The organism is Spirosoma endophyticum (assembly GCF_900112365.1).
In the GTDB taxonomy this organism is placed as follows: domain Bacteria; phylum Bacteroidota; class Bacteroidia; order Cytophagales; family Spirosomataceae; genus Spirosoma; species Spirosoma endophyticum.
The window spans coordinates 865,074-922,744 of sequence record NZ_FOLQ01000002.1; the positions used below are offsets into that span (position 1 = coordinate 865,074).

Below are 57,671 nucleotides of genomic sequence, written 5' to 3' on the forward strand. Positions count from 1 at the left end.
AATGAAGTTTCCTGTCAGTTTTTGAAAGAAGTGCATTCTGGGGATACCCTATATCCCATTCTGGAAATTACAGACCTCATTCCGCAAGGTGATACGGGCGTGGTCGTAACGGCCGCAACGGTTCATAACCAGCGAGGTGAGCTTGTGCTCTCTGGGCAGCATAAGTACCTGCTACGTGCTCATAGTATATAAAATGCAGGTTGTATGAACCATTGGTAGCCAGGCTAAAAACCAGCATCACTCCGTCAGAAAGAGTTTGTTAATGAGTTCGTAAGTCGTTTTAGAATTGAGTTTTTGAAAGGGCAACACATGCGCACAATTGCTTAATCTAATTTTCTGAAATCCATAAGGGTACAAGATTATAAGTAGGCCACCTAATAAAATACATTAGTTTATTTTTATGAACTGTAATTGAGTGATGGGCTGTTTGTTGTACCTGAAAAAAAAAATCAGTCAGAAGTTTTACTAACTGATTGATAGTCAAACTTATATCGATTGAATTATAATTTGGGCCTTTCACTGTTTGAAAATTAAATAGTTAAAAATATTATTTCCCCTGGTTGGCGGTTTAGTTGACGGATGGTCAAATAAGTAAGATTTTTTCAATAGGGGAGGGGTTGACCATTGCTTGTGCTTTTGCTTATTGTCAAGTTGCCTTCATTGGCTACTTGGTTTGGTCAGAGCCGGGTGGGTGGTGCCCCGATCCGTTTTTATGTGTGAGCATTTTCATAAAAGAAATAAGTAGGCTCTTTATGGTCCTTTTGCTAGTGCTTGCCCTCGACCAATACAAGCAGGCCAGCGTTCCCGTTCCGGCTAATACTACGCCCACCCGTGACAATAACATGGCGCTGGGCAATCCCAATGGAGCTTAAGCCAGCGAGTCCAGCCCCTTTTGCCCGCTAGTTGGTACGTCGCCAGGCATAGTGATTATACCAATATTGGCTTTGACTGTGGCCACCTCTGCCGCCGGATGATCGGAATAGTATAGCCGAGGAAAACAGGACGACGTTTATTCTATCTAACATTATACCCCAAGCTTCTCAATTCAACCGGCAATCATGGCTACGACTGGAGGACTACGCCCGGACGCTGGTAGCCCAAGGTAATGAACTGTACATTATTACGGGAACATCCGGTAAAGCTGGTGAAGGCGACAACGGGAAGGCCAGTAGTATTGCCAGTGGGCAATTAAGCGTTCCGGTTGCTTTGTGAAAGGTGATTATGGATCGGATGATGTGAACCGAATCAACGCGCAAATGCGGGTTATTGCCATTTTGATGCCGAACACGAATGCTACCGAGGAAGAAGCATGGGAAGCTGCTGGGTCAGCGTCGATGAAATAGAGTGGCAAATGGGGTATGACTCACTGTCGAATGTGCCGGAGAGTGTGCAGAAGGTGATTAGAGCGGAGGTGGATAGGGTTGTAGTGTAAATCAGTTTGTAAAGACTGTTTTGATAACTACTAACTAGACGTATTCGTTTAGTGACCCTCTCGCTGATTTCTAGTCTAGTAGCTATAGGCATCTTACTCCACCGCAACGGCGGCCCGTACCATGATTAAACCCTGCATTAATTTTTACGCTATTCCCGGCCCCTACAGCACGACCCGTTGGTACATGCTCCACATCTTCGGCATGGAGTTTACGGAAGGGGTGCTGATATCGGTGAACTAAAATTTACCATCAGCGTTTACGTTATCTCCAAAATATCCTCCCAGCGTGTTGTGTACCTGGGCAACAAATACGTCTGCTTCATAGGTCAATCGGGATTATATTGTTGGACTGGCCAGTCGCAGCTTATCATGCCCGTATGCGCTTATTGACTTTATTCCTAATGGCTGACAAACTTATAAGTCTCTCGTCTAGTCCTGTCATATGTCAATAGTCTGCAGTCTCCGAGTTTGATTAGTCAGGCCATTAGCCTTTACCGCTTACCCTGAATTCTTGTCGATTCGGGGCTTTTTTATGACCGCTTAATCAATCCAGATAGAATAGTTAAAAGGGTTTACCTTCTTTGTTGGCAATAAAACGCATTAGAAATCATGACAAATACACCCGCATGATAAACGCACTATTAGACTGGATCGGTAAAGGGCAGGTCAATGGACTTAAGGCTGATGAGATGGCCATGCACACCCGCTACACGCATTATTTTGCGGCAGGAATTGCCGTGTGCCTGGCCTTACTATGGGTCCAGTATAAAGAAGTGAGCAAGCAGGATGTGAAATAAAGACGATAGAAAGTTTAATGAAGAAAAGACCCGCTACCAAACGTAATCCTGTATATCATTGACTTTGGGGGTAGCCTGAACGTGCTTCAATTCGCTGTAAGCTTTAGCTACTCGATGGTCGTCGTATACTCAATAACAGATCCCGGAATTGATTCACTTAATTGTAAGGCTATCTTGTTTAGATAGCCGAAGTGAACCATGTTTATCTCATTAGTTTGCCCCTTATATTGAACGGAGCCATTTTCTATATAGGCCGCATTTGTTTCAGAGGTGCTTTCTCCTTGCAGCTTAATGGTACCCGCTCTGACAGAGGTAATCAGCCTAAGCTGCCACTGATTTTGGGTCGGCTTGGACAAAGAGACAAATTGCTTACTGATTTCATGATCCCGCTTCCAGCCCTGGTGACGAAGTATATCCATTAGCATTGGGTACACCTCGGAGTCTCTGGAACGTGTTTTAACAACAATGTTGTTGGCACCGGGCGGAATCTGAGCTACCACTTGCGAGGCCGCCAATAATACAATCACAAGAAATAACTTCATTTTTTATTTATTTAGTAAACAAAAATAATGAAAGTTATATTTTTGTTTATACATATTTGACTTTATGCCTATATTATCTTTTATTATATTTACTTTTCTGAGGAATGAAAAACTTTTAAGTTCTTAGATATGGATAAAGTAGTATCAATGGATTAAAAGGGGACTTCAGTAGCTTATGAACCCCCTGTTTATTAAAACTTGCCAGGCACTTCTTGTCAGCAGGCAACTACAACGCCTACAAACGGGTAGGCCCGGCATAAAACTAAGCCTACTAAGAACACCTAAAATAGGCTATGAAAAGAGATTGTCGAGTATTATGGAGTAGCAATTAGAAACTTATGGAGCCTGGCAATGAGAATGAGCTATATCGTCAACTGGTCTCCCACTGGGAGCAGGTAGAAGGGCAAGCCGGTATGTTGACCTTCAACCAGTATAGAATGGCTTTCGTGGAACTTCAGGCTCTCACCCACCATATCGATCGTACCAAGGCCATTGTTGAAGGGGTGATCCGTCAGGCTAGCCAGCTCGGCCGATCGCCAGAGTGGCTACTAGGTGAACTTCTCTTTGAAATCCAGGCCGAGCGCCTGGGTAACCGTCAGGAATGGTTACGGACAGAGTTAGCCAGTGAGCAGGCCAGTGATGATTCGTTAAACCTTTATAATGAGCGGTTGAATCGATTTGACTCCCCTGCTTAAGCCTCCCAGAAAAGGTTCCTATACACCCCTTTTTAAACTCATCCACAGTCAGTACTACAGCCCTATGGATAAAAATTCATAAAAAGGAGAAATACCTGATTTAGCCTGATTAAATGTACTGACTCGATGTACTCCGCTTGCGACCCTATAAGAGGAAAAAGCGGAAATTTAGATCTCTATTTCTTTCATTATTTTCTCCTAAATCCAGCTAAAATGGGGCTTTTGTAACTAATTTGTAGTCGCCATTTACCTGACATAATAGCCAGCGTTCTCGCTAGAGATAGCCGCGTATGCTCACTCGAATGTTAACTGCTAACTGACTTATGCATAAGTAAATATAGAGTTTATCTAACGGGTCTCGTTTCAAATGCGACCCGTTAGATAGTCCAGTATGATCGAGCATTCAAGTAAGATCGCCCTTTAAAGCACCTACTAAGCGGTGTATAGAGCGCTCACCCTTTCCGGGGTCTGCCCCCACCCCAGGGCTTGCGGCCTGGCGGGCAAGCTTCCACATCAATGTAGCGAATCGGCTCCCCCACTGGTCCTTCCAGCAGAACGACCGACAGGGTACCTGCCTTGATCCGGTTATAGATGGCCTGTCGAGTCAGACCGCACAACTTGGCGTAGTGGTAGGGAGTAACGTAGCGCATACCGATACGTACGCTAGGAGCTACCGAACGGTTTTTGACTACCTCTTCCCTCCTGGATAGAAGTGCAAGATTAAAGAGACTGGTAAGCTGCGGTAGCTCAATGTATTGATGATATTGATAGTATTGCCATCTAGGTGTTTATTACTTGCGGATATTCGATTAGGCTCCTGATCCAGCAACACGCAAAACGAGCCAGACAACCATCTTTCAAGCGAAGAATGGCTGTAACGAATACCTCTTTTTACATCAATTGCGATTTGATATATGATACCAATCAAATATGATGGATAGTGTTTTCTTAGATGAGCTTGCAGGTCAACAACAAAACAGTCCCGGCAAGATGCCGCGAGGTTGATAATAAAATGCGGCTTAACTGTTAGCAGAAGCTGCCTTTGTGTTTATTTTAATAACATGTTTCCCACTGGCTAGTTATCAGTAGTAGCCTTAAATAAAAGCAATATGCCAGATTCAGAAGAAACTAAGACAACGACCACGGAAACGACGACCGTCAAGACTGATTCCCAGGAGAACAGCCAGGAACAACCGGGTGGTGAAGTGACGACCACCAAGACGGAGAAAAGTGGGGATGATCAATCGTAAGCAATAATACACCAGTAAGGCCCGATTAGACAAGATAACCGGGCCTTATCTCTGCTCTCAACGGGTAATCACCCTTAATTCAACCATGTCGCATGACCTTTGATTCAATAAAATTAGAAGCTTAAATGCCTGTAATATTGATTTAGGTTCATGAAAATAAACCATAGAATATAGGCAAGGGGTATTTCTAGCTAATTAAGGCCTGTTTTACTCACTACATCAATAGTACATCAAAGTATCTTAACCTACCTTATAGTTTACGAACCTTTTCACTTAGTAAAACAAGTCGTTTATTAAGTTCGATAATGCGGTTGGTCGTCGTTATATTCTTGCGAAAAGCCTGCGCTATGAATTCTTCTCTATCTCGAATCATTTGCTGTACGTAGCTTTCCATAATCGTAAGTGAGCAGTTTCATCGGTGTGAAAAATATACTTACGAAAAGCAATGTAGGGTGGATTTATAACGATTGAAAAACAAAAAAGCCCCGCCACAAAAGTAGCCAGGCTTTCTGATTGTATCTACACCCTAGTAAGCCGTAGCTTGCCTAGTATCTAAACATACGTCACGGCATTTATTAAGTACTACTAGTTAATCTCCTTTTAATCCCCCTCCCGTTCTTCCAACTCCCTCACCAGCGCAGGCTTCTCAAACTCTTTCCACTGATCTTCTTTAGCCACATAAACATAGACTAACAGCGCATTCTTCCCCGGTATGCTGGGATCGTCAATTTCCTTTGCATGGGTGATATTGGCTACGTAGTACAATGTACACAGAATTGGATCGCTGTACTACGTAGCTACTATTACCCAAAGTGCATAGACTCATCTACAGGAATGTCCGTCCGGGTGTAACTGGTTAGTGGACTGACAGCCATGCCCATCTTAGTGTAGGAGGTACTTGCCCTTCATGGATTATCATACCTAGTGACCGCAAATTGTCAATAATTTTGGTAGGAACAATAGTTTGAATTTTAGCCGTAAAGCCCTTAGTCGGGTCATTTTCTGTTTTCTTACGGGAGTTAATTACAAGGATGGTTAAGAGGAGTGTGGCTAGTTTTACTGAGGGAAACTGTGTATAAAATGACTTTATAATAAGAAATAATAAAAGTGTGAATTGATCAAGCAGTAATACAATTTCACTATTGAAACATCATAGATCTTTTGATAAATATCTTATACACAACAGTTTGTATATATGTACACGATAAATTTTTCATACATACATTTCACAATTGAAAATAACATGAGGAACATAGGCTATATAACTGACATCCAGGTGTCCGATTTGCAAAAAGCTGACCTTTTCGTTGTTTTATAATTTGCCTTTCAATTGTTTGTTTTAGGATGAGTCTGTAGTCTTGAGTTACGGGTATATGTTGCTTGCCAGTGCTATGGGTCAAGGACCAGGACTCTGTCCGCTTTCGCAGGCCGGGTACTTAACGGCTCATCGGTATTCGACTCGGCGGGTGTCGGTATTGGTTTGTATTGGCGTCTTTTACACCTGTATGTTTTACGTTTATAGGTAGGTGTTTTGTCGCCTTATGAAAAACGCTCCAAATCAGAGAGGCATTAGGAAGCTAACCGATCTTAATCAATATCCAGAGGAGTGCTGCGATGGCGAAACAAAGGATCAATCTGATGACGACAATAAACCGTTTCATGAATGTAGAAGGTTGAACAGAAGCTGATGCTAGTACCTACCCTAAACCTTATGAACGAGATATACGGGTAGTTAGCATTTAGCGGTAAGAATAATTATACAGTTACCTGACCAATCCACTCTCTATAGGCTTATGGTAAGTCGCTGCGTAGAATTACGGCCGGAATAGCTTTTCGGGCAAACTAGCGCACTCATGAATGAGCCTGAATTTCCCCTGGAGCAGACGAATCACTCAATACGGGATGATAAAATGATTGGCCGCCCACCTGCTCTTCATTAGGGGATTTTGTTTGGTCAACCCTTCTATTTTTACTTAGTACGTGAGCGTTTCACTGGGGTTCATCGTAGAAAGCGAGGAATAGGGATAGCATTATTCTTGTTGTTTTCTTGTTATGCGCTTATATAGGTCGTCAGCGACTTTTGACTATGAATAAGCCAGCGTACACCTAAACACCCGACACCTCCCACCATACTTACTGGATTGTAAACCAGAATCAGCACGACCGCTCGACTACCTTTGTACCCAGCGATAAAGACCTACATCGGGAACTCAAGCAACAAGTCCGAAAACTCAGTCAGTCGATGAGTTCCTGCAAGGACCGGCGAAAAAAGGAGTAAGTTTTTACGGGATAGTAAATGAGGCAGTAACTTGAAACTAGATGAAAAAAGAATCTTTATGAACCAAAAGCTAGTTGATCAGCTCCGGCTCGAACTACAGGCATTTTCACGGCTTGATGCTTCGACTAAGTTGAAACGTATTACTGATGCCTACAACCGTATCTTAGGCATTGTTCAGGCCATGATGCTAAGTAATGACAACCCAGATACGCACGCCAGGGCCTGGAGTTTGTTGAATGATGACGCCTACAAGGACCTGGCCGAGATTCAAGAAGGGAGAACCCAGGCTTTGACCGACCTGAAATATAAACTCAGTCAGATAGGTGAGCTGCTCTTGCTGCCTAAAGCTTGATCAAGCCTTACTGTGTTAGGGATATAGAAAAAAATCAATCGCTACAATCTGTTATCGACTGCGCGGTATTGGTCTCTTTTGAATGACTGCAACTTTGCTTAATAAGACGCCTGCTAGTATATCAGTTAGAGTACGGTTGATCATCTTTAGCAGAGAATTGATTTCGCTTGTGCCCAGCTTTTAACCACTCAATCACCTCCTGTTGATTCCCGACCCGAATCAAATCGGGTCGGGGAAACTAGCGTTCTGGTAACATAAAATTCTGGTAAGTAGTGTGTGACACGAACTTAGCAACGGAGCTAGTGCCTTGAATAGCCTTTCTAATTGTCAATTGGGGAAGAAATACTTCATAAGGCGTAAATTGGTCTTTACCTTACTTCTAGACGGAGGTCAAAATTATCCATAAACTAGGTTGGTCCATAAACCTCTGTCGTTTACGACCAATTTTCGATCCTTCACGACTTTATAAAGTGGTCAGACAGTCAAGTAGCTAGCTTTGTATCAGCGTCAAGCGCGTTTGCTTCTGCAAAGGTGCTGACCAACTGATTAAGCTGGTCTGTCCATGCTTTTCAGATTATACAACTTCCTTCCTTTTTTTAGCCTGGACCTCAGGGTCCAGGCCTTTTATAAGAATAGACGTACAGGTAGCTCTGATAACTCTCGTTGTTAAATTAAAGCCGTTATGAACACTGACTTATCTTTTCAAACCATGCTGGAGCAGTATGTTTTTACGATTGCCGATAGCTTCATCGAACAGATTTCCTCCGATGAGCAGCAACGTTTAATGAATCTGATCAGAGACATTGGAAAGCACAACAACCTCCAGAAACCAAATGAAATTTCCTACTGGAAAGGGCAGAATCAGGATTGGTAAATTGGCTGATAGCGCTTAGTCTGTTGTCTTTACAGTCATTGAATCTCTTCGAAAACATTAGGCAGCTTCTTAAAGTAACCATTAAGCACTTGCGGAAAACCAAGCGTAGAAAATGGGACATAACTGAAGTTGAGTTGAAGAGGTGAGTGTCTAGTTAAAGCATGAAATGATTTGATAAATCGAAGCAATAAGTCATTACAGATTAGTGTGTTCTCCAGCAGTAGCGTAATAAAGTGTGGGGGAGAATGTCTATATAATTTATAACAAATGCTATCAAATAAGCTACATAGATAATGATAATGTTACTAAAAATATTATTATTTTTAACTAATACAATCAATGAAATTATAAATTAGGTAAAATGTATACATAGAATGCTTTAATGTTCAGTTGTATTTAGTAGATGTCGGGAGATTGATTAGTTCCCGGTCTCCATACCTACTAGTCTTGCTACACCATATTCAGGCTATCGAACTGCTGACTTACATTCTCCAATAAAGAAAAAGCTCCGGCTTATTGCCCCGGAGCGGTGAGTACTTTTGTACTATATACTTCACTAATTAAACTGTCGAACATGGCTGAACGGCTTGACTAAGAACGTTATCTCGTCTGAGCTAGCTGCGTTTCAATCCGTGTTATTTACTTTGATTGTCAGCACCACTCAATAGGATTCAGCTGATTGATCGGCAATACCTTCACAAGTACATTTCTGAACCTATCAGGGGGTAAAATAAGAAATAGGTAGTCTAAAATCGGGGTGTTTTTTGTTGCTTAAGTCACTGAAAAGCCGTACCTTAAAGGGAAAAACAACGACTAATAACATGCCACTTCGTCCAGATTACAACCTGGTGAAAATTAACCATTGGCGGCTCCTTTTTCGCAACCATTGGTCCAATCATTTTAACGAAAACTTTATCCTTATGCTGGGTAGTAGCTGGCAGGGCTATAATCAGAAAGTGTATCAGGTGGGCCTTTTTAACTTCAGTTTGTGTCTGCTGATCGATCCCAGTTGGCAAAAAAGATGACTCGTTTTGCCTGGAGCTAGTTCATTAAAATTAACAGTTTTCCAGTTGTGACCCGTTGCCTTACTTAAATACTCTTTTTTAGCTTTTATTTTTTATAATCTGTTTATCTTATGCTAGTGCAATCATGCCTAACAACTCAACGTAAGACTATGAAAAAGATCGTATTAATGGGAGCTATGCTACTGGGTGTAGCGGCTTTCAGTGCTCAGGCTCAGACAACTCCTACCAGCACAGGTAGTGGGACTGGTAATGCCACCAACGGTTCAGCTTCGCAAAATGGCACTACTAGTGGTACCAGTGGGTCGACAATGGACCAAACGCCAACAACAGGCTCCGGCTCGACGGGAAATGGCCGCATGAAGCGGAGTAAATCGAACAAGTCCTCTGACATGAACTCGGGGACAGGTTCTACTGGCTCTTCCAGCGACATGAACAGCAGCCAGGGAACGGGCACGATGTCCACCAAGGATGGGTCAGGAAACGGCGGTAAAATGAAACGTAATCGTGGCAATCAGGGCAGCGGTTCCTCATCACCTACCAGCACTACTTCACCCCAGTAGCCATGACTCAGTTCAGGACTAGGGTTTATGCTTAACTAGTTTTGATATTTAAACATAGTTGTAATGAATGGATAGTTTAAAAAGTCAGCTCCTCGATGGAGCTGACTTTTTTTATAACCCAGTCCGCTATCAATTAGGCTCGTAGGATAATCAATATTTTGATAATCAGCATCGATTTGAAACCGATACTCTGATGAATCCGTCAACCAAGCTTCAATCTATCTTTGTTGGGAAGTAATAACAAAAAAGCCCGGCATCTTTCGATAACCGAGCCTTTCCACCTGAGAGCTAACGCAAAAGTAGCGTATGGGGGTAATCATATCTACCATTTGTTAATATTTTTTCCATTATGTTGCCTTACTAGGCTTATTTGTAAAATATATGGCAAACTAATTCTATTATTGTATCTATATTTCGAATGTAAATAAATTTATATAGTCATACTGTAGTTGATAATGGCTAAACTGCCAAAATTCCCTGGTAAACTCTCGCTCAAGCAGCAAGCCTCCATTGTTCGTATTAGCGGTTCAGGAAATTACTCGCTCATCTATTTGCAGGATGGCCAGTCCATTCTATTTTCCTATAGTATGAAGTGTTATGAAGATTTCTTACCAAACTTCATCCGCACCCATAAACAGCATATGGTCAATCCGGCTTTTGTTACCTCCGTGCGTCAACTTGGGCCTAAGGAGGTTTACCTTGTCATGTTACCCCAAAAAGACGTCATCCCTATTGCTCGGCGGAGGATCAACGAGGTTCTACGTGTGCTTATTAATAATAGATAAAGCACTGTCTCTGTCCGAGATTACCACAATCCACCAGTGCCCAAGCTATATCTGTACTCGCTTATTGTTCCGAAACCAGATCTAGCTACAGCCCGACCCAGCATTAATTCGTAAGGGATTCCTTTGACAATCACCCTGTAAAGTAGCCGGGCAAGGGAAAAAACAGCTCGGCACCGCTCGCAGACGGGTGGATAGTCTTATGATCCAATGGTTACTTTATTTCTGGTCTTTTAGCGCAACAGTTATTGTAAGGGGGATTGTAAAAAACTTTGCACCATGAAAGTTTATTTCTGGACAAAAAAAGCCTGACTGGCGTATGTTTTTGTCGCGACAGGAGTCCCGCTCTACTACTATATGGGTAGTATATGCAGGAGGGAAAACACGCCTATCCAAAACCAATAGTTACTGCCGAGTAGCTGAAATCAGCCCCTTAAATCGAGTCGCATACTCTTTTGCTATTTACTATGGGCCAGTATTAATTGAGGATCGGATTATCTCAGATTAAGATTCTAAGGCTATTTGTATACTACTGAAGTACTCAACATACAAAATGTTGTGCCTATCGTTGTACCCAAAAAGAAAAAACCAGTTAGCGATTTTGCTGACTGGTTGATAATTAGGGTGTTCCCGATTGGATTAATACCTTTTGTGTTAAGGGATTGATTTATAAATACTTATAAAATTATATATCTTTGGTTGACGGATTGGTTGACGGTTGACACAATAAGGCAAAGTATTTACAGGTCGGTTGACAGTCCTGTTGATAGAGATTGTAACTTTACCATTCAATCGAGCGGCCGTTACTGGCTACTTGGTTTGGTCAGAGCCGGGCGGGTGGTTCCCTCGGCTCATTGGGTCGGGTGGGTGGTTCCCCGGCCCGTTTTTTTGTAAGACTACAAGTTTTTGGGATATCACTTGACTAGAACACGGTAGTTACGAGTTAGGCCCCGTTCTTTTACCGTCACTATGTATAAACCAGTTGAGGTGCATTCTGCAAAAGTCAGTAGCAGGCTCAGTGGTCCTATGTCCGTTTTCGTGTAAGGTATTGAATGACCATTACTATTAATGATATGAATAGCTGCCGTGGTGGGTTCGTCCAACTGGATTGTGAACGTACCTTGGTTGGTAATAGGATTCGGTGTTACTGAATAGGGACTATCCCGCAATATGACAGAACTAGAAGGATAGGTTTTGCGCTGGCCATTTGAATCAATCTGAGTTAATCGATAATAACTAGTACCTGTATAGGGCGTTGTATCAGTGAAATAATAATCATTAATTGTTTGATTCACTAATTCCGTCTTAGCAATTTCAGCTACTCTTTCAAACAAGAGTAAGTCCTTGCTTCGTTCAATAAGAAATCCTTGGTTATTTATTTCGTTAAGGGTTCTCCAAGCTAATTCAATTTGTTGAGCAGCATTTGGTCTAGCTGTGAAAGAGATTAAATCAACCGCTAATGGTTTTGCTGCAATCGTAATCGTAAACGTATCGGCTACCGAATAGGAAGCATTAAAGGCATTTAGTTTGGTAACTATAACAGCTACAGGATAAACACCTGTCTGGTTGGGAATGCCGTTAATAAAGGCGTAGGCAGTCTGGCCAGGTGCGCCAGGAGGTGTGCCCCTCGCACTATTAAAAACTAAGCCGGGAGGTAGGTTGTAAGCTTCATAACTAAATAATGCTCGGTAGTCATAACCATTATCATTAGAACCAAAATATTCTCCAATATTAATGGCAGTGCTAGTCGTTGACTCAGTTAATGTAATGTCTGGTATAGGACTTTTTAAGAAAGGGCTATGATACCTGTTATTCGATGCGCAATAGGCTTGTATATCTAAGCTGTAAGTAGCCGTAACTCCACTCTGGGTAGCCTGAATGATAATTGGGTTGCCGGGGCTATTTCGCCAGGCTTCGTCTACAACACCTGTACTACTCGTAGGCGACGAAAGAGTAACACCCGTTGCTGAATAAGTAATAGTTGTTCCATCTCCCCCAACTGTATTGATGGCTATAAATCCATTGCTGCAAAGGTAAGTAGGCTGAAGAAGTATGAGAGCCGATTGAGCATATAAGGGACACGATAAGGACAGGGAAACACAGAACAGAAGTCCGTAAATTGCCTTTGTCAAATAGCCGTTTATCATTGCTATATGTTTTTTAATAAAATGCAGTAGATTAGATATTCTACTTACTGACATAACTAAGTGACTGTCAATGGATACTGAAAATTGGTAGCATGTCGTTTTGTCTATTTGTCCTTACCCCGTTTAGGGAGCCAGTTTTGACTGGAATTTAAGCCGCCTGCCGATATTTAACCGGCGTCATAAACTTCAAAGACTGGTGTGGCCGTTCAGTATTATATTCTGTCAGCCATTGATTCACTATTTGTCTTACCTGTTTGATACTGGTAAACACATGTGCATCTAGAACTTCTCGCCGAAACGTCCCGTTGAATCGTTCAATGTAGGCATTCTAAGTGGGTTTACCCGGCTTGATCCAACATAACTCAACGGTATGAACCTTACACCAGTCCTGCAAAACTTGGCTAAGAGGGTGTTGGGGAATTATATTCTGTCTGTTGGCTTGATTCGTTGTAACATGAGCTGAATATTGGCCAATATGAGCCAGCCAACCGAAGAAGATAGCGTATACTCGTAATCTTTAACAATGCGCCGAAAAAAGCTCGTCCAGGCTATTGTGCGCTCCACGACCCACCGCTTGGCAACGGGCACAAAACCCTGAGCCGATTGGGGACGGGCAGCCCGCTCAAAATTGATGCCCCAATCAGCCAGCGCTTTGGCAAAAACACCGCGGTATGATCCATCGCCAAAAACTGTTTCAACTCGATCACCATACCACAAGATATCACTTACCAGAACTAGGGCGGCAGGGCCATCAGCCTCATTAGCTGGATGCACATGAGCCGCCCACAAGCGGCCACCTGTATCAACCAGTAGTTGGCGCTTGCGTCCGTTTACTTTCTTATGGGGGTCAAGACCTCGGTACTCACAAATCATAGGTCCTAGCTTAATGCTCTGACTATCAATACAAAACACTGATGGTAATGCTTCGCGTTCTTCTTGTTTTCGATCCGGTTGGTTTAATGCTCGGTTAATTCGTTCGAGTGTGCCATCAGTTTTCCACTGATCAAACCGGGCCGCCGGTGCGGTAGTAGTAAACGGCTTGCCAATATGGGTAGTGGTTGGGTAGATTTCGCCACTGGCAACCGGTACGAAGCAACTACAGGATTGCATTCACCACATCACATAAATCCAGCTTTCGCTTGCGTTTGAGGGGCAGAAAGGGCGATATTGTTGCCCACTGATAGTCGGTCAGTTTAGTAAACTGTTTAGTCACATCCTTGTTGCTTGGTCGCTACAAAGGTGACACGACTTCTAGCTTTATTTAATTCTCTAACACATTCTAAACGGGCCTCCTTGTTTGTGCCAAGGTGATCTAAGATTTTGCTGATTCTCATAACGCCTTCGATCTATTTCTTTCACCATAAATCCCAAGAATGAATACAGAATTCGTTTTACATCAGTTTTACATATCATTTACGCTGGTCAATGACATGTTTCCCTGAATCGGCACTGACACGGCCCGATTGACTACCAGCCTAGGTAGCCTTCGGGCGTAACGCCCTTCAGCCGAAGGTAGACCATACACTGCCCGCGATGGTGGATAATGTGATTCTCCATTGCGTACAGATACCGCCAGTTGGGGATTTTACCCCCTACAAACTCCGCCTGCTCGAACAGTTTTGCGTCGGGTATGGTCGTGATGGTTTGCCGCATAAAGGCGTAGAGGGCTTTCACTTCATCTATTACCTGCTGTTTAGTCACGGCCTTCGACAGGTCACGGCCGTTTTTGTAGGGATCAGCAATGTCAAGCCGGGCTGCTAGCAGCGTTGTGGTGAACTGGCAGCAATGCCGCCACTGCTCGGCAAAGCTCATGGCTTCGGGCGTATATTTAAAATCGTAGGCTTCGGCTGGCATCTGGGTGGCTGTGATCAGGGTAAGCTGTTCAGACCTAGCCCAAGCCTCGAGCAACTCCCGGCGCATGCGTTGGGCTTCGGATTCGAGATTGATAGTGCCGGGGTGGGCCGGTGCTGATGCTGATGCTGGCAGCAGACTAGTGCCTAGCAGGTTATGAAGGAAATGGAGCCGGTTCATGAATGTAAGTTACCAAAAGGTTGATTATGAAGCAAGTAAAGTGATCGTACTGGATTTGGACGCGTTGACATCGAAGACCGGCTGCCTAAGAGTAGGGGCACCCGTCAATATTTTTAGGGTTGAGAAACCGATGAGCTCGACCGGCATCTGACCTATCTACTTTCAGGTTTGCATTGACGAGTAAAATCAGGCGTTGCTGAGCGACGAACTAGGTGTTTAGACCGTCAATTAAACGCTTGGCCAAATGGACGCTATTTGTTGAGTGGAGAAATAGTCTGACGCCTGCTATTAGTGCCTGAAAGCGTTCACCACTAAAACCCTTCTATAGCTGCTTGAATGCCTGCCTGGATCGTAGTTACATGATTAATCACAAGCGTAAGCAAACATAGGACTTGTTTTATCAAATGTTTTATTAAAATAAAATCAGCCAGTTAACCTTACAGTTAACTGGCTGATAGTCACTGAGTGGGAAATGGGGTTCGAACCCACTGCCCGCAGCTTGGGAAGTATGATTCCTTAGCTAAGTTACCTATTTTAGTCAAAGATAGTATTGCTACTAGACTTCGAATAGACTAGAACGACTTGCCGTAGCTGCGCATTAAAATCGTTAATTTCGTCAAGAGAAGGTATTTCGTTTTTAATTTTTTCTGGTCAACATCTGAAATATCAATATACTTCTACATCCATTGAAATGTAGAAAATGCCATGAATTTGTCCAGTAGAGATTTTAATTCAGCTTGCTATTGATTCAAAAAATAATTATTGAGCTAATTTAACTCACAGCATCTTTATCACTTACCTCTAGGCAATGACTTCAGATGTTTCAACCACTGTTTTAATCAAAACGAAAAAACCAGTTAGAAATATTTCTAACTGGTTGATAATTAGAGTGATCCCGATTGGATTCGAACCAATGACCGCCTTCTTAGAAGGAAGATGCTCTATCCAGCTGAGCTACGGGACCAAAACAAAGATGCAGTTGATAAGGAACAGAAATAATTCAACGATTGACTATGTGCCTTTTGCCAGCGGAAATAAGGGTGCTGGAATCAATTATAAGGCAAAAGTACGCCGACGGCGGGTATTTTCAAAAAAAGACTACTTACCCATCCACTGTTTAAAATCACTTACCTTCTCACGACTGACCAAGGCTTCTTTTTCGAAAACGGGTCGCAGGCTCAGTGCCAGCCGATTACCGAAGTAGGGCTGCATCTGTTCCACCGCCTGGTGAGTGACCAGAACACCCCGGTTAATGCGAAAAAAACGGCTTGGGTCAAGAGCATCCGCGAGCTCGTCGAGGGTATAGTCCACCAGGAATTTCTGGCCTGAGTGCATCGTGAAGAAACTATACCGCTCATCGGTAAAGAAATAGGCAATGTCGCTCACTTCGACGGATAGCATTCGCTGCCCCTGACGTACCAGAAATCGCTGCCGATAAGTACGGGGTGTATTGCCCTGAAGCTGCTGTAGTAATTTCTCAATTTTGAACGCTGGCTGTTCGACGGATTGCCCGCGCAGGTCCTCATACTTTTGCAGACTTCGCTGTAAGTCCTCCCGTTGTACGGGTTTTAGCAGGTAGTCGATGCTATTGACTTTAAACGCCTGTAGGGCATATTCATCGTAGGACGTAGTGAAAATAACGGTGCTACGTACCGGCGTCCGCTCGAAAATCTCGAAACTCTGTCCATCGGCCAGTTCGATGTCCAGAAAAATCAGGTCAGGGTCGGGCTGACCCGTTGCCCGGTGGCTCTCTAACCAGTTTACCGTATCTTCAATGCTGGCCGTTACGCCCACAACGGAAAGTGCAGGACTAACATCGTGCAGTAATTTCTGGAGTTTACGTACAGCTAATTCTTCATCTTCAACGATTAGGGCGTTCATGCGTTAATAAGGTTTTTTTGGAGTAGAGGTAAGGTAACTTTAAAATAGTCGGGGCCAGGTTCAATAACTGGCTCTGTTTGTGCTAACAGCTGATATTTTGCCCGGATGTTAGCCAGGCCAACCTGTGTCGACTCAACCCGATTGAGCTCATGCCGGGGCGTTTTCTTTTGAAGATTATTACACACCTGCAAGTGCCCATCCGCCGTGATCAGAATGTTGATATATAGGGGGCGACTGGTAAGAATGACGTTGTGCTTTACCGCATTTTCGACCAACAATTGCAAGGTCAGGGGGGGCAGCCGGTATTGTCGACATGGTTCGGGAACCTGCACATCGAGGTGGAGCCCGGCACCGTGTCGGGTTTTTAACAGGTGATAGTAGGAGTCAATAAAGGTCAGTTCTGCGTCGAGGGTCGTTAATTCATCCCCATCATCGGTTGCCGGTTCGTCACCAGCAGGCCGGTTGGATTGTAGCATGTACCGATAGACGCGCGCCATCTGATCCACAAACTGCTCGGCCCGTTGCGGTTCATCGGCAATTAACGAGGAGAGAGAATTCAGGCTGTTAAATAGAAAATGGGGGTTCACCTGACTCTTCAGCCCCTGTAGTTTCCCTTTCAGATTTTCCTTCTTGAGCTTTTCCTTGTTCACCTGATGTTGCTGCCACCGGCTTAGTGAATAAGACGTTTCATAAATGCCCACCAGAAGCAGAATGGCAATTAAATCAAAGCCAAACACGGCTGGAACCGTGTCGTAGGTAAGCCGCGAACTGAACGGTTTATATCGAATGATAAGCCAGGTATAAACTGTTAAAAATGAGGCTGATAGTCCAATGAAAGCGACTGTCGTCAGGCCAGCGCGGAGCACCGTTTGGCGTAGTTCGGGATACCGTCGGGCAATGGCGTCGGCAGCCCAGTCGTGGGTTACGAAGGCAAGGGTCGATAACAGCAGAATAAAGGCGGTAGCTCCCGAAAAAGTATACCAGTACTGCAAATAATGCTCTCCAATGAGCAGGTAACTGATCATCGGCACAAACCAGGGCATCAACAGAACGTACGACCAGCCACCGCGCGTTGTCAGACGCAGCCAATGGCGGATATGGTCGAATACGATTCTGGTCATGAGTGGTTCTTAATGCCGGTTATTTGCGCGTGATAAAGATAGCGGGAATGGCGTAAAAACAGGCGTTTGGGTTGAATCAAGTGCGAAAGTGAGCTGGCGAACTGGGAGAAAATACACCTGAATTGTTAGGGTTAACGATGCGTTTTAGCCAGAGAATTATTGGACCAGCAAGGGGAGCGCCACCCGAAAATACGTATCGGTTGCTTCCACCAAAACGGGCTCTTCGTTCAGTAACTGGTATCTGCCCATCAAACTTGTTAATCCAGCCCGAATGGTTTCCAGCCGGATTGCTTTCTGCTGTCGGTTGTTGGTCACCTGAAGCCAGCCGTCTTCAGTAATTTCTATGGCAATAACTAATGGTTTTGCGGGCGTCATGACGTTGTGTTTAACGGCATTGTCAATCAGGGTGAGCAAACTCAAGGGGAGTATGCACCGGGTTAAATAATCCGGACTAACGGTGGTTGGCCGAACTATGCTCAGGCTATTGTTATACCGTATCTGTAGCAGATCGGCGTAGAGATCCACAAACTCAAGTTCGGTTTGTAGCGAAACCAACTCGCCTTTCGTCTGATCGGCACCCGTAGCATTACAACTATTGCGGGTGAGCATATACCGGTATACCCGCGACATTTTATCGACAAACTGTTCGGCTTGCTTTGGCTCCTCGCCAATCAGCACCGAAAGCGAATTTAGCGCATTGAATAAAAAATGCGGATTTAATTGGCCTTTCAACGTATCATATTGATTTTGAAGCGCCTGTCGATGCAATTGTTCATCTTCCTTCAACTCCTGCTTCCATTGCGCATACGTATAGACCATGCCCAGTATGATGCATAAAAATGCGTCGAACAGCAACCCTATTGCCCAAACGGGCCAGACTGTTTTCCAGCTAAACTGAACGCCCGTTGCCGGAAAAAGGCTATATACCCATACGTAAAAAATACACAGCCCCACCGTCATCGTTCCTACCGTAATGAGCATCACCAGGGTGCGAAGAATTGTTTGCTGCATACCCGGATAATGCCGGATTGTCCACCGTACGGTTAGCCTGAACGCCACAACCGAGAGCCAGTAAAGCCCCAGCGCGACCAACGTACCGACGCCAAACGGTAGCAGATTACTGAAGTACGGAGAACCAATGAAGTAATAATTAGCAACTGGAAAAAGTATCGGCATGACAAGGACATGCCACCGCCACTCGTATTTGAAAAAGAGACGAGGCCGGTAGGTGTCTACGGCGAGTAGGGGAGACCAGTTGTTGCTTAATGGGATCATGAATCGAATCATCAAAAATCGCAGACGTTGCGGTGTTCTTCAGGTCAGACTTGCATTAACTGGAAAATAGGCTGCATGAATTGAGAAAAACAGCGTATGAATTGTAAATAGTCGTACAATACGTTGGGCTGCGGCTGATTTAGTTGCCTGACGAAAACCACACGACATAGCCCAAATTATCCCTAAAAACGGTTAATTTGGGGTCTTAAATCGCCGGATGCCTGCGTTCGGCCATGTTTGCCCATGCTCCAGACTGTTTATCGACCACTGAGAAGGTATCTCTCTAAATGGGAGCTTTGGTACCATGCCATCCTGATGCCCGTTTTGATTCCGGTTGGTAATCGCTACGTTATCGGACCTGCCTATTTTTCGGACTGGCAGATATTTCTTTCGGCCACTGGGCTGCTTGTGAGTTTATACGTAGTGGTTGGAAGCTTGATAACCATAGCGGTTCGCTGGGTTATTCGCCGGTATCCCGGTGTTCACCAGTCTACGTATCGTACGCTGGCTGTGCTGGTTGTATTGAGTGTTTTATCGGCAGGCGCCGTTGTATTCGATACATTTATCTATAGCCTGATTCCCCAGTTTGGAACATCGTTTACCTGGCCCGTTATCCGGCCAATTCTACTGGCAACCTTATTTTTTGATTTCGCCTTTTGTACCGTACTCAGCCTTTTTTACGCCTATCGCCAATGGTATAAAGATCAGACCGAGAATGAACAACTTCGGCAGGCAACGTACCAGCATCAGCTCGATGCACTGAAAATGCAGATCAACCCGCATTTCCTGTTCAATAGCTTAACGTCCCTGTCGACCCTGATTGGCGAAAACAAGCAGCAGGCAGGCTGGTTCGTTGACGAACTTTCGAAAGTGTATCGCTACATGTTGCAGGCCAATGCACGTGAGTTGGTCAGCCTGCAAACCGAACTGAATTTTATTGACAGCTACAGTAATTTATTGCAAACCCGCTACGGCGCTACGTTGCACATAACCCACACCATAGACCCGGTTTACCTGGACTATAGTTTGCCGCCTTTAAGTTTACAGATATTGATCGACAGCGCCATGAAACACAATGCCATGTTAGCGGGGAAACCCCTGCTGATCAGCATTACGACTACGTCCGACGGCGCTGTCGTGGTGAAAAATAACCTACAGCGCAAAGTCATTAAGGTTGAGACGTCGCAGGCAAAGCTGGCGACACTGACGTCCAAGTATCAGTTGCTGGGCAACGCAGACATCTATATTGAGGAAACGGGAACGCATTTTAGCGTACGGTTGCCCTTACTTACCGGTCCCCAGATTATCAGGTCCTAACCCGAAAATTTTGCCGTTCAACTACTGGGCGTGTTGGGTATGGCTAAGTGATCCATACAATTCCCGCGGGTTTTTACACAAAACACCAGCTAAGAAAGGCACTTCGAGACATATTGTGGTGCGCCTGATGGATACAATGCGCAATTTGCTTTCGATTTATAAAGAGAAGCATTGATGATTGTATAATGAAGCGGTTTGTTCCTGAGCTATTTCGGCGACTGCCCCCCGTTCGGCCGCAGACCCAGTGGCACTTTTTGCTGCTGTTTCCGTGGTTTATTCCCCTGTTAACGTATTGGGTGATTGGCCCCCGCTACTGGTCGGATGCCTGGACCTTTGCGTCGGCTACATTGCTGAATCTAACTATTGGGGGTTGTTGCCTGATAACGCTGGACCAACTTACGCAGCTGGTGGTTAGCCGGTACCCGAATCTGGGGCAGACCTGGCAGCGGGTATGGCGGTTGTTGCTGGTATTTATGACGGTGACGCCCTTTTTTGTTTTTTCGGGCATCTATCTCTACAGCCATTTCCATCTGTTCGGGTATAATTACGAGGAATCTCCGTTCTCCCTCGGACGAATTATTTTGATCAATGGCGTGGCTAATTTGCTATCGGTGGGTATTGATGAAAGTACGTATTCGCTCAAGAAATGGCGCGAGAATATGCTGGAAAAAGAGCAGTTAAGGAAAATCAACATACAGAGCCAACTGGAAAGCCTGAAAAATCAGGTCAATCCGCACTTTCTGTTCAACAGCCTGAATTCTCTCTCCTCATTGATCGATGATGATGCCGAAAAAGCCGGAAAATTCTTGGACGAAATGGCTAAGGTCTATCGCTATTTGCTGCAAACCAACGAAGGCTCCCTCACTACGCTGGATACCGAACTGACGTTTATTCAATCGTATTATCACCTGCTGAAAACACGCTACGGCGCAGGCATCCATCTTGACGTAGTGGTGCCGCCCAGTTGTCGAACGTATCAACTGCCCCCACTAACGTTGCAAATGCTGGTCGAGAATGCCATCAAGCACAATGTTATTCACGCGGGTAAGCCCTTGCTGATTGAAATTGAAACGATCAACTACGGGCAATTACTGGTGCGGAATAATCGACAGCCGAAAACTGGGGGGCGTGTCATGTCAAATCAGGTTGGGTTGTCGAACATTGCGGCTAAATACCGGCTGCTGGTTCAGGAAGAACCAACCGTTCTGTCGGACGACACCCACTTTACGGTGATCATACCGCTCATGAATCCGGTGAATGAGTGATACGTATCCATGTTGGGCAGGTAGCCAAATCCGCTAATTTGGGGACGTATTGCCCGGACTAAGTAACGGCAGGACGACCGAAAAATGACCGTTCTGATCCTGCACCATAATATCTGTTTTAGCCAGCATATGGTATTTGGCCGAAATGTTTGAGAGCCCGACACCGTTGCTGAGCACTTGCCCATTCTTGCGCTGGAGGTTATTCCGGACGAGTAACCGCATGGATTCACCCGTTGCTTCCGGTAGGCGGGTGGTGGTTATTTCGATCGTGAGCGGCTTCCCCGATGCGACTATATTATGCTTCACCGCATTTTCAACCAGCAATTGCAAGCTAAGCGACGGAATTGAATACGTCAGGTATTGATCGGGTACGTTTATCTGAACCAGAATGCCTGCTCCATACCGGGTTTGCAGCAAATGAGCATACGCCCGAATGAACCCTAACTCAGCCTCTAGCGTAGTGAGTTCGCGATCGTTGGACTGGAGCATGTACCGGTATACTTTTGAAAGCTCATCGACAAATTGGCTGGCCTGGGCAGGCGATTCATCGATCAGCGCCGACAGCGCATTTAGCGCATTAAACAGAAAATGCGGATTGACCTGATTCTTGAGTGAATCGAGCCGGGCCTGCCATTCTGTTTTCATTAATTCTTCCTTTTCCTGATAGATCTGCCGCCACTGCTGAATCAGGTACATGCCTTCGTATATACCAACATATACGCACGCATAGACAATTTGAATACCCGTTGTTTCAATGTGATCGATAAGACTAAGCTTATACACACCAATATCCAGTACGTAGTTTATGAGTAAACGTAATCCACTATTGATATTGGCCAGTACCAGAATAGCTGCCACCAGTAGGTTAAGCCGCTGGCGCGTTCGGGGAATGCCGGGGTAGTGTCGTTGAATCGCCTGAACAGCCACACGCCCTAATTCCCAGCCAATGTAACCACAAACAAGCGCTACGGTCGACGCTTGTAATTGCTGAAGGAGGGGGACGCCTAAAAAGACTTTGAGCCGGAAGAAAATCCGGCCAAAAACAAATAAGGCAAGCGGTCCAAACAGGCGTAATTTAACGTCGCGGGAGGGAGTCATCGGATCGGCAATTACCAGGCATTGCGTAGTAGCAAAATAACGAACCTTTACGATATATCCAAGACAAGTTTGTTGTATTGGAAGACGGCCACAGCAAAAAAGACGTATCGGCAAAACAAAAATCCCCGGTACAAAATTGCGCCGGGGATTCTATTCTAATTCACGTAAACTTAGTTGTGGTTAACCGGCTCTGATACCGATGGTTGCGGTGCTTTCTGCGACGTCAGGACGGGCTGTGGTTTATAGATAGCGCCGGTAGCAAAGTCGATGATGGTACCGGGCCAGAACAGGATAATATCGGCTATGAGAGCGCCAACGCGGACCTGCCGTTGTTGTTCGCCGGGTACGGGTTTGCGTTTTTGCTGTTCCGTAACGCGTCCACCAAAAACGGTAGCGCAACTGCTTAACGAACCCGACAGGGTGATGGCGGCTAAAGCTACGAGCGTAAATTTTTTGAGCGATTTCATGGTCGTTAGTATGTGTTGTTTATAAAAGAGGATGTTGTTTACCCGGTCTTTGCCGGTTTGGTGAGACAAAGTTGGTGGGTGAATCAGCGTGATGGAATGGAGTTATGCCTCAACTGTAATAAGCGAGTTCTCAACAGGCAGAACTGCCGAATGAAATGGTGGAGATGTGGCCCTGATTAGCGAGGTTATTCATACACATTACGGTGTCCGGGTACGTAGGATTACTTTATTTATTTTGGGTAAATGTTTATTAAGCGGTTGTTTGTACGCATCTTTGATCTATCCGCATGAGTCAAATAGCCAACCTGGTTATTCTCCTCTTCGCCCAACGTAGCGCCTTACTAACCAACTTTATTTGCTGCTTTATCCCTCTTATTCGTGTTCGCTATGAAAATCAGACTGGTCTGCCTGTGCTTTTTACTAGGCGTTTTTTTGCCATCACCTGGCTTATTTGCTCAGGCCCTTCCTGTTAGTCTGAGCATTAATGCGTCGGCGCCGGGCAACCGGGTCGGTGAGGATTTTGTGGGTTTCAGTATGGAGCAATACACGTTGTCGACCGGCAAATGGGGTGTCTTGGGTAGTTTCTGGACCGGTGGTACAAATGGAAATGCGCGCCTGAAAAACTTGCTGGGTAATATCAGCCCGCACTCAATTATCCGGCTGGGTGGCTTTACGGCCGATGATCGAATGGTGTGGCAAAATTCACTACGTGGGTCGAGTACGAACGTGCGGGCTACGTATCAGGATGATGTCGATAAGTTTTTCACGTTCTTATCGGAGGTTGGCTGGAAAGGTATTTATACGATCGGTTTGCCGAATAATACACCCGCCAATGCCGTGTCGGAAGCGACCTATATTATGAATAAATACAGCAACCAGCTCCATAGTATAAGTCTCGGAAACGAGCCCTACCTGTATACGAATATCTTCAGGCCCTCAACCTATAATCCTGAAACCTACATGCAGACGGATTATCTGCCCATGTATGATGCGATTAAGGCGGCTAATCCGGCTATTCCGATCAGTGGGGGCGATAACGGTGCCCGAAAATACTATGGGGCACAAAATCAGACATGGAACAAATCCTTTACCGACTACATCAATAATTCGGGGAGCAGCCGACCGTTGGCGGGGCTGAATGTGCATAGTTACGGGTTGGGCAATAATTCGAATACGTTAACGCGTGATGCGGCAGCCGATACGCTGATGAATTTCGACAATGCCCCGCTTATTTTTAAGTCTACGCTGCTTCCGTATGTTACCCAACTGGCTCAGGCGAAAAATGTCGCACTGCGGTTTTCAGAAACGAGTAGTGCCGCCACCGGTACGTCGGATATGACGAATGTATCCCATACGTATGTTAGTGCGCTGTGGGCGTTACAGTACCTGTATACGCTGGCATCCAATGGCGTGAGTGGCGTTAATTTTCATTCATCGGGCTCCAGTGTCTACTCCGCAATCGACTGGGGACCAGCTAACACAGTTTCGGCGTATAATGTCGAGGCTATTTATTACGGCTTGCTGGCGTTTGTGGATGGCGCCCGAAACCGACGATTACTATCCGTCACGCCATCCGAATCGAAGACCAATCCGCGTGCCAGCTACTTCGCCACGACATCCGACGATAGCAAAACCCTGACCGTTACGCTCATCAATAAGGATTTTACCAATGCCATCAACGCTAGTGTCAACATACCCGGCATAACGATCGGTACGGTCAGCTACCAGACCCTGCGACCCCAGAATGACAAGTACGACATGGCGGCTAATACGTTCTATGCCAATGCGCAGGTAGCCGCTGATGGCCGCTTTACTAAATCAGCTCCTACGCCGGTTGAACTCGCCAATCCAACCAGTTTTAGTGTAACGATAGCGCCCATGACAGCTGTGATCGCTACGATTACCCTGCAAAGTCTACCTGTGGCCGGTAGTGGTAGTAACACGGTGCCGAATGCCGGTGGAACGGCGCGTGTGAACGTACCGCCCAGCACCTTTACCAACCTCACATCCAGCACGGTAGCCAGCCCGGCTACCATCACCGGCCTACGTATTGTCGGCTTTCCTACGAATACGACCACCTTAACCCTTAACGGTATGGCCTACACCGCCAGTTCAACGGCCTTCGGTGGGGCAAACCCTACGGGCGTGGTGGTGCCAGTGGATGGGAGTGGTGCCCCGGCGGTGGGTATTTCGGTCGATCCCACCAACGATGCTAATCCGGTGAGTTTTGCCTTTAAAGCCGTGGCTAGTGGGGGGATTGAATCCGGTAATACAGGGACGGCGGTGTTGAATTTTACGCCCGTTCCCGATCTGAGTATCCTGCTCTATACCTTGCCATCGACCCTATATGGAACAGCAAATTTCAATGTAGTGGTGAACGTATTGGAATTGAACTCCGTAGCAACCAATGGATTGATTACGGTCTATCTCGCTAAAGATCCGCAGGTTTCGTTGAGCTTTAATTCGGCAGCAACCAATATGGGTGGGCGAATGGTTCAGAATAATTTATGGACGTTTGATGGAACCAGTCATGCGGACTTTTATATCCTGACAACCCCCGGTCTTGGGGCTGGAGGACTGCTCTCCTTCGGGTTAGATGGCGTGTTAACGCCGGGTCCGACAAAAGGTACTTTAACGATAAGTTCGATTCTTGTGGGTGGGGGAGAAGTCAACGTCGGTAATAATAGTGATGCCGACCAGATTCAATACTTTCAACGTTAACCGGCTGTTAGACTAATGCATTAACATGATGTTCCAGGTGAACAACGTAGTCTTCAATAAGCCAGGCTAATGGCCTGATGTCAGGAGTCGGCTGGCCGAGTTGAATCGGTTGAGTCAACGTATCAGCCGGCATGGCGTCCACTACGTATACAATCTGGGTGTTCAGGCTTGTCCAGAGCGACACCAAATGGTTTATGGGCAACGCTTGATAGTGATTCACGCGGACCAGTTCATTCTGATTGTAGGGCTGTAGCTGGTATGTGCCATTGGCAAACTGCGCATCGGTAAAGCGCTTCAAATTATTGATCGCCGAATCAATCAAATGCCCCACTATTTCTTTACGTGACCACTTGCCGGGAGCCTGTTGTGTCAACTGCGCTTCCGACAATGCCGTCAGACGAGCAGGAACCTGCTCAATGTGGTTGCGTAGGCGCGTAAGGACATCACTGATTGAACTGGCAGGTTGCATAAATAGAGCGGCTGGAAGACTATGTATACTGTGTATAAAAAGCGGCCTTCCGGCCGCTCTACTTAAATCATACTTAAATACCTCGGGAACTGATCTTTCCAGACGGGCCAGTCATGATTGCCCCAGGGCGTTACGTCGAGTTTATGCGGGATGCCTTTGCGACTCAAAATGCCCGACATCTGGTAGTTGGCATCTTTACAAAAATCATACTGCGACGTACCCATCACGATATTCATCCGGTAAAATTCGTCGTTCTGCGCATTCGGGAGAAAATCGGGCGGGTTGTTATAGAAAACATTATCGTCGTAGTAATCACCCAGAAACGACCGAATGTTAAAGGCTGCGCCCATTGTGAGCAGGTGGCCAACCTGTTCGGGATGCCGGAAGGCGAAGTTCAGCGCATGATACCCACCGAACGAAGCGCCCGATACGCCAATTTTCTGGACGCTGCACTCGCGCTGAATACCGGGTACTAATTCCTCGTGCAAAAAGCGGTCGTACAGCACATGGTTCCAGATGCGCGTGCCAGGGTGGAGATGCTTGGCATACCAGCTATCGCGGTCAATGCTGTCGATGCAATACAGTTTGACTTTGCCCGTCTCAACAAACCAGCGCGCCGTGTCGGTTAGACCAAAGTCTTTGTATTCATAATAATGTCCCATTGAGGTGGGAAACAGCAAAACCGGATAACCCCAGTTGCCGTAAACCAGCATCTCGATGTCGCGGCCAAGGTGGTGCGAATACCATTTACGATAGTCTTCCTGCAAGGTTGTATTTGTTTTAGCGAACCAGAGCTTTGTTATCGAGTCGTGCTGCGATCGAATTAACGACACTGGAACCCGTAGCAATACGTACTGCAAAAGCCCTGAGAACGATGTAAATTTTGGATGAAAATAGAAGAAATAGCTGGTATCGACAAAACACAGACGGCCCCAACCCGAAAAAAAGCCTATTTTGCACACTCATGAGTTGTCTACTTTTTCTATTTTTTGCGCTTATGGCTGACTATTTACCGGCCCTTACCAGCGCCGACCCACCTACCGTAACGGTTCGGCATGATGATTCATTAGTCTCCGTACCGCTCAACCGAACGGTTCATCTGGACATTATACTGCCGCCCGGTTACGAGAAATCGGGTGCTACGTATCCGCAGGAGCGCCTGCCGCAGGAACGCCTGCCGGTGCTATACCTGAATGACGGCCAGGATTTGGGTCGTTTGCACATGACCGCCGTGCTGGATTCCTTGTTCGAAAAAAAGGCAATAAAGCCGTTCGTGCTGGTGGCTATCCACGCGGGCGACCGGATTCAGGAATATGGTACGGCTGCCCAGGCCGACTATATGAACCGGGGCAGCAAGGCCGGTCTGTACACCGATTTTGTGTTAACCGAACTCCTGCCATACATCAAAAAGCATTACCGTGTCAGCACCGATCCGGCTCAATCGGTTTTTGCCGGGTTTTCACTGGGCGGCTTGTCGGCCTTCGATATCGTATTTCATCATCCCGAACGCTTTAGTCGGGCAGGTGTATTTTCGGGATCGTTCTGGTGGCGTAGTAAAAGCACGGAAGCCGGATACCGGGATGAAACGGACCGGATCATGCACGATCAGGTTCGTAAAGGAACGTATCATAAACACCTCAAATTCTGGTTTGAAACGGGCACCGACGACGAAACCAGCGACCGCAATAACAATGGCATCATCGACTCCATTGACGATACCCTCGACCTGATTGGCGAACTCGGTAAGAAAGGCTACCAGCGTGACCAAATTGGTCAACAGCACGACATCCGGTACGTAGAGATCAAAGGCGGCCAGCACAATCAGGAAACCTGGAGCCAGATCATGCCCGATTTCCTGACCTGGGCGTTTGGTAAATGACGCTGTATCAGGATAAAATCAACAAAGCGCTTTCACCACGTTTAATTTAACGGGTCAATACCCTAATAAGCTTTTTCGTGATCATGATGGCGATTTGAAAACCGCTCTTTTTACTGGAAGACCGTTGATTTATACCACAATAAACCCCTTGCCCCGTATAGATTTGTATCAGCAACCATAAGTAAATTCACTTAATTCGCTGAACACATCATGCGTTCGACGGCTACCATACTCTTGCTTGCCAGCCTGCTTTTGACATCATGTCAGTCACTCAAATCAAACCTGACTGCCATGAGCCAGCAAAAAAAATATTGCGAACCAGCGTTCAGGTTTGATTACGATTCAACTTATCTGCCTATTCCTGATTTTCAGTCTGTTATCCAAAAGGACACAAGTCTAGCGAATCGGTTTTCGAGCCATGATTTGCTCGTCGCCAATGCTGCCGGTATTCTGCCTTCACTGCATGAATTCATTATCCTGAAAACGGTAAACCGTGAAAGCAATGATCGAGAACTCTCGGCTAAACGGCAACAAATTAATGATCGAATTTCGTTAGCCTCCATGCAGATTTCAAGCATAGCCGCCGAACTTGATTGTGAGGCCGAGCGGGCTAACCGTCTGGCCAACTATTTACAGCAAATGGATAGCAAACGCATCCAGCAGCTAACGGTACTTTCTGTGGTTGTCGGAGCCCTAACGACAGTGGCCACCGCTTTCATTCAATCGGATACGCCCAGTAAAACAGTAAGTATTGGAGGAGGGGCTATAAGTGCCTTCCTGGCGGGTAAAGCTGCGTTTGCGTCGAAGCGGACCATTCACCTGGTGGATCAACGCAATTTATTGACTGACATTTGGAATCAGCACCAACGGTCAACGGTTTATCCTCCTTTCGTATGGTACATGCTTACCGATAAGTCATTTAGCTATGGTGGTCAGCACTCGATCAGTTTTAATACACGCCAACGCTGGGTGGACTATAGTTTAGACGGTACATCGGCTCAGGAAGTACAGATGTATTTCGCGGCCGAAGGCGATTACAGAGCCGATAATCTCTCTACACGCGCTGAAATGCTTAATCAACTCCAGTCGGAAGTTCGACTCATTGTTCAGGATCTACAGAGTCTACTTCTTAACGTATCAAAACAATTTTAATATCTTTATTCCCAGGCTGGAAGAATGACCACAACTGGTATAACCAACGAATGTGGTTAAATGTAAACAGATTCGTTTTTCAGACTAAAATCAATGCCGTTGAAGCTAGCTCTGCGCCACCTGTTGAGAAGTATATTTTGAACGTATGAAAAGCTTTGTTGTCATAAAATTGCTGACTCTTCTGGCCATCCTTGCTGGCAACGCTGTTGACGTATCGTTACAAAATCAGCGTAGTATACTTCCACCACCTCGCAAACTTGTCTGGGCCGATGAGTTCGATAAGGCTGGCCTGCCCGATTCAACAAAGTGGGGGTATGAAGTTGGGGGAAATGGCTGGGGTAATAATGAACTGCAAGTCTATACCTCCCGACGTAGTGAAAACGCCCGTGTCGAAAATGGCAAACTCATTATCGAAGCCCGAAAAGAATCGTATCAGGGAAAAAACTATACCTCAGCCCGCTTGCTGACTCAGGGCAAAACCACCTGGACCTACGGACGTATCGAGGCCATGGCCAAGCTGCCCAAAGGCGTAGGCACCTGGCCTGCGGTCTGGATGCTGGGCAAAAACATACCAACGGCAGGCTGGCCTAAGGCTGGCGAAATCGACATCATGGAGCACGTTGGTTTTGATGAGGGCGTTGTTCATGGCACCGTTCATACCGAAGCCTACAACCACAGCAAAAAAACCGAAAAAGGTAAGGCTGTTACTGTTAAGGACGTAACAACGGCCTTCCATCTGTATGCCATAGAGTGGACCGCCGACCAGATCGACTTCTTCGTCGACGATCAGAAATATTACAGCGTTCAGAAGTCAGCGCTGGGCAGCACCGAAGCCGAGTGGCCGTTCGATCAGCCGTTTTACCTGATCCTGAACGTAGCCGTTGGTGGCAACTGGGGCGGGCAAAAAGGCGTCGACGAAACCATCTGGCCGCAGCGCATGGAAGTTGACTACGTGCGGGTGTACCAGTAAATTCGAACTGGGCTACGTAGTGGGTAAAATAGTGTCCAGCCCCCACTGTTTCATGACATCGTTGGTAAACAGCTTGAGGGAATTTTTGTCCTTCATCAGCGTATTTCGGGCTTTTATCCAGGCATCTACACTGGCGGAGGAATACATGGTCCGTAGGCGGGTTTTAGTTAAGTCGAGCATCTTGCCCCAATGAAACGCAAACGGAATCCCGGCGGCTTCTAATTTGTCCCAGAACGTAGTGCAGAAGCTGGTCGTTTTGTCCGAGAAAATTCCGTCTAATTCGAGCACACAGGTCTTCGGAAATTTAGTAAAACCAAGGGTGGCATCCGTTCCTTTAACGTAGCGGAACGCAAAAATTCCAGTAAATGGCCCAGTTGTGTCATTATGCGCCAGTAATAAACTGATCACATCCGACACCTTATCCGAGGGAATACTGACGGCAGCGCTGAGTAACTTACCATGAAAACTGGTACTCGAAAAGATTTCTCCGTGCGTGCCAAAAACCTTTTCAAAAACAGGATACTGTTGCCTGGTAAGCGCATTGACGACCATTGGAACAACGGCCGGAATGACCTGGGTCAGTCCCCCAATAAAGCTTGGCGCATCATCGCCGGGTGCCACACCGGGTGGGCTAATGGATGGGCGCGGGTAGTCATCGGTGTAGTCGCGCTTATACATGGTCGTCACATAAGCCCCCTCGCCGAGGTCGTATGGGTTGATAACTACCTGAAAATGGTAAGGGTCTTCATTCGTGAACGGTAACGACAAATGGGTGAAATCAAGCGTTTTCATACTCTCCTCAAGAACGGCATCAATGGGCATCCGTCGCCGATACGTTTCATAGAGAAAAAGCGGCACCGTTTCGATCATGACACCATGAATGAAGCCGAAACTGCCAAAACTTACCAGAGCCGCTTTAAACAAATCATCGTCACGGACGGGTTCAGCGCCTATTTTCTGGAGAAACGAGTCAGAGACGACGGGGTACGATTTTCGTTCGAGCCATACGTGCCGGGTAGGGCTTACGATGATATGCAGCCCCACGACAAACTCCGGAATTGCCCCGATCTTGTAGGCCGATCCATGCGTACCGGTCGATAAAGCCCCGGCGATCGTTTGTCCATTGCTGGCCCCCGATGTCATGAGTGATCGCTTGCGTTTCCGGAGCCTGTCCGTCAGTTCCTGAACCGACACACCACACTGCGAGAAATAAAGATCATCGGCCGTTTTAGCGTAGGCGGACTGGACGCTGCCATCTGTAATTTTTAGACTAATATTCAGCGGCTTCGTATTGAGAACAATGCCGTCGGTAGCCGTAATTTTCGTAAATGACCACTCCCCACCAACAACCCGCAGGCGCAGATTTTTCTGGATAGCTTCCTGAAGCAGTTGCTGAACGCCAGCGGTGGTGGAGTTATAATCGTCGACGATGTTATCGGTTTCGTCGTTGGCCAGATCGAAAAGATTGTTGATCTCCTGCACGAAGGTTTCATGACGGGGCGACCATTTTTTTTGATTGGTAGGGTGAATAATCATAGTCGGGAGGGTCTGATACGTAGTAATTTGGCGTTATAATTCACCTTCGCGGGGGCAGGGTTTGGGGCATTTCCATTCTACCTGTACGGGACTCCAGATGCCGAGCGTTGCGACGGTGAGTACAGAATAGCCGAGATTGGTCGTTATCCGAACTTCATCTATACTTTTCAGATTAAGCGTATCGCAATTGGTGGCGACCACATTCTGCTGAACAAGACCCCAAAAGAATGAGTGGGCTGTTTTCCTTTGGTAGCCTGTTGAGGGATCGAATTTCGACGTTGTAATGCGGTAGTGATAGCAACTTTGCGTGGTGATAAGAATCAGTGCCAGACAGGCCTGCCGAATGCGTAAGGAATAGCGTATTTTCATGATCGTACTTTTTAGATATGAATTGATTATCAATAAATTAGTGACGACTATTTGGCTAAATCAATACATACCTATTCAAAAAAAATCTTGGTTTGGGCTTTAATTGTGGTAACGGGCAGGTTACTTATTTATCGGTCAGATAAGCGTTGACAATCATCAAATTCAGTATCTTACCTGCTGTTCAACAACCTGACCTCCTGTATGAAATACCAACTACTTATTTTGCTGGGGTTGCTATCTATGGCTGCCCGCTCGCAGTCGCCGACTTTTTCCGTTACGTTCCCGCTCTCCAAATCGGTTAAACCACTTGATGGGCGCGTGCTGCTGATTCTGGCGAAAACGGATAAACCAGAACCGCGCTCGCAGGTGAGCGATGCCGTTGAAACCGCTCAATTGTTTGGCGTCGATGTGAATGAACTCAAGCCCGGTCAAGCCGCAACCGTCGATGCCAGTGCGTTTGGCTATCCGAAACGTAGCCTGAAAAACATCGCCCCCGGCGACTACTACGTGCAGGCGGTGTTGCATAAATACGAAACCTTCAAACGGAGCGATGGCCATACGGTCAAGTTGCCGATGGATCGGGGAGAAGGACAAAACTGGCGAACGGCTCCGGGTAATTTATTTAGCAAGGCGCAGAAAATCAGCATTAAAGCGGGCGGTGGTCAATCCTTTGCGGTCGTGATGGATCAGGAAAATCCTGTCCTTCCATTACCGAAAGACACGAAATTTATCAAGCACATCAGAATTCAGAGCAAGCGCCTGACCGAGTTCTGGGGGCGGCCAATGTTCGTTGGGGCACACGTACTGCTGCCTGCCGGGTTCGACGAGCACCCCGACGCGCATTTTCCGCTCTGCATTTATCATGGGCATTTTCCTGATGATTTCGCTGGATTCAGCGAAACACCTCCGCCTGCCAATATGGATACGACCGATTACATCGAGCGGTTTAAACTCCACGGCTACAAAAAAATCGTGGCGCAGGAAGCCTATGATTTCTATAAAAAATGGACCAGCAAGGAGTTTCCCCGCATGTTGATCGTTGAAATTCAACACGCGAATCCTTATTACGACGACTCCTACGCGGTGAACTCCGAAAATCTCGGCCCGTATGGCGACGCTATTATGTATGAACTCCTGCCCGAAATCGAAAACCAATTCCGGGGTATTGGCCAAGGCTGGGCGCGTTTTACGTATGGCGGTTCAACGGGTGGCTGGGAAGCGCTGGCGGTTCAGGTGTTGTATCCCGACGAGTTCAATGGCTGTTTTGCCGCCTGTCCCGACCCCATTACGTTTGACGCCTACACGAACTTCAATCTCTATAAAGACAAGAATGCTTATTACGCCGAAGGGCCATTCCGCCGGACACCAAGGCCCGGTCAGCGGAATTACCTCGGTCAGGTGAAATGTACCGTTGAGCAATCCAATCACCGCGAACTCGCCATTGGCACACACAGCCGATCGGGGGATCAGTTCGATATTTGGGAGGCTGTGTATTCACCCGTTGGGGCCGATGGCTATCCGAAACGAATCTGGAATAAACTCACCGGAGAGATTGATACCACCGTGGCGAACTATTGGCGTGAGCATTACGATCTCATGCATATTCTTCGGCGCGATTGGAAAACGCTTGGTCCGAAAGTGGCTGGTAAGATTCATATTTACTGCGGTGATATGGACAACTATTATCTCAACAACGCTGTTTATCTGATGGAAGATTTTCTGAAAAGTGTACAGAATCCAGTGGCCAACAGCGAAGTAGCGTACGGCGACCGCGCCGAACACTGCTGGAACGGAGATCCTACGCAACCAAATTATATCAGTCGCCTGCGTTACAATACCATGTACGTAGACAAAATCATGAAACGCATCGAAGAGTCAGCCCCTCAGGGTGCTGATTTGAAAAGCTGGCGCTATTAAGCCAACGCATTCTATGAATTTACCACATACACTAAATGGAAACCGGATTCTAAAGAAGCTGGATTTTGACCTTTTATACACCAAATACAACAATCACCGGCGCTTACAGGTATTCGCCAAAAAAGGAACGTCTTGCGTGCGATGTGGTGTCGATGGTGTTTACCTGCTGAAGTCGGTGGATCGGGGAGATGGGTATCATATCGATCTGTATACGGCCAATTTTGTACTCATGACGATTGACCATATCATCCCTAAATCCAGAGGTGGAGCCAGTGCCCTGTCGAATTACCAGCCTATGTGCCAGCATTGTAATGGGTTGAAAGGCAACACACTGGAAGGCGCCGAGTTGTAAGGTAAAACGTATTGACCAAAGCGATGTAAGGGATTTCCTGTTCGGTCGCTATGGTAAAAATAAATCCCCCCTCAGCGCTGAGGGGGGATTTATTTTGCTACGTATCCCATGATCGTGGGATGGCGGAGTGTAGGGCAGGCGGGTAGTTAAGCTACCTGTAAATTCACGTCCGATTTCTCCAGTAAGGGTGTGATGTATTGCTCACACAACGCATTCGCGTCGTATTGGCGGAATTCGTCTGCCAGCTTCTGCACATTTCGTTTGTACTGTAGATCGGTAAGTACCCGTTCGACACCCTGTCGGATTTGAACAGCGGTTGGGGTTTCCGTCTTCAGATCGACGCCGAGTTTAAAATAACCGACGCGGGCCGCAATCTCATTTTTGCCTTCATGAACCCCCGCAGCTACCATGGGCAGGCTGTTTTGAATGGCCATCGTAACCCCTCCGTAGCCCGCATTCGTGACGTATACATCGGCGTAGGGCATCACGGAATTGAAATCAATAAAGTCGTCAATGATGATGTTTGCCTGCGGATAGCGAGCCTGTAGCTCTTTCGTCTGTGACCCACCCGTGGTAGCAATCACCAGTGTTTTTTCGTCGTCTTTGAAGGCCTCCAGCGTTGGCAAAATAATCTTGGCAGGATCGCGTTCAACAGTACCCTGTGTCACCAGCACCACCCGTTTATACTGCTTGGCTAAAGCTACCTGTCTGAATGGGTTTCGAACGCTTTGGCTATAAGGCAACATCGGCCCTACAAAGCGAATATTGGCACTTTTGTTAGGACGATTGTAGTCAAAACCAGGTGTGCCACTCTGCAAAAACACATCGGGCTGCCGAACAAATGCATCAAATACAAAATCGGGACTTGGTGGCAAACCGTGATCGGCCAGGAGTTTATTATACAAATCCGTGCAGGACTTGAACAGGTGGTTATTGGTTAGATACCGCAAAAAACTGTGCTTCATCCGCCCGAAAATGTTGTTCGAGGGGACCAGTCCTAAGCCGGTCGGCGGCAATCCTTTGGAGGTCTCGGTCAACGGCACCACGCCCACAGTCGCTACCGGTACGTTCAGCAACTGCTTTATGAAAGGGCCACCCGCAAACAGCAGGTCACAAACCAGCAGATCGTATGGCCACTCCTTGTAGATGGCCGTTAGATCGGCGGTGAATTCTGGGGCACGTAGCAGAAATACATTGTTGATGTCGAACCGTAGCCGGGCAAGGGTGCCTTTAATGTGCTGGCGTTCGGGCAGGGCTGTGTCGAGATTTAACTGATTGATTTCCTGCGCCTGTTGATACGGATAATACGGAATACCAAGTTTCTGGATTTTGTCGGCATAGCTTGGGCCGGTATACCACCGAACATCGTGTCCCTGATTTTTCAAATGAACGGCCAGACCCGTCAACGGGTTGAGGTGACCGTCCATGGGCATGGTCGCAAACAGAATACGTTTAGTGTTCATTAGTAGGTGTTGTTGGGAGTAAAAGAGGATTATTGCTATCAATAAAGATGCTGCTAAAGTAGTTGGTCGCTTACTGGTCGACCAGCGACAACAAGCTGAAATGGAAAAAATGGCGGTTGAATTAGCATTAAATGGGATTAACCTGTTGGTTGTAGAGATTCACTCTTTCCCCGTATCCTTTTTATTGTTACCTACTGTCTCAACATATCCAGTGATTGCTGAAACGAAAATGAATGCAAGTAAATGTCTTTTAATCAATTGGTTAGGCAACTTTCTGTCTAAGGAATATGTCAATGTTTTTATCTAGTGGTTATTAAATATGTCTATAAGTCACAATCGACTAATTTTGTAAATTATATCGTACGCAGACAGGTAGGATTGCCTTGGCAACTTGCTTACAATACCACCAACGTATCCAGACCACTGTGCTACGTTAACAACTTATTTATTGATCTCTCAATCAAGTAGTAACTTAGTAAACTGACGCCCTAATCGCCGTTTAGCATGAAAAAAGTGCGTGTATCGTTTCCCGTAAACAAGAAGATCGTCTGGCTCTGTGGGCTGGTCCCAATGCTGAGCCTGCTGGCTTACCAGCAAGACAAAGACCCCATTGACCGACGTATCAAACGGATGGCTCCCGAAAAAGCCGCGGCTCTGGCGAAATCCATCGAAGCAACCGTAACGCCGGAACTGGCTGAAGGACTTACCCTGAAGCTGTGGGGTGTCGATTCGCTGGTGGCCGATCCAATTGCCATCGATATTGACGACAACGGACGTATCTACTACACCCGCACGAATCGGCAGAAAAACTCTGAATTCGATATTCGCGGGCATCAGGATTGGGAAATTGAATCGAACCGACTCCAATCAATCGAAGATAAACGCGCTTTCCTGCATCATGTGCTGTCGCCGGAAAACAGCAAGAAAAACGAGTGGCTGAAAGACCTCAATGGGGATGGCTCGCACGATTGGAAGGATATGACCATCGAGAAGGAAAACATTTACCGGATTGAAGATACCTCCGGCGATGGCGTCGCTGATTTGTCGCAATTGGTGGTCGATGATTTTCATGATGAAGTGACCGACGTCGCGGGTGGTGTTTTAATCAACGGTAACGATTTATACGTAGCCGTCGCCCCCGATTTATGGCGGATGCGCGATAAGGACGGTGATGGCATTGCCGAAGAAAAAACGTCCCTTTCGCACGGCTATGGCATTCACGTTGGCTTTAGCGGTCACGGTATGTCGGGCGTAGAAATGGGGCCGGATGGAAAAATCTACTGGCAGATTGGCGACATCGGCTTCAACGGAAAAGGCCCCGATGGCAAGAAATGGGAATATCCGAACTGTGGTGTTGTAGTAAGGGCCAATCCCGATGGCAGTGATTTTGAAGTGTTTGCGTCGGGCGTCAGAAACACGCATGAGTTTGTGTTCGATGAGTACGGAAACCTCATCAGCGAGGATAACGATGGCGACCATCCGGGCGAGAAAGAGCGGCTGGTATACATCGTGAATGGCTCGGATACGGGCTGGCGGAGCAACTGGCAGTACGGCAAATACCGCGATCCAAACAACAATACGTATAAAGTATGGATGGACGAGCAGATGTATAAGCCGCGCTTCGAAGGGCAGGCTGCCTACATTACGCCAACCATTTCCAACTTCGTGAGCGGCCCCGCCGGTATGCTCTACAACCCCGGCACGGCCTTGAGTCCTAAATACAAGAACACCTTTTTCATCGCTGAGTTTGTGGGGAATCCCGCCCGCTCCGGCATTCATTCGTTCAAGCTAAAAACAAAAGGAGCTTCGTTTGAACTAGGTGAACAGAAGAAGATTCTGGGTAACGTACTGGCTACCGGCATTGATTTTGGCCCGGATGGGTCCATGTATATTGCCGACTGGATAAACGGGTGGGATGCTAAAGATTATGGACGCATCTGGAAACTAGACGACAAAGAAGGTACTGCCTGGACAGATCGGCAACGTACCAAAACCCTGCTGGCTGAAAATTTCAGTAGTCGTCAGCCAACTGATTTGGGCGAGTTGTTGAAAAATCCGGACATGCGGGTTCGCCAGAAAGCGCAGTTCGAGTTGGCGAAGCGGGGAGAGGTTGGCGTGTCCATATTTACCGCAGCTATCAAACAAACTGGCAATCAGTTAGCGCGGGTGCATGGCATCTGGGGTATCAGTCAACTGGCTCGCCAGGATATGAAACACGCGCAACTTCTGATGCCGCTGTTGCAGGATACTGATCCAGAAATTCGGGCGCAGGCGGCCAAATGGATTGGTGATGTGCGTTATAAAGAAGCTGGCCCTGCCTTGATTCCGTTACTGAAAGACGCCAATAGTCGCGCCCGTTTCTTTGCGGCCGAAGCCTTGGGACGTATCGCTTACGAACCCGCTATTCAGCCGATTATCCAGATGCTGGACGCCGAAAAAGATGAGGATGCGTACCTGAGGCATGCCGGAAGTTTGGCCCTGGCGAGGATTGGGAAAGCTGAACCCATCATAGCCTTGTCGACTAGTCCGTCGCGGGCAGTTCGGATTGCTGCGGTGGTGGCCCTTCGGCGCATGAGTAATCCCGGCATCGCCAGTTTCCTGGCCGATCAGGATGAATTTATCGTCACCGAAGCGGCTCGGGGCATCAACGACGACCTGTCAATTCCCGCAGCGTTGCCTGCGCTGGGGAACGTATTGAAGACGACTAAGTTTACCAACGAACCTCTGCTACGTCGGGCCATTAACGCAAATCTTCGGGTTGGCACGTCGGAAGCCATGCAAAATCTGATCGACTACACCCTGAAAGAAGGTAGTCCTGTCGCGATGCGGGCTGAAGCACTGGAAGCGCTTAGCACCTGGTCGAAACCGTCGGTGCTAGACCGGGTGGATGGTCGTTATCGGGGCGTCATCGAACGCGATCCGATGCTGGTGAAAAACAAAGCAGCCGATCTATACATCAAGATGGCGTCCAGCTCCGAATTGCCTTTGCGATTGAGCGCCGTTAAAGCCATCAGCAAACTAAACCTGACGGAGGGTTCGGCAACGCTGTTTACGCGCTTGACGGAAGATAAAGAACCGACGGTTCGGATTGCTGCGTTACGTTCCCTGGCTGCGATGAACGACCCACAAATCAGCAAAGCGATTGAAAAGGCGCTGGCTGATTCCGAAAAAAGCGTGCGCGTAGCGGGTCTTGACCTGGTTGCCAAAACGAACATGTCTAAAGACCTGATGGTGTCGCTGCTGTCGGATGTGATCGCTAAACGGACGACCGAAGAAAAACAGGCGGCCCTGGTTACACTGGGAAAATTGCCGGTTAAAAATTCGCAGCCCATTTTCGATCAGTTGCTAACAAAAATGTCGGCGGGAAGTCTAGCGCCGGAAATTCAACTGGAATTGGAAGAAGCCATCGACAGCACGCGTTCTCCGCAATTGATCGGCCGTTATAAAGCGATGGTGGCCAAATTCTCACCCGATGCCGTCGCGGCTTCGTTTAAAGGCAGTCTGATTGGGGGCGAACCTGACCTGGGCCGACGTATTTTCTTCCGTCACCAAACGGCGCAATGCATTCGGTGCCATTCCTACGATGACCTGGGTGGGGATGCCGGTCCCCGATTGAATGGCGTAGCCAGCCGACTCACCCGCGAACAACTACTGGAGGCTTTAATTAACCCAAGTGCCCGACTGGCACCGGGTTTTGGAACGGTTACGCTCAAACTTAAAAATGGCAAAACAGTTAGCGGTATTCTACAGGGCGAAACGGCCACCGACGTTAAAGTCAAAGCGGGTGATAAACCAGATATTGCTATCCCGAAAGCGCAGATTGCCAAACGGACCAATTCGCCATCGGGCATGCCCGAAATGCGCTATCTGCTGACGAAACGGGAAATTCGGGACGTAATAAGCTTCCTCGCTACGTTAAAAGATAGTTAAGTTGAGGTGAAATGAAAGCTTACAAAGGCCTAATGATCGTGCATCATTAGGCCTTTTCTTTACATCAGGATTTATAAGACCTTAAACAAAACAACCTCAAAATCGTAATCTATTTACCGATTACTACCCATCCTCCCGATGAATTACGAAAATTCCCTCGCCTTCGCTCAGCAACTCGATCAGGCTGATCCACTACGTCATTTTCGCGACCGATTTCATATTCCTAAGCGGGATGGGCAACCATTGATATACCTGTGTGGGAACTCACTGGGATTGCAACCCAAAACGGCCCGGGATGCTTTGAATCGGGAACTCAATACGTGGCAGAATCTGGGCGTAGAAGGCTGGTTTGATCAACCAGAAGCCGCGGAGCAACCCTGGTTAAGCTATCACGCTACCTGCAAAGACGCCTTGGCGCACATCGTCGGCGCAGAACCGTCGGAAGTGTGTCCGATGAATGCGCTGACGGTTAATCTTCATTTACTGTTGGCGTCTTTCTACAAACCAACCGAAAAAAAATTCAGGATTCTAACCATAAAAGGCGATTTTCCATCGGATCAATACGCGCTGGAAACTCAGGTTAAACATCATGGCCTGGACGTTGCGAAGACAATTATCGAAATTGCTCCTCAGGACGACGGCGAATCCACGCTGGGCCTGATTCATACAACCGATATTCAGAAGGCTATTGTCGAACACGCTGACTCGCTGGCCGTGATCTGGATGAGCGGCCTGAATTACTATACCGGACAAGTTTATAACATGGCGGCTATCGCTGAAACTGCCAAGCTGCATTGCATTCCCATTGGTTTGGACCTGGCCCATGCTATCGGCAACGTACCGCTACGTCTCCATGATTGGGACGTCGATTTTGCCACCTGGTGTTCGTATAAATACCTGAACGGTGGTCCGGGAGCAGTTTCCGGTGTGTTTGTGCACCAGAAACATCACGATCAAAACCTGCCCCGGCTGGCAGGCTGGTGGGGTTATCGGGAAGACCGGCGTTTCGACATGACGCCCGGTTTCTTACCGGCTTCCGGTGCCGACGGCTGGCAGGTCAGTACGCCAAATATTCTGGCGTTGGCGCTGCACCGGGCCGCCATTTCCATAACGGCCGAAGCGGGCCTTGTGGCATTACGGCAAAAAAGCGAGCAGCTTACTGGCTTTCTGGAATACGTATTGACGCCCTTTGACGAGATTCAGCTGCTAACACCGGACGATCCAAATCAACGCGGTTGCCAGTTGTCGTTGTTAGTACGAAAAAAGGGTAAGGCTTTATTTACCTATCTGACAGAACAAGGAATTATTGGCGACTGGCGGGAGCCTGACTGCATTCGACTGGCGCCCACGCCCTTATACAATACATTTGAGGACGTTTGGCAAGTCGGTGAAGCGTTACGGAAGTTTTTTTAGCGCTGATACTTCGGCGGTTGGTTTTACAAATGCTACGTTCCGTTTCAGACCGTCTAGCTTTGTCCGTTTCACCGCCGACCGCCGAAAGATTTCCCGGAAAACGTCTTCCGTAATTTCTTCCCAATCGGTGTTTGTCAACGTAGTGAGTTCAGGGTGCGGATCAAAAGCGGGTGTTTGATGTGGTCGCGAAAACCGATTCCAGGGGCAAACATCCTGACAGATGTCGCAGCCGAAAATCCAGTTGTCAAATTTTCCCTGAACCTCAGTCGGGATAGCCTCTTTCAGCTCAATGGTGAAGTAGGAAATGCATTTGCTGCCATCCACGACGTAGGGCCCGACAATAGCGTCGGTAGGGCAGGCGTCAATGCAACGCGTGCAGGTGCCGCAATAGTCAGTGATAGGGCCGTCGGGTTCCAGTTCGAGATCCAGAATTAACTCGCCAATAAAGAAGAAGGAACCGATCTCGCGATTGATCAGGTTCGTGTGCTTGCCAACCCAGCCCAAACCCGCCCGCTTGGCCCAGGCTTTATCCATAACAGGGGCCGAATCGACAAACGCCCGCCCACCTACTTCGCCGATTTCTTCGTGAATGTAGGCTAGCAAGTCCTTCAGCTTGTCTTTTATAACGAAGTGATAATCTGTGCCATAGGCGTATTTTGATAGCTTATAATCCGCATCGCCTTCGGGCAGTTTCTGCTCAGGATAATAATTCAGTAGAACCGTTATCACCGACTTGGCATCATCGACCAATAAGCGTGGGTCAAGGCGTTTATCGAAATGATTGGCCATGTAATTCATCTGGCCGTGCATCCCATTTTTGAGCCAGGTTTCCAGACGGGGGGCTTCTTCTTCCAGAAAATCGGCTTTGGCTATACCACAAAAATCGAAGCCTAATCCAAGGGCTTTGGCCTTAATGAGTTGCGTATAGTGCCGAGCGGGCATGAACGTGAATAAGCTAGAATGAGCAATGAAGGCTAAAGACCTATTGGTTAAGAACTATTTTGTCCTGTTTTTAAATCCTGTAAATCATATAAATCAATTAAATCCTGGTTCAGACATCCAGTAAATCCTGCCAACCTTGGTTCAGACATCGACAAGGTACTGTGTCAACTTGTCAGGAAATCTGGTTTTGGCCGGGCTTTTGCCAATCTTTGTCTATGAATTTCTGGAAGCGAAATAGAAGCTCAGCAATGGAAAATAAAGACATCATAGACGAAATGCCGTCCGAGAATACCCAACAATCTGACAACCTGACAACCGCAACGGCGGACCGCGAAGAAGCCGTAACGGTGAATGGTGGCGAAGCCGCTGAAGCAACCGAAGAGGTGCCTCAAGCCGACGCTTTTGTGGCAGAAACCGCAACGGCGGACCGCGAAAAGATCGGTAGCGAACTGGCCGAACTGAAAGACAAATATCTCCGTTTATACGCTGATTTTGACAATTTTCGTCGGCGTACTGCCAAAGAAAAACTTGACCTGATCAGCAATGCAAACGAAGGCTTATTGAAAGCGTTGATTCCGGTTGTCGACGATTTCGAGCGGGCTATGCAGTCCATCGACCAAACCGACGACATAACCGCTGTCAAAGAAGGTGTATCGTTGATCTATAGTAAGTTATATAAAACGCTGGAAGGCAAAGGACTAAAGCCAATGGTGTCGAAAGGCGAACCGTTTAACGCTGACCTGCATGAATCTGTCACGCAGTTTCCGGCTCCCAGCGACGATTTGAAAGGCAAAGTCATCGAAGAAATTGAGAAAGGTTATTATCTAAATGACAAAGTCATCCGGTTTGCAAAAGTGATTGTAGGAAGCTAAAATAATGAGTGAATGAGTGAATGAGCGAATGAGTGAAAAATTAATGCAATTGCACCGGCAATCTGGCATTTTCACTCATTCGCTCATTCACTCATTCACTCATTCAAAAATATGGCAACGAAGCGCGATTATTACGAAATTCTGGGCGTTGACAAGAACGTCTCAGCGGAGGATTTAAAGAAGGCGTATCGCAAGATGGCTATAAAACACCATCCAGATAAGAACCCCGACGATCCTACCGCCGAAGAGAAATTTAAGGAAGCCGCCGAGGCTTATGACGTACTGAACGACCCGCAGAAAAAGGCCCGCTACGATCAGTACGGTCATGCAGGTATGGCTGGTGCGGCAGGTGGTGGCTACGGTGCCGGTGGCCCGTCGATGGAAGATATTTTCAGTCAGTTTGGCGACGTCTTTGGCGACGATTCGCCATTTGGCGGTTTCTTCCGGGGCCAGGGCGGTGGCGGTGGACGGCAACGCGTTCGTCGTGGCTCCGATCTGCGCATCAAACTGAAACTGAATTTGCAGGAAGTTGCCAACGGCGTTGAAAAGAAGATCAAGGTTAAGCGGCATGTAACCTGTAATACCTGTGGGGGTAACGGGTCCAAAAACGGAACCGCTGTGCAGACCTGCTCGACTTGTCAGGGCACTGGACAAACCCGCAAAGTGGTCAATACGATGCTTGGTCAGATGGTGTCGACCAGCACTTGCCCAACCTGTAATGGCGAAGGTAAAATTGTAACCGATCGTTGCGATGCCTGTTTTGGCGAAGGACGCGTCTTGCAGGAAGATGTTATTCCAATCAAAATTCCGGCTGGCGTTGCCGAAGGTATTCAATTGTCGGTTGGCAGTAAAGGAAACGTACCACCACGCGGAGGTGTAGCGGGCGATTTGCTTATTGTAATTGAGGAGGAAGAAGATGCCGACCTCAAACGCGATGGCAACAACGTAGTGTTTGATCTGTATGTCAACTTTGTCGATGCGGCCGTTGGCACCAGTGTCGAAGTGCCTACGATCGACGGCAAGGCACGTATCACGCTCGAGCCCGGTACGCAAAGTGGCAAAATTCTTCGCTTGAAAGGCAAAGGCATTAAAGAGCTAAATGGCTACGGTCGGGGCGATGAACTCGTTCATGTGAATGTCTGGACACCGAAGGCGTTGTCAGTTGAAGAGCGGGCAATCCTGGAGAAGTTACGCCATTCACCAAACTTCCAGCCCAAGCCCAATAAGAACGAAAAGGGGTTTTTCGATAAGATGAAAGATTTCTTTCACGGATGAGCAAATGCGCTGAATAGGTACTTAGCCAATAGAAAGTAACCAGCAAAAAAGCCCCGTTTCGGGGCTTTTTTGCTGTCAAGTGCTTAATTCAATACGTGTTTGTTACAGGTTCGTTCGAACATTCATAAGACGGTTGATTTTTACCGCATCTTTCCACCGTCATAACAAAAAACAGCCGGTCCATAGAACCGGCGTTTTGACCTCCAACTGTGCTTAATACCCACTGTACGAGCCTAGTAGCAAATTGGCTGCGTCAGGGTGTACTATTATTTTTACGGCTGGCAAGTTCCTGAATCATTTGATCCAAAACCTGATTAATTCTTCGCTTGGCGATGGGCAATATCTCCCCCGAAAGCAGTGTGACATAGGCTTGTCTGGAATCTATTTTGATAACTGTCTGGATGCATTTGGGGTTAACCAGATGTTGCTTATGAATGCGTATGAAATCAGGTAATCGACTGGCATACTGAGCAAGTGAGGAAGGGAATATATGGACTTTTCCGTCATTCATATGCAGATACGAGTAGTTGCTGTGGCCGGATATGCGAACAATGGCAGCTTGATTATCGGGGGTTATTTTGTTATGGGTTAGCTTTAATTTACTCATTCAGGGATGTTGACGTTGATCGCATACATACGATATAGGACGCACGATGGATTCAATTAACATCAGGCCCATCAGTTATCGGCCATCCTTGTCATCGTTACTGATCTTTTTGCCTTTTTTACCGCCACCAGCGCTCATCTGCCCAAATCGCCACTCAAATGAGAGTCGTATGGAACGGCGGATGTAATAGTTTCGGGCTTCTGATTCGAAGGTAGGGGCCGACTGATGGCTCGTTTGCACGACTCCTCGATTGAAGGGGTTGTTCAGACCTAAGGTCAGACTCGCCTGTTTGTTCACAAACTCCCGTTTGGCCGAAATACTGTGCCAGTAAAAACCGGTGTTCGTTCCTTGCAAACTGACCCAGCTTGAATTGAAATTGCCATTGGCCTGTAGTGTGAAATTGTTGGGTAGTTTGTAACTGGTGTTCAGATTGACGTTCCACACCAGACCATTATTTCCCTGATTGAGCGCCGGACTGAACAAGTCGACGTAGCGGACGTCACCGCCCCCATTGAGATTCCAGTTTTTAATCGGCTGGCTGCTCAGATTCAGGTTCAGTCCGTAGGCTTTTCGCTGGGCAATATTCTGCGGTTTGTTAATCGAGACCCCGGCTGCGTCGACGGTCGAGACATAGTCGATGGCGTTGTTGGTAAGCCGCCAGTACAACGCCGTATTTACCGATAAGCCATTTTTGGTACTGACACTATAGGCCAGTTCGGTGGCGTGACTTAGTTCTGGGTTAAGATACGGATTACCTGTTTGAATATTTTTGGGATCGCTCTGGTTCAGCCAGGGATTCAGATACCAGACCATCGGGCGCTGAATACGTTGCGTATAACTTACCTTGACCGTATGGGTTTTGATGGTTTTGGCTAACGTGAAGCTAGGAATCAGGTTGGAATATTGACTGGCTAACTTCGTTTGGGTTGTTGTGAAATCGCCCTGGATGTCCGTATGTTCGATACGTGCTCCGGCGTTCAGATTCCACTTTCGTTTCGTGTCGATTCGCAGGGCGGTGTAGGCTGAATAAACCCGTTGTATGTAATTAAAATCGTTCGATTGGGTAGAATCAGTCACCAGGGCTCCCTGACCATCAAGCGACTGTGATACCCGGTATTCACTGCCAATGTCACGCAGAATTCCTTTCAATCCAACTTCAAGTTTTAGGCTGGTTGTGTCTTTCCGGCCATTGATGGTGAAGGGATGGGTGTAATCCGTCTGAAAGGTATACTCCTGATTGCTGCTGTAGTTGCTGCTATGCTGGCGATAGATCAGTTGTTCTGCCATCGAATACCGATCGGTATCGTAAACGTAATTATCGGGCATTCGGCTGAACTGAGTCAGGATCGAAAACTCCTGACCGGGCTTTTGAAACGTTTTGGTATAACCCAGGTCGAGCTGGCCGTTGCCGTAGGGATTACTGAACCTGATGTCATTCCGAAAGGCTTGCAGTTCCTCCCCAGCGGGGTTCGTCAGCCGGTTCACTACGTTGCTGTTATTGGGATAATAACCACCCCAGACATTCGCGGCAAAATTGAAATGATTAGTCGAATCGGGATCATAATCAATGCTCATTTCGCCATAGCCGCCCGTACCGGTATTATCGGCACTACTTTGTTGAGTCAAGATACTAAGTGGCTGACTCGGTCCGTCGCTGCTGGGCATCAGCGCCGTACGCGTCGATTGATTTTCGCGCTGGTTACGAAACTGATAGCCGTTGGCGGAGAGCGAAAGGCCAAATTTCTTTTTCTTCAGGTTCAGGCTCGTCCCTACGCCCCGGTTCATCGTGCCAGCCGTGACCGTAGCAGTTCCGTTGAACCCCTGAAGGGCTTTTTTCGTGATGATGTTAATGACCCCAGCTGAACCCTCCGCATCGTATTTGGCACCTGGACTCGTGATCACTTCGATGGATTTAATAACATTGGCGGGCATTTGCCGCAGCGCATCCGACAGATTTCGCGCCATCATGGCCGAGGGCTTCCCGTTAATGAGCACTTTGATATTACCATTGCCCCGCATCTGAACATTTCCATCCAGATCAACGCTCAACGTAGGCACCTTACGTAGTACGTCAGCCGCCGTACCACCCGCGTTGGAAATGTCTTTTTCGGCGTTATACACCAAACGATCCCCTTTATCCTCGACCAGCGCTTTTTGCCCCGCTACAGTTACCTCCCCCAGCGTTTTTCCTTCCGTGTTCATAAGGATCTGGCCCAGTTCGAGTGATGGTTTCTCCGTTGTGAGCAGCACCGGCAGGGATTTCGTCCGGTAACCCACAAACGATAGAAGGAGTGTGTAGCGCCCTACCGGAATATTCGGCAAGACGAACGTACCGGCGCCATCGGTGGTGGTGCCAGTGAGGAGTTTAGGTCCGTCCATTAGGGCCACTGTGGCAAAGGGAACGGCTTTTGTCGTCGTTGAGTCGGTGAGCGAACCCGCTAGTTTACCGGGCAGGAGGGCTTGAGAGAGGGCACTGGAAAGCCCAACGCCAAGCAGGAGCAGCGTGAAAAGATGTTTCATTAAAAGTGGGTAGTCGTCGGACCTATTGGGGGTGAGTTGCTAGTGGGATTGGGGTTGAGATTTTATTAGTGAACGGAAAGAATGGTCCGGTTTCATGCTTGCCCGTTTGTTGTGTTAAGGATGGAGAGACAGTGTAGTACGTTGCATCATGGAGTAAAAAAAGCTGATCTTCCATACGCTTAACGATACATCAGGCATTTCTTCATCCCTGGCTGATGCCTGGAAACAAGTGATTCGCTGTGCTTTTCAGGAAAATAAGTTAACTGATTTGTTTAACCTGGCTGGTAACTGGTACGAAGACGATTGAGAAGGAGAAACATTACAAATGCTTGTCATTTTATTAATTAGTCCTGCTTTGATTTAGTTTTTGCGTATACCCCCAACCCCCTGAAGGGGGCTTAGATGGAGAATAGTCGAGCGAAGCCCCCTTCAGGGGGTTGGGGGTATACGCAAAAACTAAATGAATTTATTAGTTAGCCCACAATCAGCGAGGGGAATGAGTGGAAATGAAAGCCACAGACGGCGTATTATTGAACGTTATGAACCAGAAACACAAAAGCCCCAACCAGGAGGTTGAGGCCGATAGATGCTTGCTACTGTATCCTTGACTGACAGGAGTGTAGAAGGTCACTCCGGTTGTAGAATTGTTCACAACGATGATAGAATCGTTCACATTTTACGCTGATTGGTAACGGCAATAGCCAACAGTAATCCATTTTGGATAGTACGGCTTATCCAGCTATTACTTTGTCGCTGATGCAAACAAAAAAGCAGACCGACATAGTGGGCCTGCTTTCCTAATTCTTAATCTAAAAGTTGTGATCAAAATAACAGCAATTCCTTCACGCATAAAAATACAATCGACCGCAGCGGGGTAAACACCGATAGATACCCCCTTTTTATCGATTGACGTGAATGGGCGGTATGTGTATACCAGGATTCTTTGTAAGGAATCGAAAGAAAACAAGTACTGGTTTTGAAAAGACCCTGTAGCTAATCGAATGGATCGGTGTTCTTTCAAGAAAAGCGACAGCCAACGTTTATACGGAGACGTTTAGCCAATCTCAATAATAAAGCTGAGTTTTAGTATCTTCGCTTCACCCCACTATTTTATAAGTTTATGCACCAAACATTGCTACTTTGTCTGGCGTTAATGCTTGCCGTTACGTTACTGGTCATGGTCGGACAGCGTTTACGGATTCCGGTCCCCATTTTTCTCGTGTTAAGTGGTTTAGCCGTTAGCCTGGTTCCGGGTATTCCCCCTATCGAAGTTGACCCCGAACTAATCTTTCTGATATTCTTACCGCCCTTACTTTACGAAGCCGCCTGGTTTATGTCCTGGAAGGAATTCTGGCGCTGGCGACGTATCATCGTTGTGCTGGCTTTTGGGCTGGTACTATTCACCTCGTTTGCTGTTGCGTATGTGTCGAGTGCCGTAATTCCCGGATTTACACTGGCGCTGGGATTTCTGCTGGGCGGCATCATTTCACCACCCGATGCCGTTGCGGCTACGTCGGTTCTGAAGGAGGTTAACATTTCGAAAGCGGCCATCAGCATTCTGGAGGGGGAGAGTTTAGTGAACGATGCGGCAAGTTTGGTGGTATTTCGCTTTGCCCTGGCCGCTGTTTTGTCGGGCTCGTTTGCGTGGCAGGTAGCCTCTGTCGATTTTTTGCTGGTCACAATAATGGGAATAGTCGTTGGACTGGCTGTAGGTGGAGTATTTTATGCAATCCACCGATGGATGCCTACGACAACCCGAATCAGCATCCTGCTGACATTCATCGCTCCCTATATTATGTACATGACCGCCGAAGAGTTTAAGGTCTCGGGGGTTATGGCTGTGGTGAGTGGAGGGCTGTTCTTGTCAAATCAGAGCCATGTAATCCTGAACCACAGTTCACGAATTCAAGGGACGGGCATGTGGGCCACGGTTGTTTTTGCTTTAAATGGCCTGGTCTTTATTCTGATCGGGCTTGAATTGCCGGTTATTATCAACGGGCTGGAGGGCTATTCGAAAACTGAAGCTGTTTTATTCGCGCTGCTGATCACGGCAGTGGTCATTGTTACGCGTATGGTATTCACGGTATCATCATCGTACTTCACTCAGTTTATCGGGAAATACATTACCGTAGCGCAGCGAAATCCTGGCTGGCGCGGCCCATTTATTATTGGCTGGGCCGGAATGCGTGGGGTTGTGTCGCTGGCATCGGCGTTGTCGGTTCCACTGGCTCTGCAAAACGGCACGCCATTTCCGCACCGGAATCTGATTCTGTTCATTACGTTTGTGGTCATTCTGGTGACGCTGGTTTTTCAGGGGCTGACCTTGCCGCTGGTTATCCGGTGGATTAATCCCAAAGATCTTGACGTGCGCATACCCGAAGATGAACAGGAAACAAGGATTCGGCTAAAGTTGCTAAAAGTGGCCCTGGCGTATCTTCATGAAAACTATGCCAAAGAATCGAGCACAAACGAACTGGTGGAAAATCTGAAGAATCGAATGGAAAGCGATCTGCATCAGACGAAACGACATCTGGATTCCTTGGAAAGCGATGGCGACAACGTAACAAAGTACAATGAGATTGTGACCGATATCATTAACGTTAAACGCGAAGAACTGCATCGACTACGCAGTGTACAGGAGTTCGACGATGAGGTTATTCGTAAAGAAGAAGCCCAGATGGATCTGGAGGAGGAAAAGTTAATCACCCGATTCGTTAAGCGAATTGTTTTCGATAGGTAACCTATAAAAAAGCCCGGACTGCACAACACAGTCCGGGCTTTTTTATAAGTTACCTATCGATCAACCAAACGCGTTGATGTGCTTCTGGAAGATCGCTTCGTATTTGGCGACGGCGGCCGTTTGTTTGGCTTCCTTGCAGGCTTCAACAATCGTTTGCAGAATGTAAAGATCTGAATCAGGGCTACCAAAGCGGTTTCCATTGCCGCTCTTATCGTAAGTCAGGTTCTGGTCAGCGCGGTTCGCCATCGTATCTGCAATTTCGAGCGCTTTTTTACTGTCGCCTACTTCAAACAGAAACCGAACGTAGTTCGACGAAATCTGGTCGTACGGAATGCTCTTGTCCGGGATAACTTTCAGCGAATAGTTAAGCACTTCCAGCGCTTTCGCCTTGTTGCCTTCACGGATGAGCTGATCAGCCAGACGGAAAAACGCAATCCGGGCTGAAATGACGGGCGGTCCTTTGTAGGTTTCGTCATAGTACACGTTTGGGTTGTCGAACTCACGCCAGAATGTCTTCTTGGTCATGTTGTTATACATGATGTCGGCGTTGACATACCCATCCGATGCACCCGGCACGGCCACCGGCATCAGGCGATAAGCGTATCCTTCCAGTTGCATGTATGGCTTCAGGCTCAGGTAATTATCGCTGGCTAACGTACTGGAAAAATAAATGGGACGTTTCCAGTTGTTAGTCGCAATCATATCGAGCATGATGAGATCGGGCTTATAAAGATCCTTCTTGCCAATCGTCCATTGCAAGGTGTCTTTCATCATCGGACGTAGCAGCGCAGGCACAAAGTTTGCCTGATCTACAGCGGCTTTGTCGATAGGCAGGAACAGCACCGACGAGGGCAAAATACTGGTCATGTCGCCATTCGTGAGCGGAACCTGTACCGCCGGATTACTGGTTTTGATCAGGCTAATGTATTGCTTTAAGTCAATCCCATTTTTCACGCCCGGTACTTCATAAAACGGCACAATGTCGTTTTTGCCCTTGTTGAAATTGTCGAATTCCAGTGAAATCGGCAATGCGTCAGACTTATACGTTTTGCGTTTCATTTGCTGAATATACCACTCAGTACCGAGCAAACTCAGGTTGCAAACGCGTACATCCGTGCGAAAACCTTCCACTTCCTGCACATACCAAAGAGGGAACGTATCATTATCTCCACCGGTAAAGAGTACCGCGTTTGGCGCACAGGAATTGAGCAGGTTTTTGGCGAAATCGACCGACTGATACCGGTTGTCGCGATTGTGGTTGTCCCAGCTTTTAGCTCCCATCATCAGCGGTATTAACAGGCAAACGCCAGCGACCAGGCCATTGCGGGCAATATCCGACTTAAGGTACGTTCGCAATCCTTCGGCAATCGCCATAACGCCCAGACCGAGCCAGATGGCGAAGAAGTAGAACGACCCAACGTAGATGTAATCCCGTTCGCGCGGTTCGGAAGGGGGTGAGTTCAGGAAAACCTGCAGCGCAATACCCGTGAACAAAAACAGTAACCCGACAATCAGGAAATCGCGCCGACGCCGGAAATACTGGAACGTAATGCCAAACAGACCAAGCGCGAATGGCAGCATGTAGAAATTGTCGCGGGCTTTATTGGTCTTCAGCAGGTCGGGTGCGTTCTGATCCGATGACCAGGGCAGCAGGTAGCCTGCGCCTTCTTCATCACTCTCACGACCGGCAAAGTTCCACATCAGATAGCGCCACCACATATGCCCCAACTGATAGCTAAACAAATACTTGATGTTGTCGCCCATCGTTGGCTTTTGCCCTTCGGCTAGGCCAAGCATTTGTCTATAAAGCTGCGGGTGATTCTGCTGACTGCTATACACGCGGGGAAATAGCATCTCATCACCAGGTGCATAAACGTATTCTGGCTGATGATCGAACACAACGTACTTATTACCTTCTTTTTTCCACATCGCAGCCCCTGGCTTCTGGTCAATCGGCCGGGCGGTGAAGACCGGCCCGTAGAGCAGCGAGCGGCTACCGTATTGTTCCCGACGCAGATACGACAGGAAGTTCAGTTCGTCGCTTGGGTCATTTTCGTTGATAGGCGGATTAAAATCAGCCCGTACCAACACCTGCAAATAGGAGGCATAACCGATCAGGACGAATGCCAGTGCCAGTAGTGACGTGTTCAGGATAACGCGCTTCTTCCGTGCCGACCAGACAATGCCGTAGACTATTGTCCCGATAAAAACAACGGTGAAGAACATGGCACCTGAGTTAAACGGCAAGCCTAACGTATTCACGAAGAACCGTTCAACGGCGAAGGCCATGCCCGGCAATCCTGGAATAATACCGGCGTTAATAATGGCCAGGATAAGCAGGCCAATACCGGCAGCCGTGGCACCTCCCCAGAAGGTTGGTTTAGGGTATTTTTTGAAGTAATAGATAAGCGCCAGCGCGGGCAACGTCACGAGGTTCAGTAAGTGAACCCCAATGGATAAACCGGTTAGATAAGCAATGAAAATGAGCCAGCGATTAGCGGCTGCTTCGTCTTCAATACGTTCCCATTTGAAGGCGGCCCATACCACGATAGCCGTAAAGAATGATGACATCCCGTACACTTCTGCTTCGACCGCGGAGAACCAGAACGTATCAGAAAAGGTGTACGCTACGGCCCCAACAGCCGCCGTTCCAATAACCAGCAACGTATCGGCGGTGGTGTATTCGCTCTCTGGTTTGGCCAGGAGTTTCTGAGCCAGCATGGTGATAGTCCAGAACAAAAACGCGATGGTGAAGGCACTGGCTAGTACAGATGCCATGTTGACCCAATAAGCCACACTGGTCAGATTACCGAACGACATCATCGAGAAGAGCCGTCCCAGCAACAGGAAAAATGGTGCGCCGGGTGGGTGGGGCACCTGAAGTTTAAATGAACACGCAATGAACTCGCCACAGTCCCAAAAACTGGCGGTACGTTCAACGGTCATCGCATAGGTAACGAGTGCGACGGCGAAAACGAGCCAGCCCGTGAGGGTGTTCAGGCGTTTGAATGACTGCATACAAATGGAGATTAACGAACTGCTTTTGTGTAAGTAGCCTCAAAAATACATAAAAAAGCAGCCCGGCCGGGTTAGGTCGGGCTGTTAAAGTTTGTTAAGGCAACTGTTTTGTGCGCGTTTTTTCTATGGCTATGGTTTAAGTTTAACCTTATAATTCATAGACAAAGGTGCGTGACCTTATCTAAACTGCGTCAGATTTTCCTATACATGACCTCGATTTCATGAACTGGTTCAGGCTATGAAACGCCAAACAGCGAGGAGAAGTGGAGCATGGTAGTGATTCTTAATCAGGATTTATTTTATCGGTAATTGCACCATCGTTGAGCTGGAGCCAAGCTGTGTTGTGGGTAAACTGCCGTTCCATTTGGCAATCCATTGTTGCTGAATAAGCATGGGCGTGAGCGTCTTTTGCTTCAATTCATTGGCTCTTGCTTCGGCTTCCGCTTCAATAATTTTTGCTCGGGCAATACCACTGGCTTTGGTCACGGCAATTTCAGCCGATGCTTTTTCGGCAGCAACCTGATTGTTCAGTCTGAGCGCGTTTTGTACGGCTGTATTCTTGGCATCGATCATAGCCTGTAACGATTCGGGTGGCGTGAGGTTGGACGTGATGTTTTCGAACATAAACCCATCATTCACCAACGCCTTTTGCAGTTTTGCTTCGACCTGATCCTCAAAACTGACGCGGTTATTGACGAGCGAATCAGGGGTGAACGTATTGGCAATATCACGATACGAGTTGTAGACGATAGTCCGCAGAATGTTGTTTTCAATATCGGGTAACTCTTTTCGGTACTTGCGATACACGTTTGCTCCCTGCCCTTTAACCAGGTGATAATTAAGCGTGGGGTCAATCTTAAACAAGGTACCTCCTTTTGCGCTGACCGTGAAGGGGTCGTAATCTTTGGTCTGGGTGAAGGTTGGATACTGCTCAATGAAGGAGGTTAATGGGTTATAGAATACCCACCCAGTAACGTTCTCAATATCGGACGCTCCCCGGTCGGAGCCAATTTTACTGACTTTAATACCCTCATGACTGGCATCAATAGTTGTACAGGAAATTACAAATTGACTCACGAGAAATAGCAGGACGAGCCCTACAGCACTGGAAATAAGTAAACGTCTCATTATTTAAACGGGTTTTTAGTGAAGGCTTTTGTTTTCAAGCTAATCCAGCCATACAGAATTACGGTTAACCCAGCTGCTATGACCAACAAATCGCTGGGCTGATTGAGTAACCATTGAATTCCGTTGACGCAGAAAACCGAGAAAACGAAAAAGCTAAAGAGCAGAAGTGCTTTGGCAAGGTCCATGGGTTAAGTGCTTGATTTGTCAGCTAATGTACCAGGTGGTGAGCCTTGCCACAGAGCTAATTGTTTGAATGGCTAAAATGGCTTTTTTTCGGGCCAGTTGTCTGTATGAGATTTTGTCTTCATCAGGATTAACTCAACGAATTGCTTATTGTGATGAAAAATTGAATCAGGTAACGGTTAAAAAATAACGCCCCCTGCTGACTTCAGCAGGGGGCGTTATTGCAAAAAACGAAACGATTGGCTAGCTTAGTAAATTTCCCTTCTTGCAGCTTTCAACGTATTCTGCATCAGCGAGCAAATGGTCATCAGCCCAACGCCCCCGGGAACGGGCGTAATAAAACTTGTTTTTGGGGCTACTTCATCGAATTTGACATCGCCTTTCAGAGAGAAGCCACTTTTTTTGCTGGTATCCGGAACGCGCTCCAGACCTACGTCGATTACAACGGCGCCTTCTTTCACCATGTCGGCGGTTATAAATTCAGATTTGCCAAGGGCCGCCACCAAAATATCGGCTGAACGACAAATTTCCGCGAGATTCTGGGTACGGCTGTGGGTGATGGTAACGGTACAGTTGCCGGGATACGTATTACGCTGCATCAGAATGGACATAGGTAGTCCCACGATCTGGCTCCGGCCTACCACCACGCAGTGTTTCCCGGCGGTTTTGATGTCGTAGCGTTTTATCATTTCCAGAACACCCTGCGGTGTCGCCGAAATGTAGGCAGGCAACCCTTTTGCCATGCGACCGATGTTGATCGGGTGAAAACCATCCACGTCTTTGGCTGGGTTGATGGTTTCCATCACCTTATCGGCGGAAATATGATCGGGGAGAGGAAGCTGCACGATTAGGCCGTCCATGTCGGCGTTCTCGTTCACTTCGCGAACTTTATCCAGCAGTTCGGCTTCCGAAACCGAAGGGTCAAAGCGAATCAGCGTGGACTTCATGCCCACTTCTTCGCAATTTTTCATTTTAGACGCTACGTAGGTTTCCGACGCGCCATTGCTGCCTACCAGAATGGCAACGAGGTGCGGAATTTTGCCGCCCTGTTCGCGAATCGCTGCGACTTCAGCCGCAATTTCCTGTTTGATTTGTGCTGAAAGAAACTTACCGTCAAGGAGTTGCATATGTAAGTGATTAGTCATCAGTCGTTAATCGTCAGTGGTTAGCAGATATTTCAGTCAATTCACTGACGACGAACAGTTCGACCGCAAAGGTCGTAAAGATTAGGAAACTACCCGTACTTCTCCTGCCAGTCCTTTTTCAATTTCTTGTATTCCTGGTCCTCTCGTGCTTCCAGGTATTTACCATAAAAAATCCGTGCCGACTCGGCTTTAATCGGGTCTTCATCATGGGGAAGCTGGTCACGTCCATGAGCACCGGAACGCCCTTTCTGATCGTCAGGAACGGGGCCGTCGTATTTTTGACCGGTGCGGTGATTCGCGTAACGCCTGGCTCTGGTATAACCCATTTGTAAAAACTTCCTGGCCATGTCCATGCCAATGAAGTCGCCTTTCTCTTTGTACTCCAAGAACAACTGGTAGATCTTTTTGGACGATTCACGGGCAATTTCTGGTGTTTTAAATCGCCAGTAGGGGAGAATTTCGGCCTTGTACGGTTGTATCAACAGCACGCCCATCTCGCCCTTCCCGACGCGATATAGTTCAGGCTGTTCCCGAAGGTTCAGGTTCCGGTAGTCGAGGTCGTAGTTGAAAGCGCGGTCGTTGGCTGGCATCGTTTATTCTATGATTGTTAATATTATCTATAACAACAGAGGCTGACCAAATGGTTATCAACGTAACAGACGCGGGTCGAAGTGGTAGAGGTGTTTGTTAGTAATTACAACCTCAGAAGCGCGCGGATGCATTGGATTAATGAGGTAATTGCATTTGCCCTCAACCATAGCCGACGGCACTTTGAGCAGCAGGGAATTGTGCTCTGCTGTCCATTTCTCAGTAATATCTTTAATCGTACCGGGAGGAGTCAGACCGTTCCATCCGTCAGGTAATTGATCGAGTGGTACGCTCAATATTGAATCTTCGGGTACTCGGATGATGAGCATTTGATGATAATCCGGTACGTATGATAAGGGGCTATGAACCAGCACTTCCAGCGTAGCCAAAGACCTGGAACTGGCGGTGTATAAAACAGGCGTTCCCATGTAATTCCAACGACCTCCTATTAGCCGGGCTCCCGTTCCTGTCAGATCGTCAGCACGACGAGCATTTGATAAGCGGTACACATCCATTAGGCTAACACTCCCCAGTCAATTCGGACAAGTTCATCCTGAATGGCCTGAAATCCAAATTGGGTGTCTAATAAGTCAATCGGTTTTTTGCCACCAAAAATTGGACTTGGATGGTTCATCCATCCTTTGAATTTTTCCGGATTGCCAAATATATCTTCTCCTTGTTTGTAAAGATTGGCCAGCTGTAGGGCCTTCTCCGTTACATCCTGTGGTAATAATTTTTCATCTGTGTATCGCTGCCAGGTTCGCGCCGAAATATGTAGAATGACAAACAGGTCTGTCAGAGTAATGCCCAGATGACGAGCCATTATGGAGACAGCTTTCTTAGATAAACCTCTGCGACTTACCTCAATCAGGTCAAAAACCGATTGGATAGGTGGAGCATTTTTTGCACCGAAGTAGTGGTTAATAGTCGTCGTTCTCATGGGAGTCGTGTCAACTGTCGCAAATGTAACGACAAGTGGCTTGTTGTGGTTCGGGTCGCCATTCGTTTATGGCTTCTATCGCAAAAGCACTGATATATAGTCCGATGATTTTCCATACTTTCGCTCAAAATACAAGCCTATGATTTGGTATAATGAACCGGCAATCTGGTCGGAAGAGAAGGATACTGTGTTCGTGCGCGTAACGGGCGATACTGACTTCTGGCGCGTAACGCATTACGATTTTGTGCGGGATAATGGCCATTTCTTTTACCGGGAACAGGCTGGCGATTTTATGGCCAGTGTTAAAGTAACCGGCCAGTACACCGACTTGTATGATCAGGCAGGATTGATGT

53 protein-coding genes and 1 tRNA gene (2 of these 54 cut by a window edge) are annotated in these 57,671 nt (G+C 47.3%); 25 read left to right on the plus strand and 29 right to left on the minus strand.

Annotation, left to right across the window (positions count from 1 at the left end; genetic code table 11):
- The 3 genes from BM202_RS08590 to BM202_RS38715 all read left to right on the plus strand — a co-directional run.
- On the plus strand, positions 1-192 hold the final stretch of the coding sequence (locus BM202_RS08590) for a MaoC family dehydratase (RefSeq protein WP_093824926.1). It extends 315 nt beyond the left edge of the window; 192 of the gene's 507 nt are visible here — the last part of the coding sequence; the start codon falls outside the window, past its left edge; its stop codon occupies positions 190-192.
- A gap of 834 nt (positions 193-1,026) precedes the next feature.
- Complete coding sequence (locus tag BM202_RS38150; RefSeq protein WP_245776597.1) at positions 1,027-1,212, plus strand: DNA/RNA non-specific endonuclease; 186 nt, start codon at positions 1,027-1,029, stop codon at positions 1,210-1,212.
- Positions 1,209-1,343: a hypothetical protein gene (locus BM202_RS38715; RefSeq protein ID WP_262507669.1), complete on the plus strand. Its 135-nt coding sequence runs from the start codon at positions 1,209-1,211 to the stop codon at positions 1,341-1,343. Before BM202_RS38150 ends, BM202_RS38715 begins: the two co-directional genes overlap by 4 nt.
- A gap of 346 nt (positions 1,344-1,689) precedes the next feature.
- On the opposite strand, the gene BM202_RS38155 is transcribed toward BM202_RS38715, so the two are convergent.
- A complete protein-coding gene (locus BM202_RS38155; protein ID WP_245776598.1) occupies positions 1,690-1,755 on the minus strand; it encodes a DUF4113 domain-containing protein in 66 nt (21 codons plus the stop codon).
- Between the two features lie 303 nt (positions 1,756-2,058).
- Between BM202_RS38155 and BM202_RS37180 the strand changes: the two genes are divergently transcribed.
- Positions 2,059-2,229 (plus strand): hypothetical protein, encoded by a 171-nt coding sequence (locus BM202_RS37180; protein WP_177236541.1) that lies wholly within the window; start codon positions 2,059-2,061, stop codon positions 2,227-2,229.
- A 107-nt stretch (positions 2,230-2,336) separates the two neighbouring features.
- On the opposite strand, the gene BM202_RS08600 is transcribed toward BM202_RS37180, so the two are convergent.
- Complete coding sequence (locus tag BM202_RS08600) at positions 2,337-2,771, minus strand: hypothetical protein (RefSeq protein ID WP_093824928.1); 435 nt, start codon at positions 2,769-2,771, stop codon at positions 2,337-2,339.
- A 338-nt stretch (positions 2,772-3,109) separates the two neighbouring features.
- Between BM202_RS08600 and BM202_RS08605 the strand changes: the two genes are divergently transcribed.
- A complete protein-coding gene (locus tag BM202_RS08605) occupies positions 3,110-3,466 on the plus strand; it encodes a hypothetical protein (RefSeq protein WP_093824930.1) in 357 nt (118 codons plus the stop codon).
- 452 nt (positions 3,467-3,918) lie between these two features.
- Here the strand turns inward: BM202_RS08605 and BM202_RS08610 are convergent, their stop codons facing one another.
- Positions 3,919-4,116, minus strand: coding sequence for a hypothetical protein (locus BM202_RS08610; RefSeq protein ID WP_093824932.1), 198 nt, complete (start codon positions 4,114-4,116; stop codon positions 3,919-3,921).
- Positions 4,117-4,575: 459 nt separating this feature from the next.
- Between BM202_RS08610 and BM202_RS37185 the strand changes: the two genes are divergently transcribed.
- Positions 4,576-4,716 carry a hypothetical protein gene (locus BM202_RS37185; RefSeq protein WP_177236542.1) on the plus strand — a complete coding sequence of 47 codons (141 nt, stop codon included), beginning with the start codon at positions 4,576-4,578 and terminating at the stop codon, positions 4,714-4,716.
- Positions 4,717-5,316: 600 nt separating this feature from the next.
- Here the strand turns inward: BM202_RS37185 and BM202_RS37190 are convergent.
- Positions 5,317-5,481: a hypothetical protein gene (locus tag BM202_RS37190; RefSeq protein ID WP_177236543.1), complete on the minus strand. Its 165-nt coding sequence runs from the start codon at positions 5,479-5,481 to the stop codon at positions 5,317-5,319.
- Between the two features lie 1,571 nt (positions 5,482-7,052).
- On the opposite strand from BM202_RS37190, the gene BM202_RS08615 reads away from it, so the two are divergent.
- From BM202_RS08615 to BM202_RS08635, 5 genes are all read left to right on the plus strand, one after another.
- Complete coding sequence (locus BM202_RS08615; protein ID WP_093824934.1) at positions 7,053-7,346, plus strand: hypothetical protein; 294 nt, start codon at positions 7,053-7,055, stop codon at positions 7,344-7,346.
- A 682-nt stretch (positions 7,347-8,028) separates the two neighbouring features.
- A complete protein-coding gene (locus tag BM202_RS08620) occupies positions 8,029-8,220 on the plus strand; it encodes a hypothetical protein (protein WP_093824936.1) in 192 nt (63 codons plus the stop codon).
- Between the two features lie 821 nt (positions 8,221-9,041).
- Complete coding sequence (locus BM202_RS08625) at positions 9,042-9,245, plus strand: hypothetical protein (RefSeq protein WP_093824938.1); 204 nt, start codon at positions 9,042-9,044, stop codon at positions 9,243-9,245.
- A gap of 149 nt (positions 9,246-9,394) precedes the next feature.
- The gene (locus BM202_RS08630) at positions 9,395-9,805 is read left to right on the plus strand and encodes a hypothetical protein (RefSeq protein ID WP_093824939.1); all 411 of its coding nucleotides are present in this window, start codon (positions 9,395-9,397) and stop codon (positions 9,803-9,805) included.
- A gap of 455 nt (positions 9,806-10,260) precedes the next feature.
- Positions 10,261-10,590, plus strand: coding sequence for a LytTR family DNA-binding domain-containing protein (locus tag BM202_RS08635; RefSeq protein ID WP_093824941.1), 330 nt, complete (start codon positions 10,261-10,263; stop codon positions 10,588-10,590).
- 911 nt (positions 10,591-11,501) lie between these two features.
- Here BM202_RS08635 and BM202_RS08640 read toward each other — a convergent pair.
- The 8 genes from BM202_RS08640 to BM202_RS08675 form a co-directional block, all read right to left on the minus strand.
- On the minus strand, positions 11,502-12,734 hold the full coding sequence (locus BM202_RS08640) for a T9SS type A sorting domain-containing protein (RefSeq protein WP_093824943.1): 1,233 nt from the start codon (positions 12,732-12,734) through the stop codon (positions 11,502-11,504).
- A gap of 148 nt (positions 12,735-12,882) precedes the next feature.
- A complete protein-coding gene (locus BM202_RS39035; protein ID WP_093824945.1) occupies positions 12,883-13,053 on the minus strand; it encodes an integrase core domain-containing protein in 171 nt (56 codons plus the stop codon).
- Between the two features lie 101 nt (positions 13,054-13,154).
- Entirely contained in the window at positions 13,155-13,844 is a 690-nt protein-coding gene (locus BM202_RS38160; protein WP_317039685.1) for a transposase, read from the minus strand.
- 357 nt (positions 13,845-14,201) lie between these two features.
- Positions 14,202-14,765 carry a DinB family protein gene (locus BM202_RS08655; RefSeq protein ID WP_093824947.1) on the minus strand — a complete coding sequence of 188 codons (564 nt, stop codon included), beginning with the start codon at positions 14,763-14,765 and terminating at the stop codon, positions 14,202-14,204.
- An 890-nt stretch (positions 14,766-15,655) separates the two neighbouring features.
- Positions 15,656-15,729: transfer RNA gene (locus tag BM202_RS08660), tRNA-Arg, on the minus strand.
- 134 nt (positions 15,730-15,863) lie between these two features.
- Positions 15,864-16,646, minus strand: a complete 783-nt coding sequence (locus BM202_RS08665) for a LytR/AlgR family response regulator transcription factor (protein WP_093824949.1) — start codon at positions 16,644-16,646, stop codon at positions 15,864-15,866.
- Positions 16,643-17,767, minus strand: a complete 1,125-nt coding sequence (locus BM202_RS08670; RefSeq protein WP_093824951.1) for a sensor histidine kinase — start codon at positions 17,765-17,767, stop codon at positions 16,643-16,645. The genes BM202_RS08665 and BM202_RS08670 overlap by 4 nt, the downstream gene beginning before the upstream one ends.
- Positions 17,768-17,923: 156 nt before the next feature.
- Positions 17,924-19,054 carry a sensor histidine kinase gene (locus BM202_RS08675; RefSeq protein ID WP_245776579.1) on the minus strand — a complete coding sequence of 377 codons (1,131 nt, stop codon included), beginning with the start codon at positions 19,052-19,054 and terminating at the stop codon, positions 17,924-17,926.
- Between the two features lie 231 nt (positions 19,055-19,285).
- Here BM202_RS08675 and BM202_RS08680 point away from each other — a divergent pair, with 231 nt between their 5' ends.
- Positions 19,286-20,359 carry a sensor histidine kinase gene (locus BM202_RS08680; RefSeq protein ID WP_093824953.1) on the plus strand — a complete coding sequence of 358 codons (1,074 nt, stop codon included), beginning with the start codon at positions 19,286-19,288 and terminating at the stop codon, positions 20,357-20,359.
- Between the two features lie 185 nt (positions 20,360-20,544).
- On the plus strand, positions 20,545-21,624 hold the full coding sequence (locus BM202_RS08685) for a sensor histidine kinase (RefSeq protein WP_093824955.1): 1,080 nt from the start codon (positions 20,545-20,547) through the stop codon (positions 21,622-21,624).
- A 33-nt stretch (positions 21,625-21,657) separates the two neighbouring features.
- On the opposite strand, the gene BM202_RS08690 is transcribed toward BM202_RS08685, so the two are convergent.
- Positions 21,658-22,722 (minus strand): sensor histidine kinase, encoded by a 1,065-nt coding sequence (locus BM202_RS08690; protein WP_093824957.1) that lies wholly within the window; start codon positions 22,720-22,722, stop codon positions 21,658-21,660.
- A 170-nt stretch (positions 22,723-22,892) separates the two neighbouring features.
- Entirely contained in the window at positions 22,893-23,258 is a 366-nt protein-coding gene (locus BM202_RS08695; protein WP_245776580.1) for a hypothetical protein, read from the minus strand.
- A 318-nt stretch (positions 23,259-23,576) separates the two neighbouring features.
- Here BM202_RS08695 and BM202_RS08700 point away from each other — a divergent pair, with 318 nt between their 5' ends.
- The gene (locus BM202_RS08700; RefSeq protein WP_093824961.1) at positions 23,577-25,910 is read left to right on the plus strand and encodes a hypothetical protein; all 2,334 of its coding nucleotides are present in this window, start codon (positions 23,577-23,579) and stop codon (positions 25,908-25,910) included.
- A 7-nt stretch (positions 25,911-25,917) separates the two neighbouring features.
- Here the strand turns inward: BM202_RS08700 and BM202_RS08705 are convergent, their stop codons facing one another.
- Positions 25,918-26,379 carry a DinB family protein gene (locus tag BM202_RS08705; RefSeq protein WP_093824963.1) on the minus strand — a complete coding sequence of 154 codons (462 nt, stop codon included), beginning with the start codon at positions 26,377-26,379 and terminating at the stop codon, positions 25,918-25,920.
- Positions 26,380-26,441: 62 nt separating this feature from the next.
- Positions 26,442-27,146, minus strand: a complete 705-nt coding sequence (locus tag BM202_RS08710) for an esterase family protein (RefSeq protein ID WP_093825208.1) — start codon at positions 27,144-27,146, stop codon at positions 26,442-26,444.
- A gap of 230 nt (positions 27,147-27,376) precedes the next feature.
- Here BM202_RS08710 and BM202_RS08715 point away from each other — a divergent pair, with 230 nt between their 5' ends.
- The 3 genes from BM202_RS08715 (at position 27,377) to BM202_RS08725 (ending at position 30,380) form a co-directional block, all read left to right on the plus strand.
- Positions 27,377-28,258: an alpha/beta hydrolase gene (locus BM202_RS08715; protein ID WP_093824965.1), complete on the plus strand. Its 882-nt coding sequence runs from the start codon at positions 27,377-27,379 to the stop codon at positions 28,256-28,258.
- Between the two features lie 291 nt (positions 28,259-28,549).
- Positions 28,550-29,410 carry a hypothetical protein gene (locus BM202_RS08720; RefSeq protein ID WP_245776581.1) on the plus strand — a complete coding sequence of 287 codons (861 nt, stop codon included), beginning with the start codon at positions 28,550-28,552 and terminating at the stop codon, positions 29,408-29,410.
- Between the two features lie 145 nt (positions 29,411-29,555).
- A complete protein-coding gene (locus tag BM202_RS08725; protein WP_093824966.1) occupies positions 29,556-30,380 on the plus strand; it encodes a glycoside hydrolase family 16 protein in 825 nt (274 codons plus the stop codon).
- Between the two features lie 12 nt (positions 30,381-30,392).
- Here the strand turns inward: BM202_RS08725 and BM202_RS08730 are convergent, their stop codons facing one another.
- On the minus strand, positions 30,393-31,916 hold the full coding sequence (locus BM202_RS08730) for an FAD-binding protein (RefSeq protein WP_093824968.1): 1,524 nt from the start codon (positions 31,914-31,916) through the stop codon (positions 30,393-30,395).
- A gap of 33 nt (positions 31,917-31,949) precedes the next feature.
- Complete coding sequence (locus BM202_RS08735) at positions 31,950-32,285, minus strand: Bor family protein (protein ID WP_245776582.1); 336 nt, start codon at positions 32,283-32,285, stop codon at positions 31,950-31,952.
- A 201-nt stretch (positions 32,286-32,486) separates the two neighbouring features.
- Between BM202_RS08735 and BM202_RS08740 the strand changes: the two genes are divergently transcribed.
- Positions 32,487-34,202, plus strand: coding sequence for an alpha/beta hydrolase (locus tag BM202_RS08740; protein WP_093824969.1), 1,716 nt, complete (start codon positions 32,487-32,489; stop codon positions 34,200-34,202).
- Between the two features lie 13 nt (positions 34,203-34,215).
- Positions 34,216-34,554 (plus strand): HNH endonuclease, encoded by a 339-nt coding sequence (locus tag BM202_RS08745; RefSeq protein ID WP_093824971.1) that lies wholly within the window; start codon positions 34,216-34,218, stop codon positions 34,552-34,554.
- A gap of 146 nt (positions 34,555-34,700) precedes the next feature.
- Here BM202_RS08745 and BM202_RS08750 read toward each other — a convergent pair whose 3' ends face one another.
- Positions 34,701-36,017 carry a glycosyltransferase gene (locus BM202_RS08750; RefSeq protein WP_245776583.1) on the minus strand — a complete coding sequence of 439 codons (1,317 nt, stop codon included), beginning with the start codon at positions 36,015-36,017 and terminating at the stop codon, positions 34,701-34,703.
- A gap of 504 nt (positions 36,018-36,521) precedes the next feature.
- On the opposite strand from BM202_RS08750, the gene BM202_RS08755 reads away from it, so the two are divergent.
- Together BM202_RS08755 and kynU are read left to right on the plus strand one after the other, a co-directional pair.
- A complete protein-coding gene (locus tag BM202_RS08755; protein ID WP_093824973.1) occupies positions 36,522-39,947 on the plus strand; it encodes a DUF7133 domain-containing protein in 3,426 nt (1,141 codons plus the stop codon).
- Between the two features lie 138 nt (positions 39,948-40,085).
- The gene (gene kynU / locus BM202_RS08760) at positions 40,086-41,360 is read left to right on the plus strand and encodes a kynureninase (protein ID WP_093824976.1); all 1,275 of its coding nucleotides are present in this window, start codon (positions 40,086-40,088) and stop codon (positions 41,358-41,360) included.
- On the opposite strand, the gene queG is transcribed toward kynU, so the two are convergent.
- Positions 41,343-42,302, minus strand: coding sequence for a tRNA epoxyqueuosine(34) reductase QueG (queG, locus tag BM202_RS08765; RefSeq protein WP_093824979.1), 960 nt, complete (start codon positions 42,300-42,302; stop codon positions 41,343-41,345). The genes kynU and queG overlap by 18 nt on opposite strands.
- Positions 42,303-42,550: 248 nt before the next feature.
- Here queG and BM202_RS08770 point away from each other — a divergent pair, with 248 nt between their 5' ends.
- Positions 42,551-43,174, plus strand: a complete 624-nt coding sequence (locus tag BM202_RS08770) for a nucleotide exchange factor GrpE (protein ID WP_093824980.1) — start codon at positions 42,551-42,553, stop codon at positions 43,172-43,174.
- Positions 43,175-43,285: 111 nt separating this feature from the next.
- On the plus strand, positions 43,286-44,449 hold the full coding sequence (gene dnaJ / locus BM202_RS08775) for a molecular chaperone DnaJ (RefSeq protein WP_093824982.1): 1,164 nt from the start codon (positions 43,286-43,288) through the stop codon (positions 44,447-44,449).
- Between the two features lie 253 nt (positions 44,450-44,702).
- Here dnaJ and BM202_RS08780 read toward each other — a convergent pair whose 3' ends face one another.
- Together BM202_RS08780 and BM202_RS08785 are read right to left on the minus strand one after the other, a co-directional pair.
- Complete coding sequence (locus BM202_RS08780) at positions 44,703-45,056, minus strand: LytTR family DNA-binding domain-containing protein (protein ID WP_093824983.1); 354 nt, start codon at positions 45,054-45,056, stop codon at positions 44,703-44,705.
- A 75-nt stretch (positions 45,057-45,131) separates the two neighbouring features.
- Positions 45,132-47,576 carry a TonB-dependent receptor gene (locus tag BM202_RS08785; protein ID WP_093824985.1) on the minus strand — a complete coding sequence of 815 codons (2,445 nt, stop codon included), beginning with the start codon at positions 47,574-47,576 and terminating at the stop codon, positions 45,132-45,134.
- A gap of 1,120 nt (positions 47,577-48,696) precedes the next feature.
- Between BM202_RS08785 and BM202_RS08790 the strand changes: the two genes are divergently transcribed.
- Complete coding sequence (locus BM202_RS08790) at positions 48,697-50,316, plus strand: Na+/H+ antiporter (protein ID WP_093824987.1); 1,620 nt, start codon at positions 48,697-48,699, stop codon at positions 50,314-50,316.
- Between the two features lie 60 nt (positions 50,317-50,376).
- Here BM202_RS08790 and BM202_RS08795 read toward each other — a convergent pair whose 3' ends face one another.
- The 7 genes from BM202_RS08795 to parS all read right to left on the minus strand — a co-directional run bounded on the left by BM202_RS08795 (position 50,377) and on the right by parS (position 57,318).
- Positions 50,377-53,334, minus strand: coding sequence for a glycosyltransferase family 117 protein (locus BM202_RS08795; RefSeq protein ID WP_093824989.1), 2,958 nt, complete (start codon positions 53,332-53,334; stop codon positions 50,377-50,379).
- Positions 53,335-53,628: 294 nt separating this feature from the next.
- Positions 53,629-54,462 carry an SPFH domain-containing protein gene (locus BM202_RS08800; RefSeq protein WP_093824991.1) on the minus strand — a complete coding sequence of 278 codons (834 nt, stop codon included), beginning with the start codon at positions 54,460-54,462 and terminating at the stop codon, positions 53,629-53,631.
- The gene (locus tag BM202_RS08805) at positions 54,462-54,647 is read right to left on the minus strand and encodes a hypothetical protein (protein WP_093824993.1); all 186 of its coding nucleotides are present in this window, start codon (positions 54,645-54,647) and stop codon (positions 54,462-54,464) included. The genes BM202_RS08800 and BM202_RS08805 overlap by 1 nt, the downstream gene beginning before the upstream one ends.
- A 246-nt stretch (positions 54,648-54,893) precedes the next feature.
- On the minus strand, positions 54,894-55,772 hold the full coding sequence (locus tag BM202_RS08810) for a bifunctional 5,10-methylenetetrahydrofolate dehydrogenase/5,10-methenyltetrahydrofolate cyclohydrolase (protein ID WP_093824995.1): 879 nt from the start codon (positions 55,770-55,772) through the stop codon (positions 54,894-54,896).
- 107 nt (positions 55,773-55,879) lie between these two features.
- Positions 55,880-56,380 carry a DUF4385 domain-containing protein gene (locus BM202_RS08815; RefSeq protein ID WP_093824997.1) on the minus strand — a complete coding sequence of 167 codons (501 nt, stop codon included), beginning with the start codon at positions 56,378-56,380 and terminating at the stop codon, positions 55,880-55,882.
- Positions 56,381-56,437: 57 nt separating this feature from the next.
- Positions 56,438-56,893: an RES family NAD+ phosphorylase gene (locus BM202_RS08820; protein WP_093824999.1), complete on the minus strand. Its 456-nt coding sequence runs from the start codon at positions 56,891-56,893 to the stop codon at positions 56,438-56,440.
- Positions 56,893-57,318: a type II RES/Xre toxin-antitoxin system antitoxin gene (gene parS, locus BM202_RS08825; protein ID WP_093825000.1), complete on the minus strand. Its 426-nt coding sequence runs from the start codon at positions 57,316-57,318 to the stop codon at positions 56,893-56,895. The genes BM202_RS08820 and parS overlap by 1 nt, the downstream gene beginning before the upstream one ends.
- 139 nt (positions 57,319-57,457) lie before the next feature.
- On the opposite strand from parS, the gene BM202_RS08830 reads away from it, so the two are divergent.
- Positions 57,458-57,671: the 5' portion of a DUF1349 domain-containing protein gene (locus tag BM202_RS08830; RefSeq protein WP_093825002.1), read on the plus strand. 326 nt of this gene lie beyond the right edge of the window; only the first 214 of its 540 coding nucleotides appear in the window; the start codon lies at positions 57,458-57,460; the stop codon falls past the right edge of the window.

What these genes read in the sequence shown, in the direction of transcription:
- BM202_RS37180 (WP_177236541.1), top strand. Translation starts at nt 2,059, where the DNA reads ATGATAAACGCACTATTAGACTGGATCGGTAAAGGGCAGGTCAATGGA.
- BM202_RS08600 (WP_093824928.1), bottom strand. Translation starts at nt 2,771, where the DNA reads ATGAAGTTATTTCTTGTGATTGTATTATTGGCGGCCTCGCAAGTGGTA.
- BM202_RS08605 (WP_093824930.1), top strand. Translation starts at nt 3,110, where the DNA reads ATGGAGCCTGGCAATGAGAATGAGCTATATCGTCAACTGGTCTCCCAC.
- BM202_RS08610 (WP_093824932.1), bottom strand. Translation starts at nt 4,116, where the DNA reads ATGCGCTACGTTACTCCCTACCACTACGCCAAGTTGTGCGGTCTGACT.
- BM202_RS37185 (WP_177236542.1), top strand. Translation starts at nt 4,576, where the DNA reads ATGCCAGATTCAGAAGAAACTAAGACAACGACCACGGAAACGACGACC.
- BM202_RS08615 (WP_093824934.1), top strand. Translation starts at nt 7,053, where the DNA reads ATGAACCAAAAGCTAGTTGATCAGCTCCGGCTCGAACTACAGGCATTT.
- BM202_RS08620 (WP_093824936.1), top strand. Translation starts at nt 8,029, where the DNA reads ATGAACACTGACTTATCTTTTCAAACCATGCTGGAGCAGTATGTTTTT.
- BM202_RS08625 (WP_093824938.1), top strand. Translation starts at nt 9,042, where the DNA reads ATGCCACTTCGTCCAGATTACAACCTGGTGAAAATTAACCATTGGCGG.
- BM202_RS08630 (WP_093824939.1), top strand. Translation starts at nt 9,395, where the DNA reads ATGAAAAAGATCGTATTAATGGGAGCTATGCTACTGGGTGTAGCGGCT.
- BM202_RS08635 (WP_093824941.1), top strand. Translation starts at nt 10,261, where the DNA reads ATGGCTAAACTGCCAAAATTCCCTGGTAAACTCTCGCTCAAGCAGCAA.
- BM202_RS08640 (WP_093824943.1), bottom strand. Translation starts at nt 12,734, where the DNA reads ATGATAAACGGCTATTTGACAAAGGCAATTTACGGACTTCTGTTCTGT.
- BM202_RS38160 (WP_317039685.1), bottom strand. Translation starts at nt 13,844, where the DNA reads ATGCAATCCTGTAGTTGCTTCGTACCGGTTGCCAGTGGCGAAATCTAC.
- BM202_RS08655 (WP_093824947.1), bottom strand. Translation starts at nt 14,765, where the DNA reads ATGAACCGGCTCCATTTCCTTCATAACCTGCTAGGCACTAGTCTGCTG.
- BM202_RS08665 (WP_093824949.1), bottom strand. Translation starts at nt 16,646, where the DNA reads ATGAACGCCCTAATCGTTGAAGATGAAGAATTAGCTGTACGTAAACTC.
- BM202_RS08670 (WP_093824951.1), bottom strand. Translation starts at nt 17,767, where the DNA reads ATGACCAGAATCGTATTCGACCATATCCGCCATTGGCTGCGTCTGACA.
- BM202_RS08675 (WP_245776579.1), bottom strand. Translation starts at nt 19,054, where the DNA reads ATGATTCGATTCATGATCCCATTAAGCAACAACTGGTCTCCCCTACTC.
- BM202_RS08680 (WP_093824953.1), top strand. Translation starts at nt 19,286, where the DNA reads ATGCTCCAGACTGTTTATCGACCACTGAGAAGGTATCTCTCTAAATGG.
- BM202_RS08685 (WP_093824955.1), top strand. Translation starts at nt 20,545, where the DNA reads ATGAAGCGGTTTGTTCCTGAGCTATTTCGGCGACTGCCCCCCGTTCGG.
- BM202_RS08690 (WP_093824957.1), bottom strand. Translation starts at nt 22,722, where the DNA reads ATGACTCCCTCCCGCGACGTTAAATTACGCCTGTTTGGACCGCTTGCC.
- BM202_RS08700 (WP_093824961.1), top strand. Translation starts at nt 23,577, where the DNA reads ATGAAAATCAGACTGGTCTGCCTGTGCTTTTTACTAGGCGTTTTTTTG.
- BM202_RS08705 (WP_093824963.1), bottom strand. Translation starts at nt 26,379, where the DNA reads ATGCAACCTGCCAGTTCAATCAGTGATGTCCTTACGCGCCTACGCAAC.
- BM202_RS08715 (WP_093824965.1), top strand. Translation starts at nt 27,377, where the DNA reads ATGGCTGACTATTTACCGGCCCTTACCAGCGCCGACCCACCTACCGTA.
- BM202_RS08720 (WP_245776581.1), top strand. Translation starts at nt 28,550, where the DNA reads ATGAGCCAGCAAAAAAAATATTGCGAACCAGCGTTCAGGTTTGATTAC.
- BM202_RS08725 (WP_093824966.1), top strand. Translation starts at nt 29,556, where the DNA reads ATGAAAAGCTTTGTTGTCATAAAATTGCTGACTCTTCTGGCCATCCTT.
- BM202_RS08730 (WP_093824968.1), bottom strand. Translation starts at nt 31,916, where the DNA reads ATGATTATTCACCCTACCAATCAAAAAAAATGGTCGCCCCGTCATGAA.
- BM202_RS08735 (WP_245776582.1), bottom strand. Translation starts at nt 32,285, where the DNA reads ATGAAAATACGCTATTCCTTACGCATTCGGCAGGCCTGTCTGGCACTG.
- BM202_RS08740 (WP_093824969.1), top strand. Translation starts at nt 32,487, where the DNA reads ATGAAATACCAACTACTTATTTTGCTGGGGTTGCTATCTATGGCTGCC.
- BM202_RS08745 (WP_093824971.1), top strand. Translation starts at nt 34,216, where the DNA reads ATGAATTTACCACATACACTAAATGGAAACCGGATTCTAAAGAAGCTG.
- BM202_RS08750 (WP_245776583.1), bottom strand. Translation starts at nt 36,017, where the DNA reads ATGAACACTAAACGTATTCTGTTTGCGACCATGCCCATGGACGGTCAC.
- BM202_RS08755 (WP_093824973.1), top strand. Translation starts at nt 36,522, where the DNA reads ATGAAAAAAGTGCGTGTATCGTTTCCCGTAAACAAGAAGATCGTCTGG.
- kynU (WP_093824976.1), top strand. Translation starts at nt 40,086, where the DNA reads ATGAATTACGAAAATTCCCTCGCCTTCGCTCAGCAACTCGATCAGGCT.
- queG (WP_093824979.1), bottom strand. Translation starts at nt 42,302, where the DNA reads ATGCCCGCTCGGCACTATACGCAACTCATTAAGGCCAAAGCCCTTGGA.
- BM202_RS08770 (WP_093824980.1), top strand. Translation starts at nt 42,551, where the DNA reads ATGGAAAATAAAGACATCATAGACGAAATGCCGTCCGAGAATACCCAA.
- dnaJ (WP_093824982.1), top strand. Translation starts at nt 43,286, where the DNA reads ATGGCAACGAAGCGCGATTATTACGAAATTCTGGGCGTTGACAAGAAC.
- BM202_RS08780 (WP_093824983.1), bottom strand. Translation starts at nt 45,056, where the DNA reads ATGAGTAAATTAAAGCTAACCCATAACAAAATAACCCCCGATAATCAA.
- BM202_RS08785 (WP_093824985.1), bottom strand. Translation starts at nt 47,576, where the DNA reads ATGAAACATCTTTTCACGCTGCTCCTGCTTGGCGTTGGGCTTTCCAGT.
- BM202_RS08790 (WP_093824987.1), top strand. Translation starts at nt 48,697, where the DNA reads ATGCACCAAACATTGCTACTTTGTCTGGCGTTAATGCTTGCCGTTACG.
- BM202_RS08795 (WP_093824989.1), bottom strand. Translation starts at nt 53,334, where the DNA reads ATGCAGTCATTCAAACGCCTGAACACCCTCACGGGCTGGCTCGTTTTC.
- BM202_RS08800 (WP_093824991.1), bottom strand. Translation starts at nt 54,462, where the DNA reads ATGAGACGTTTACTTATTTCCAGTGCTGTAGGGCTCGTCCTGCTATTT.
- BM202_RS08805 (WP_093824993.1), bottom strand. Translation starts at nt 54,647, where the DNA reads ATGGACCTTGCCAAAGCACTTCTGCTCTTTAGCTTTTTCGTTTTCTCG.
- BM202_RS08810 (WP_093824995.1), bottom strand. Translation starts at nt 55,772, where the DNA reads ATGCAACTCCTTGACGGTAAGTTTCTTTCAGCACAAATCAAACAGGAA.
- BM202_RS08815 (WP_093824997.1), bottom strand. Translation starts at nt 56,380, where the DNA reads ATGCCAGCCAACGACCGCGCTTTCAACTACGACCTCGACTACCGGAAC.
- BM202_RS08820 (WP_093824999.1), bottom strand. Translation starts at nt 56,893, where the DNA reads ATGGATGTGTACCGCTTATCAAATGCTCGTCGTGCTGACGATCTGACA.
- parS (WP_093825000.1), bottom strand. Translation starts at nt 57,318, where the DNA reads ATGAGAACGACGACTATTAACCACTACTTCGGTGCAAAAAATGCTCCA.